Source organism: Paenibacillus sp. BAC0078 (assembly GCF_054483875.1).
Genome location: NZ_JBTLRW010000006.1, coordinates 288,358 through 346,028 on the forward strand (window position 1 = coordinate 288,358; position 57,671 = coordinate 346,028).

The following is a 57,671-nucleotide window of genomic DNA, read 5'->3' on the forward strand; positions in this document are numbered from 1 at the left end:
AAAAGACGGCAGCGTGATTCCAGGATTGTTTGCAGCAGGTGAAGTTACAGGCGGCTTGCATGGTCAAAACCGGATCGGCGGCAACTCTGTTGCAGAAATCATTATTTTCGGCCGTCAAGCAGGGATTAAATCGGCTGAATTCGTACAAGCAGCAAAATAATCTGTCTGATACATCAGGCACGTAATACGCAAAAATAAAGGGGATGCCCGAAAGCCATCAATCAGGCTTGGCGGGCATCCCCTTTTGTGTAATGGATATAGAGTGCGCGTCCTAGACCGGCGAAGGGGAGGGCTTGGAGGTACGCGTCAGCGAGAACAGCTCTAGCTCCGGCCTGTATTTACCGGCAAGGGTATCGGCCAAAAGCTCGGCGGCGATCATGCTGTAGACCGTACCGTTCCCGCCGTAGCCTTCAATGAAGAAGCAGTGGGGAAATTCCGGATGCGGTCCCATGTAAGGCAGTCCGTCCCGGGTTGACCCGAAGACTGCACCCCAAGAGTATTCGGCCTCTGTTCCGCGGGTTTCCGGGAAAAGCGCCTCAAGCTCCTCCAGCAGCCGCCGGCTCCGGGAGAGCACCCGGATATCCCGGCGCTTCGGATCGGTTAACTGCTCATCCTTGCCCCCGGCAATGATGCGGCCGTCCGGCGTGGTGCGGAAATACAAGTAGGGACGGGCCGTCTCCCAGATCAGGCTGTTTTCATGCCATTTGGGGAGGTTCTTCAAGGGTTTGGTCATGATCGCGTAAGTGTTGACCAGCGCCGCGCCCCGGTCCTTCTTCATCTCCTGCGTCTCATAGCCCATTGCAAAAATAATATTGCCCGCATAGATCCGTCCATTGTCCGTTATGCAGACTACACCATCCTTATTGTACTCATAATGCCGCGCTCTGGTATGTTCGAATACACGAACGCCATTCGTGTGCGCCTTCTCGACCAGGCTGTGAACGGTCCGGTACGGATTCGTTTCGGCATCGCCTGTAGAATAGAGTGCCGCCGGCTTGGTGAAGGAGTAGTGTGCGCTCACCTTGTCCTGCTCCCAGAATTCCGAATCAAAGCCGTGGGCAACAAGATGATCATGCTCCAGCCGCAGCGCGGGAACATCCTCAGGTCTGCTGGCATATAGCAGGCTACTGCGGGGAATAATTCGCGGATCAATATTCAGCTTGCCCGGCAGCTCCAGAATTTTTCGGATACCCTGCTGGCACAGTCTGTAGAATAGTACTCCGTTCTTTTCTCCGAACGTATTTATACAGGAGGTTAATGATTTGTCATTGGCTACCTGCAGCAGTCCGGTATTGGCATGGGAGCTGCCGCCCCCAATGACTCTTTTATCAATGAGTACTGTATCTGCTCCGTTCAAGGACATCCGGTAAGCAGCCATTGCCCCACCCATACCCCCGCCTACGATCAGACAATCGCAGCGGACATCCCCCTCTAGTGCCGGATAGACTGGAGGATTTATAAGAGTATTTTCCCAGGGCAGCCGCCCGCTGTTCAATTTCATCTGCTACTCTCCTTTGGCGAGATTCCGATATCGTATTATTGGCCGCTGTGCGGACTCTCATGCGCGGGCAACGCCTTTTTACCTTGTGCACAGCAGCACATAAAGAGCAGAGGTCCCAGGCATACTAAGGACTGCTTGAACATTTTGAAGGAGGGAATTCAGAACATGCAATCAACGCAAATGCAGGCGCTTAGCGGAAAAGAACTGGAATATATCGTGGACTCCATTTCCAACGAGGATTTGCTGCTCAAGCAGTTGGCCGCTACCGCTGGAACGACCCAGAACTCCACGGTACACCAGATTTGCATCCAGCAAATCCAAAGCCATACCCATCATATGGATACGCTAGTGCATCTGCTCCATCAGCATCAGCAATACGCACCGACACAGCCGCAATAAATCAGCTAGAGAGTATTACTCACAAAACTAAGTTTATGCTTCCGAAGCGAGTTTTGAACGAAGCTTATTCAGGAAGCAGTTGCTCACAAAACTTTCAGCGTATGCTTTCGAAGTCAGTTTTGCGAAGAGGATTCACGAAAGCAGATGCTACAAAACTTTTAGGAGGTTTTTTCGTGTACGCACAAAGTGGATCGGCATTTATGTCGGATGAGGATTTAATGAACACAATTTTGGCTGATTTGAAGCGGACCGTCCGCGAATATACTACGGCCGCAACAGAGTCGAATTGTCCAACGGTTCGGAGGGTATTCACGGACCTGACGATGGATACGCTGCGCCTTCAAGGGGAGCTTTACACGAAGATGTCCCAAATGAACATGTACACCGCTCCGGGCAAAGCGCTGCGTCAGGATCTGGACAAGGAAATTCAGTCCGCCGAGCAAACCCGGCAGAAATGCCAGCAGTTCGTGCAGCAGAAGACTGGCAACGCCGGAGCCTACGCACAGGCTGGACAGGTTCCAACGCATCAATCGAGCACGCATAACCCGTACTACATGTAAATCTGCACCCCTTGTACAGAGAGGAAAGGCTAATGTGGGCAGAATATTCGAGGTTAAGGGAGCAGAGGGACTTCAACAGTCTCTCTGTTTTTTGCTGTTCTGCACTTGCCGGCCGGTCTGATTTTTGTTTGCAGAACTCCCATTTTCATGTCATATTAGTATTAAACTCTTTACGCGGAGGGAAGGCATGAAGGAAATGAATGAACTGAAGAGGAAAGTGCTGGAACTGCTCAAGGAGGACGCGCGAAGCTCATCTGCGCTAATGGCGACTTTGCTTGGAGCGGAAGAAGAGGATATCAAACAGGCCATTGCAGAAATGGAAAAAGACCATGTGATTGTAAAATATGCGACAGTTGTAAACTGGGATAAGGTCGATGATGAACGGGTAACCGCTCTGATCGAGGTGCAGATTACACCGGAACGCGGCCGCGGCTTCGAAGGCATTGCTGAACGGATATACCTGTATCCGCAGGTGAAATCGGTCTATCTGATGTCAGGCGCCTATGACCTGTTAGTGGAAGTAGAGGGCCGCAATCTGCGGGAGGTCGCCAATTTTGTCTCCGAGAAGCTGTCGCCGATTGATTCGGTGCTCTCTACCAAAACCAACTTTACTCTCAAAAAATATAAACAGGACGGTATCATCTTTGAAGAGCATGAGGAAGACAACCGTCTTATGATATCTCCGTAAAGGAAGTAATCACATGATCACTAATAACAGTCAGCACACCGGAGATACAGGCAAATCCATGAGCTCATATTTGTCCCCGCTGGTCCAGCAAATCCAGCCATCGGGCATCCGTAAATTTTTTGATCTGGCGGCAGGCAGCAAGGATATCATTTCCCTGGGGGTCGGGGAGCCGGACTTCAAGACACCTTGGCATGTGAGGGAAGCCTGCGTGTATTCGCTAGAAAGAGGCTTCACCGGCTATACCTCAAATGCAGGCATGCCGGAGCTGCGGGAAGGTATTGCCGAATATTTGCACACCCGCTTCGCAGTGGAGTACAATCCGGCTAATGAGATTATCGCTACGGTGGGCGGCAGTGAAGCGATTGATCTGGCGCTGCGCGCCTTAATCTCGCCGGGAGATGAAATCCTTATCCCTGAGCCATGTTATATTTCCTACTCGCCGATTACCGCTATTGGCGGCGGGATTCCTGTAGGAATCGAGACCTTTGGGGAGGACAACTTCAAGCTTACCGCAGAGGGGCTGGAAGCCAAGATTACCCCGCGTTCCAAAATTCTTATTCTTTGTTATCCCAGCAATCCGACAGGCGCGATCATGAGCCGTGAGGATTGGGAGCCGATTGCGAAGGTAGTGGAGAAGCATGATCTCATCGTCATCTCCGATGAAATCTATGCCGAACTGACATATGGAAGTACCCATGTCAGCTTCGCTTCCCTGCCGGGCATGAAGGACCGGACGATTCTGGTCAGCGGCTTCTCCAAGGCTTTTGCCATGACCGGCTGGCGGATGGGCTATGCTTGCGGTCACCCGGATTTAATCTCCGCGATGCTGAAGATTCACCAGTACACCGTCATGTGCGCTCCGTCGATGGGCCAGGTGGCTGCGCTGGAAGCATTGACCAATGGCATGGAGGAGAAGGACCGGATGGTCGACTCCTATAATCAGCGCCGCCGTCTCATTGTCAAGGGATTGCGCGATGCCGGCCTGGATTGCCATGAGCCGCAAGGCGCATTTTACGCATTTCCGAGCATCCGCCGCACCGGACTGACCTCCGACCAGTTTGCCCAGCGCTTGCTACTTGAATTCAAGGTGGCTGCGGTTCCCGGCAGTGTGTTCGGTCTTGGCGGTGAAGGTTATCTGCGTTGCTCCTATGCCACCTCGGTTTCCCAGCTCAATGAGGCTATTGAGCGGATCGGGGCGTTTGTCACACAGCTCGAACGTGAACGAACGGAATAGTGCGTGAGAATGAAGCAAATAGGACTATAGCGGATCTCCCTCCTGTATGGTATTATTTTACTCTAAGGACAAGAAACACCTGTAATAGTACTTACAAGGACTTTTCTATTCTGAATAATACATTTAGGAGGGATGATTGTGCTCAGCGCCGATTATTACTTGCCTTCCTACGGTGGGGAATGTTTGACCGGAAGCGGGAAACGCCCCCCCAAGGGTGATGTCAACGCACGCAGACTCTCTTTGGAAGATGAAATTCGGGTACTCCGCGGGAAAATGGAACAGCTTTTTGTGCAGGAGAACTCCTTTACCTCGGCTAACGTTATTGAAATCAGCAGCCTGCTGGACCTGAAGATTAATGAATACATGAAGAGACGTTCCCGCAGGGGCTAGAATGCCTAGTGAAGAGAATGTCGTAGTGGGTACCTTCGGGTCCCTTTTTTTTTGTGATTCAGTACGGCGCAGCCTTTGCTGCTTGGTGGGATAACATTTATTTACATAGTAATCCATATAGTGTTATTATGAATGAAGATTCATTCAAAAGGAGGAACTCTACTTGAGTGTACAGAGTAAGCTTTTGGAGATGAGGTTCATTGAGGGCTTTGAGCGATTGGCTCCTGATGATGCGACCCGCCAGATTATCACGCACGCTATAGAAGTATTTTCTAAAAAGGGCTTTGCCGGTACCAAAATTAAGGACATCGCCCTCAGTGCCGGGTTCAGCCAGGGTTATGTGTATACTTATTTCAAATCCAAGGAGGAGATTTTTACTAAGGTTGTCGAGCTTGCCTCTGAAGGGGCAGGATTATCGGTTCAGTATGCTGCTGAGCTGGAAGGGACTGCTTGGGAGAAAATATTGTGGCTGACCGAAGCCTTTCTGTCGTCTGACAGCCTGGCTATGCAGCATTGGCGGCTGATTTTGCTTCAGACCTCCACAACCGATGCGATCCCGGAGGAAGCGAAGCGCATCGCCCAGGATAAAATCAGACTGCCCTTTGAACATCTGGTTCCGCTAATTATCGAGGGCCAACAGGCTCATGAGATTGTAGACGGAGATCCGCTGCTTATCGCTATTGCCTATTTTTCATTTATCCAGGGTCTGGGTATTGCAAGAATTCAAACCTCGCAGGAAGCCCCCTTCCCGTCAGCCGAGCTGATTCTGCGTTTTATGAAGAGGGACTGTTAGCCGGACAAATACCTTGAAGGATGGGATCTGCTATGGTGAAGATTTTTAAAAGTGAAGTCGGCAGAGAGACAGTGCTGCAATCTTACGATTCGCTTCTTGAACGGTGGAATACTGAGATTGAAGAGAAGGATATTGTCACTCCATACGGTACGACACACTGTGTTTTTGCCGGCAATGCTGCAAATCCGCCGCTGCTGCTCTTTCACGGGGTAGGCGACAACTCGGCAGTCATGTGGCTGCTCAATATGGAGACGCTGTCCCATCATTTTTACTGCATTGCGGTGGATACCCTAGGCGGGCCGGGAAAAAGTGTTCCTAACGAAAATTACACCAAACAGACGTTCAGCCAGGTAGACTGGATAACCAGCATTGCGGACAGCCTGAAGCTCGGGAGGTTCCATATCGCAGGTGTATCGAATGGGGCATACATGGCCTACAATTACGCAACGATGGAGAGTGAACGGGTTGAGCGCGTGGTCTGTATGGAAGGGGGAATGATCACTGCACCGGTCAAGGCGATGGTACAAACCCTGCTGATGATGTTTCCTGAAATCCTCCTGCCTACCCGCAGCAACCTGCTCAAGGTTGTCCAAAAGCTTAGCTCGCCAAACTCCCGCATGTTCGAGAAGCATCCGGAGGTGGCCGACCATCTGGTGCTGTTAATGAAGAATCACAATCAGCAGGCCATGTTCATCCATAAGCTGCAGCGGTACGATAAGGAGAGAGCGCTTCGCATCAGAGATAGGCTCTATTTTTTACTGGGCGATTACAAGCTGGACCATAAGCAGGATTTCATCAGGCTGCTGAAGGATGGAGATTTTCGGTATCAAGTTATACCGGACGCCGGGCATGGCGTTAACCATGAGCAGCCGGAGGCCGTCAACCGGGAAATGATAAGCTTTTTACAAGGCAGCAGCAATTATTGATACGGAGGAGTAATGATTGGCGCTGTCTTCCGCTGAACTATTGTTCCAGTTTCTTAGTTAGAAGGATTTCCAATGGCTCGTCTTCGAGCAATAAGCACCCTGAATCCCGATAACCCAATTTTCTATAAAAATGCTGGGCGCCTTCATTGGCTTGCGTGGATGTCATCACCAATTGAAATCCCCTCATCTTCATTTCATCCTCCCAGAAAAGAAGGGCTCTTTTCCCTAATCCATTGCTTCGGTAGGGTTCATCTATCCAAATCATGTTCATAAAAGGGGTGTTGTCCCAAAAATAACCGAAGCGCATCCACCCTACATTAACTTCAGATTTATTTTGAAAAATGTAAATCTCATTCCTGCTAATTTTGGATGAAATCAAATGTTCTGAGATATGACGGTCATGTTGTCTAATATATTCATAGTCGGAATCCGTTGCAGCAATAATCCTCAATTTGACTGCTCCTTTACGATGTTCAATTAGATTTATGATACAGTGTTCCTTTGCTCTAAAGGAAGGGGGATTTTTTATATAGTTATTTTTTACGTGCTGCATGCAGAGTGCGGGTTGGGATCAGGGACTTATTTACATGGTGAAAATGACGATCTTTGTTTGCCTTATTTATAGTTGAACGTTTAAACTAATACTATGTGACTGAAAGTCAGGAGGGTCAAGAAATGGCGATTTATACACGCACGGGTGACAAGGGAGAGACGTCGGTTATCGGCGGCAGAGTAGGCAAGGACGACGTGCGCGTTGAAGCTTACGGAACTATCGACGAGCTGAACTGCTTTGTCGGGCAGGCGCGCAGTCTGATGGAGGATGAGAAGTTCGCGGATGTCCGGGAGCAGCTTCTGGAGATTCAGCATGAGCTGTTCGATTGCGGCTCGGATCTGGCTTTTGTGAAGATCAGCGAGAGCAAATATAAGGTGAAAAGCGAGATGGCAGTACGTCTTGAGGGCTGGATTGATCTGCTGCAGGCGGAGAATCCGGTGCTGGAGCGCTTCATTCTGCCGGGGGGAAGCCAGTTGTCTTCGGTGCTGCATGTGTGCCGGACCGTCTGCCGCCGGGCGGAACGGCGCGCGGTTACGCTGGGACGCAGTGCGGATATCAACCCGGAGGCCGTAATCTATCTGAACCGGCTGTCGGATTATTTCTTTGCGCTGGCCCGTGCGGCTAATACGCGGCTTGGGGTTGCTGATGTGGAATATGTGCGCAGCAAAAAGGTGTTCCGCAATTAATATGACGAGCTATTATTCACCTATATCCTATCAAGTGCCGCCGTCCGAGGACGGCTGGCTGCTTAAGACGATTCTGCAGAAGCGGATGGACGTATCGCGCAAGCTGCTGTCCCGGCTCAAAATGACAGAGCAGGGCATCATGCTGAATGGCGAGCGGGTCTACATCAGCGTCCAGGTCCATGCCGGAGATCTTGTGGAAATCCGCATGGAGCAGGAAACCTCGGAGGACATTTTGCCGCAGCCGCTTCCGTTCGAGATTCTTTATGAGGACGAGCATCTTCTTGTTGTCAACAAAGCGGCAGGCATCATTGTACATCCGACGCATGGGCATTATACCGACACCCTTGCTAATGGAGTTGTCTATTACTGGGCGCAAAAAGGAGAGCAGTACCGCTTCCGCCCTGTCCACCGCCTGGACCAGGAAACGTCCGGCGTGCTGGTCATTGCGAAGAATCCCTACAGCCACCAGCATATTTCCGAGCAGATGATTGCCGGAACGGTGGACAAGCGCTATGCTGCTTTTGTGCATGGCGTTCCTGCTGCGCCAAGCGGGGATATCGACGGTCCCATCGACCGCGACCCGCTGGAGCCGCACCGGCGGATTGTGACGCCGGACGGCTATCCCTCCTTGACCCGCTATGAGGTCAAGGAGGTCTATCCCGGCGCAGCGCTAGTGGAGCTGAAGCTGGAGAGCGGCCGCACCCACCAGATCCGGGTGCATATGAGCTCCATCGGCTGCCCGCTGATCGGCGACGGCATGTACCGCCACAGGCTCTACGGCCAGGCGGAGCTGGGCGGGGGGCCTGGTCTGGAGCGGATTGCGGAACTGGACGCGGGAGAGCGAGCGGAGCTGGAGCGGATTGCGGAACTGGACGCGGAAGAGCAAGCGGAGCTGGAGCGGATCGTGGAGCTGGACGCGTCCATTCCGCGCCAGGCGCTGCATGCCGTGCGGCTGGCCTTCCAGCATCCGGTGCTGCGCACGGAGCTGGTTTTTGACGCTCCGCTGCCGCCGGATATGGCGCGGCTGCAGGAGAAGCTGTGGCGGATGGCGGCTGAAGGTTAGCCGTTGCTGATCGAGTCGCCGCCACTTTGGGTGAAAACAACGGCAAAAATACCGTTGTTACCCGAGTTGCCGCCGCTTTAAGCGCCAACAACGGCAAAAATGCCGCTGTTGCCCGAACTGCCGCCACTTTAGGCGCCAACAACGGCAAAAATGCCGCTGTTGCCCGAACTGCCGCCACTTTGGGCGCCAACAACGGTAAAAATGCCGTTGTTGAGCGAGCAGCCGCCACTTTAAGCGCCAACAACGGTAAAAATGCCGTTGTTGAACGAACTGCGGCAGCTTTGGGTGCCAACAACGGCAAAATGCCGTAGTTGCCCGAGTCGCCGCCACTTTGGGCGCCAATAACGGCAAAAATGCCGTTGTTGAGCCAAAGCATATTACTTTTACTGAAGGAGTAGCCAATGAGTCACCTGAAGGTTTATCAATATCCGAAATGCGGTACCTGCCGCAGTGCTGTGAAATGGCTGAAGGAAGCGGGGTATGAGCTGGAGCTGCAGCATATCGCCGAGCAGCCGCCGACTGTAGAGGAGCTGCGCGTGCTGGTTGCGAACAGCGGGCTTGAGCTTAAGAAGTTTTTTAATACGAGCGGTGAAGTCTATAAAAATCTTGGACTGAAGGACAAGCTTCCTGGCCTGAGTGAAGATGAGCAGTTGGCCTTGCTGTCGGGCAGCGGCATGCTGATCAAACGTCCGATCGTCACTGACGGCAAGAAGGTTACCGTGGGCTTCAAGGAAGAGCAGTATGCAGAAGCTTGGAGCCAAGCCTGATTTTTGCAGTTCATCCGCTGGTGCGGTATACATCAAGAAGTAAGCCTAAACTAAGAACAAACAAGGAGAGGTTACACATGAGCGCAGAAACTAAGGGCCGGGTAATGATCGTCGATGGAATGGCTCTGCTGTTCCGGGCTTTTTATGCGACTTCTTATTCTGGATATATTCGTAAAACTAGCAACGGGTTGCCTACAAATGCGGTGTATGGATTTATTCAATACTTTTTTGATGCAATTAACAATTTCAACCCGACACATGTTATTTGCTGCTGGGATATGGGGAGCAGTACTTTTCGTACCGAAACCTATAGCCAGTACAAACAAAATCGTTCAGAGGCTCCACTTGAGCTTCTGCCGCAATTCAACTTAGTCAAAGAAGTCGTGTCTGAAATGGGTGTGCCCAATATTGGCCTAACCGGGTACGAAGCTGATGATTGTATTGGCACGCTGGCAAAAAAATTTCAAGGCGACACTGAGGTGTTTATTTTAACCGGAGATCATGACATGCTTCAGTTAATCACTGAACAGATAAAAGTTGTAATAATGAATAAGGGACGTTCTAATTACACTGTGTATGATTTAGAGACTCTATTTACTGCTAAGCAGCTAACTCCCCTGCAGGTGATAGATTTAAAGGCGTTTATGGGGGATACTAGTGATAATTATCCAGGGGTTAAAGGTATAGGTGAAAAGACCGCCCTTAAGCTGTTGAGCGAGTACGGATCTGTTGAAGGCTGTCTCGAATGCCTTGAAATGCTTCCTGCAGGCATTAAGAAGAAAATTGAAGAAAACCTGGACATGCTGCACCTTTCAAGAGATTTGGCTAGAATCCGCCTGGATGTGCCAATTGAATGTGATCTCAATGAATGTCTATGGAATCTGCGTCATGAGGCTGCCACAAAGAAATTTGAGGAATTGGAGTTTGGCGGTCTTGTAAAAATACTCGGTGAGGCAGTGAGTTAAATAATATATTTTTCTTATTAGGTAAACGGTCCTCCATCTCGCTGATGGAGGGCCGTTTTGCTGTTCACAGTCCGATTGTTTGCAATTGTTCAATTTTGAAGATATGTATACAGGCGAAAAGATAGCTTTGTTCACTCGCAGCAGAATGTTGCACTTACCGATCCCGCCATTCTTCCTTTATAATCCAATCAAAAAAGAGAGAACCATGCCCATAGGCAGTATTGTTTTATAAGCGTTTGTGATTTAAGAGGGGGGATGGAAGGGGTAAGATCCGGAGCGATTCGGAGCAGAGGCAGAATAACGGTATTCTATGACTTTTACATTAATAACGAAAAGGAGAATGGCAATGGGATTGAGGTCAACGCTGAGACAAGCCTGGACAAGGACACTGCGTGCATCGTTAATTGTAAGCGTATTCATAGGAAGCCTTTCGCCAGTTCCTTATGCTCACGCAGCGGATTTCGATGTTAGCTCGCTGGACAGTGTGACGGTGGCGTATTATCCATTGAACACCACATATCAATATCAGAACAAGCTGAACACGTCGCAGACATTAAGCGGCAGTTCCCCGGTCTGGAACGCGCAATATGTGTCGCTCGTTAATCCGGGCAATGCCAATAACGGCCATATTGCCGGCACGAACCCGGGCGCGGCCGTTACGGGAGATAAAATCTCTTTCTCGCTCGACATCAAGCTGAACGGGAACCAGACGCGGACGACGAGCGCGGCTAACACCCTTCTGTCCTACGGGGCCGACAACAATAACAACATCACCTTGCGGCCCTATTACAGTACAGGCAAAGCGGCGGTTGTGCTGAAGCAGGGTGGAACGGATGCCGTGGTGGCCTCCTTCGACGCTCCGGCAGCCGATATGTGGCATAACTATACGATTGCGCTGGACGGCACAGCAGGTACAGGCAAGCTGACCGTGTGGGTGGACGGGGTCAAGGCGGCGGAGGTCGCTTCGAATGGAATCGGAGCCGATAAAATCGGCAACGGGCAGTTCCGGCTCAACCGTACGATTGCGACCTTCTCCAACCTCGATTCACACTACCGCGATGTCCGTGTATTCAAAGATGCGCTGGATGCGCAGGCGGCGGATTACTTCGCGGGGGAGATCCGGCTGTTTGCGTGGAATGATCTGCTTGCATCGCAGACGCTGGCGGACGGGCTGGAGGTCCGCAGCAATGTAGCACTGCTCAGCGATCCGAACATCGTCTGGACCTCAAGCGATACGAATGCGATTAATCCGGCCACCGGCGCGGTGACGCGCCCGGCACAGGGAGAAAGCGCTAAAACCGTCACGCTGACGATGACCTGGTTCGGCTACAGCAAGTCTTACACCGTGAAGGTGCCGCCGGTTGATGCCGGGGACAATCTGATTGCGAGCTTCAATTTCGACAATACCGTAAGCGGGCTGACCGGAGGTGTGGCGAAGGCTGCCGTTCAAGGTACAGCCAGCTATGCCGATTCGTTCGAGGGCAACGGCAAAGCGGCAAATATCAGCAGCAGCTTCTGGCTGAATATTACGAAGACCGACGGTAAGCCGCTGCTGGCCGGACTGAACGAGCTGACGATTTCCTATGACAGCAAGCCCAGCGGAGGCAGCGGCTGGGCGCTGTTCGCTGCTCCGAATACGAATGCGCAGTCATACCTGAACGAGCATTATTTGGGCGTCATCGACACCGCCTCCGCCGTTACCGTGGAGCGGTACAACAACAGCGGCACACGCCCTGCAAGTGCGCAGACTGCCGGCAGCTCCAACTGGAAGCATGTCGATATCGTCATATCGGCGGCGGACACCAAGCTGTATATCGACGGCGAGTTGAAGTCAACTGTGGGCAGCAGCTATGCGCTGACCAGCATCCTGACCTCATCGGGCGGCATTCTTCAGCTCGGGAAGGGGAACTGGGGCTCGGGCGAATATTATGCCGGACTGATCGACAATTACCAGATTTTTAACAAAGCGCTGTCGCTGGAGGAATTGACTGAATTCCGTGTGACGAACATTTCACCGGTCATCTCCCCTGCAGCAGGACAAATTTACGGGCCGGTTACGATCTCGCATCCGGCAGGCAGCAAGTATATTTACTACACGACCGACGGTACGGACCCAAGCCTTGACAGTAAGCCGTACACAGGCCCCTTCCAAGTAGCTAAAGGCACAACGGTCAAAGCGGCCGCCATCACTGCGAGCGGCAGCAGCAGCGCCATCACGACCGTGGCATATTACGGCAGCGAGTGGGCGGCCACGGCAACCGAATTCCGGCTGGACGGACAGAATACGGTCAACAATGTGAAAATTTCCTGGCCTGTCATTTCGGGCACCGACTATTACGAGATATACCGCGGCGATGTGCTTGTCAACCGGACCTACGGGGATACGATTGACGAATACGGCCTTGCCGCAGGCCAGAATTACAGCTACACCGTCAAGGCGGTCAGCAAAGGTGAAGTCATTGCAGCCGCGCAGACGAATACAGTCAGCACTTTCTCCTACGATCCTTCAGCCATTGTGAAGACTAAGGACAACTATACCGGTGCAGAGAATCTCAAGCAGGGCGATACGACTGGGGTCAAGGTCGGAGGCACTTGGTACAGCTACACATACCGGGCGGTCAAGGATGCCGATACCGGGATTGTCACGACCGGTATATACGAGCTGACAGGCACCGATGGACATACGTACGGCAATGAACGCCTGCTCGGCTCGTTCAGCGATATGCGGGTGGAGAGCGAAGGCTACCGGCTTAATCCGGCTAACGGGAAAATCATCTTCACCGCACACGAGGAAGCGAGCAGCGGCTACGGGCGTGCCGCCTTGTTCCTTGGGTCGGTGACTCCGGGCGGGAATGATTTTGCGTCCACCTTCAGAGGCCGGCCGTTCAATCAGGAATCGCGCGACATGTCGCTGTTCGTCGATGATGACGGCACAGGCTACATTCTGTATGCGACCCGCAACAACAGCGATATCGGCATTGCCAAGCTGGATGCGGGCTGGGAGCAGCCTGTGACACTGGTGAACACCGTGTTCGTGAACAAGCACAAGGAATCGCCGTCCATTCTGAAATATGACGGACGGTATTACTTCTTCGGCTCTACGGCCAACGGCTGGTATCCAAGCCAGGCGGAATATGCCTCCGCGGATTCTCTTGCCGGAGAGTGGACACCGCTCCGGCCAATCGGCAACGGCTCCTCCTTTGCGACCCAGGCGAACGGGACCGCCTCCTGGACAGGAACGAACGGGCGGACTGCCTTCGCCTTGAACGGGTACCATTGGGGTGCGCAATACGCCGCCAATTATCCCGATCCGATGGGAACTTACGCAAGGCTGTTCCCGATGGTGTTCCATAACGGCGTCGCGACGGCCGACTGGTTCCACCGGCTTGATCTGGACCCGGCCTACGGGATGATTCCAGTACAGTCGGGCCAGAACCTCTCACAGGGCAAGAAGGCTGTTGACTCCCAGGGGCTGGACGGGGCCGCCGTTACCGACGGAGCGGATCTTTCTTCCTCTTCCTGGGTAAGCCACAGCTCGCTTGGCTACAACATCGTCATTGATCTGGAGCAGTATGCGAAGCTGTCTGAGATCAACCTGACTACAAGAGAGGTGAACGGCTCGGATACGGCCTACCGTTTTACCCTGGAAGGCAGCAAGGACAAGGAGAACTGGACTAAGCTCGTAGACGGTTCGGCCAACAATGTCGTCGGCTTTGTTACGAATCCGATCACGGATGCCGGAAATTACCGGTATGTACGCTTAACCGTGAACGAGGTAATCAACGTAATGAACGGGCAAAATGCGACCTGGGCCGACGGCATCATCGAGCTGGCGGTGTTCGGAACGCCGTATGTGGACAAAGCGGCGCTGCAGGCGAAATACGACGAGAAGAAGGATACGGAGCGGGGCGCGTATACTGACGGAACCTGGGCCACGATTACCGCAGCGCTAAGCAATGCGGATAAAGTATTAGCCGATGCTTCCGCAACGCAGTGGGCTGTAGACCGGGCCGCGCTGCAGATTGACGAAGCCTTCAAATGGGCACAGACCGTCCACCCGGATAGAGTCGTGGATTACTCCACGGCTGGCGTTCCTGTCGGGGAAACCTGGTATGACACCGAGGGCAATCCGATCCAGGCGCATGGCGGCGGGTTCCTGCAGCAGGTGGCCGCAGACGGCAAGCCGATCTATTACTGGGTAGGGGAGAATAAGCTTCACAACGGCGCATCCTTCTATGCGGTGTCGCTCTACTCCTCGCGGGATCTGGTGAACTGGACTAACGAAGGCAATATTCTCGACCAGTTTGCCAAGACGGCAGAAGGCGCGGAATACGGGCTGCTGGATGCCAAATGGGAGCGGCCGAAGCTGATTTATAATGAGGCGACCGGAAAATACGTCCTCTACGGGCATTGGGAAACGTCGAACAGCTATGCGAGCAGCCAGATTGCGGTTGCAGTCGCGGATCGCCCGGAAGGGCCGTACACGTTCCTCGGACACTGGCGTCCAGGCGGTACCCTGAAAAACTGGCGCAGTGACGGCGGCATCTATCTCGACTCCGAATATTACAAGACCAGCGGCGTCAAGGTGACCGTCCCGGCCAGCGTGCAAAATGATACGAAGCAAATGGGCTACATTTCGCGCGACTTCACGGCTTTTACCGATGATGACGGCAAAGCATATCTCGTATCGGCAGAAGGCCATTCGATGCGCGTTCACCGGCTGAGCGCGGATTATACGGATATGGACCTGACGACTTATGAGTTCAGCGATCCTGCAACCAAAGCGGCCGATTTTGAATCCTACCACTTCTACGAGGATGTCGGACGTGAAGCGCCGGCGGTAGTCCGTGCGGATGACGGCTATTATATGGTATCGTCCGGCCAATCGGGCTGGCTGCCGAACCAGGGAACGGTCAGCTTCAACGCCGATCTCAAGGACCCTGAGGGCTGGACGCCGGTGAAGGCGGACGGGCAGATTATCGAAAAATATGCCTTCGGCAACAACAGCACCTACTACAGCCAGCCGACCAACATCATGAAGCTGACGGGTGAGGACGGCTCCAAAACGTATGTCTACATGGGCGACAGATGGCGGTCAAGCCAGCTTTCCGATTCACGTTATGTGTGGCTGCCGATTAAGTTCAACAATGCCGACCATACCGCTTCCGTATCGTTCACGACGGGCTGGAAGCTGAATGCGGCGACCGGAGCTGTGGAGCTTCCGCAGGCATATCTGGTGTCCCAGGGAAAAAATGCAACCATCACGGGCAATGCGGCCACAGGCATTGAAAAAGCAAACGACGGCTACGCCTTCAACCTGAATACGTGGGGCGATTCGAGCGCCTTCTTCGGCAATCTGGCCGCACCGTATGAGTACACGGTAGACCTGGGCGGTATTTACGACCTGTCACGGATTGATGTGGCCTACCGGCTGTACAACGGTTCGGAAATGTATCACCGGTATCAGATTTTCGGATCGAAGGATAACGAGAACTGGATCGAACTGGTCAACAACAGCACGAATATGTGGGCAGGCTTCAACTCCGATAAGCTGGTCGGACAGTACCGGTATGTGAAGCTGAAGGTCAATGAAGTGCGGCGTGTCAACAACGATGCGCTCAGCAATGGCTGGGGCAGCGGTCTGGTAGAGGTGCAGGTATATTCCACCTCGCCTGAGCCGTTCGTACTGACGCCGCCGAAGGCAAGTCTGGAATCGGGATCGTACCTGTATCCGCAAAAGGTGACGCTGTCTCCTCCGGCTGCCAATGCGAAAATCTATTACACGCTCGATGGCAGCACGCCTGCTGTAACCACTGCGACATACGCCACTTATCAGTATGCGCAGCCGATTGCTCTGCCGATCGGTGAAACGACGCTGAAGGCCGTTGCAGTCATCGACGGGGAAACAAGCGGTGTGCTGGAAAAGCATTATGTCCTGCAGGCGGACCGCGCCTCTCTGAACACAGCGGTTGCTGCGGCCAGGGCGCTCACTGAGGCCCATTATACGCCAGCAAGCTGGGCAGCGCTGCAAACGGCGCTGGAGGCGGCCATCGCTGTCCGTGATAACGGGCTGGCGACCGAGGCCGAGATTAAGGAAGCCATCGACGCGCTGCAGGCCGCAGTGGCCGATCTTACGCTGAAACCGCCTGCGTCTGCCGCGTTCACCTTAACAGGGCCGCCAAGCGTGATCGGCAATCAGACGTTTGACGCCATCTTCGGACTGAATACAGTAACGCAAAATGTGTATGCGCGCGAGTTCATCTTCCATTATGATCCGGCACAGCTCGACTATATCTCGGCAGAGGCGCTGAAGCCCGGATATACAGTTATGCAAGCGTCTACCGAGCCGGGCGTAATTCGCTATATTGCGGCTGACGGACAGCCGGAGGGAGGCGGTACCGGTCCGGCGGCGCTGCTGAAGATACAGCTTCAGGCCAAGGTGCCGGAGCAGACGGTAACCGGCAGCGTGTATTTGTCCGGTATCATTTTGACCGACAGCTCCGGCTTTGACACAACGGTAACCGAGAGCGTCTACTACAGCTTCGAGATTACGGCAATCTCCAAGACGGCGCTGAGTGAGGCGGTAGCGAATGCGCGGGCGCTGTACGATGCCGCCGTAGAGGGCACTCTTGCAGGTCAATATCCGGCAGGCTCCAAGGCTGCTTTATGGACTTCGATTGAAGCGGCGGTGAAGGTGCTCAGCAGCACTATGGCTACTCAAGCGGAGATCGAGCAGGCGATCCTGCAATTGCAGGCAGCAGTTCAAGTCTTCAAAGCATCCGTAATTGCCGGGGTGGCCGGAGATTTGAACGGAGACGGCAAAGTGGGGCTCGATGACGTGCTCCAACTGGTCAAGTTCTATTACGGCAAGAAGGCATCGGACCCGGGCTGGACGGAGTATGAGAAGGCGGATCTGAACAGGGACGGCATCATCGACATCGAGGATCTGTATGCGCTGGCGGGCCTGATTGTAGTCAGTCCATAAGAGAGGGGGCAATTTCGTTGAACAAGAAATTATTAGCAGTTGGTCTAGTCATTCTCATGCTCTGTTCCTTATGGCCTTCCGCAGGCTTTGCGGCGGATGAGCCGGAATTTTCCGTTAATGTCTCCAGGACAAAGGTGACGGCCGGCGAGCAGGTGGAGGTTCAGGTAAGTGTGAGCAAGGCCCGGGACTGGTCGGCTTTTGAGCTGAATCTGGGTTTTGATCCTGCAAAATGGTCTGTGAACAGCAATTCCTTTACCACGAATCTAAGCGGCGGCTTCAGCTCTATCGTCAATCCGGAGCTGCTGGACGCGGGCCAATTGCGCGCCGTTTACACGAAGCTGGGCAATGCGGCAGGCGATAGCGGGGCGGCAGTCCTCGGGAAGATCACCTTTACCGCCAAAGCGAACGGCACAAGCTCTTTTGCGCTGAAGACCATCAAAGTCAGACACAGCGGCGTCTGGTCTGTCTACACGCCTGATGCCAAGGCCTCCGTTACGGTTGCGAACAGCTCGAATGGAACGGGCGGCACTGGGACATTGCCGGACACAGCAGGCAAGCCCGGCGCAGCCGGAGGGGGACTCGTATTCAGAGCTGAACCCGATGAGAACGGAGTAGCATCGGTAAAGATTAATTCTGCCGGTCTACAGCAGGCAATCAGTCAGCTCAGCGGCAAAGACCTGACCATTGTTCTGCAGCCGGGAACGGGTGCCAAGCAGGTTGTAATCGAATTCCCGCTTGAAGAAATCCGGGGTGCGTTAGGGCAGAAGCTAAAGACAGTCACCATTAACAGCGGTTTGGCCAGCATCACGCTGAATGAGGCGTTTTTCGGCAAGAAAGCAGCCAAAACCGCGGGCAGTCTGCAGTTCTCTGTCGCGCAAGCTGGCTCTTCTTCCTTACCAGTGTCAGTACAGGATAAGGTCAGACCGGATGCGGTTATCTATGATTTCCAGTTGAAGCTGGATGGCAGCGCTGCGGGTGCTTTTGACAAGAAAGAAGTAACGGTGAAGGTGCCTTATACACTGCAGCCGGGCGAAAAGGCGAATAAGGTTGTAGTCTATTATGTGGCGGATAACGGCACACTGGAGCCGGTGAAGAGCACCAAATATGATCCGGCTTCGAGAAGTGTAACGTTTCGTCCGCAGCATTTCAGCAAGTATGTGCCGGCGCATGCCGATGTGACCTATAAGGATCTGTCCAAAGCCGAGTGGGCCAGAGAGTCCATTGAGGCCTTGGCGGCCAGAGAGGCGATCACCGGAGTGGGCAGCGGACAATTCGATCCGAATGGACGTCTCAGCCGGGCGCAGTTCATTACGATGCTTATCAATTCATTTGATCTGCAGGATGCCGCCGCCGTCTCCCCGTTCACAGATACTCAGCCGGGCGCATGGTATTACACCGCTGTCGCCTCGGCCCAGAAGCTGGGCATTATCGAAGGCAAGCCGGATGGCAGCTTTGGAGTGAATGACAGCATTAGCCGTCAGGATCTGGCGGTCATGCTGTACCGGGCTTCCAAGGTTCTCGGGCTGGAGTTGGGCGGATCGGCGGCAGCGGATGCTGCATTCAGCGATAAAGCAGAGATTGCGCTGTACGCCTCCGAAGCCGTTGCGGCAATGCAGCAGTATGGGATTGTGAACGGCTTAAGCGGCAATGTCTTTGCACCTAAGGGGTTATCGACCCGGGCACAGGCAGCGGTTATTTTGTACAGAACGCTTTTGCTGCATTAGGGTTTAACCCTATGCAAGAATGATACTACTGAAAAGCTGCTTCCGGGCGATACCCTGGGGCAGCTTTTTCTAGTATGTCCAGCGCGGGTGAATGTCCCGGATGGGGGCTTGCGAGCCCTTTTGATAGACAAGACGCTTTTGATGTTGACGAACCGAAAAGAAGAGTTTTATAATGTTAATATAATAATTAAATAATTAATAAATATATTAATTAAAGAGAGGCGGCATTTTTCATGGCTCAACGTATTGTGCTTAACGCGGATATCCGCAAGGGAACGATTAACCGGAACATCTATGGGCATTTCTCCGAGCATCTGGGACGCTGCATTTATGAAGGCATCTGGGTAGGAGAGGATTCGCCGATTCCGAATACCAAGGGTATCCGCAATGATGTTGTGGAAGCGCTTAAGGAAATCAAGGTGCCGGTGCTGCGCTGGCCGGGCGGCTGTTTTGCCGATGAATACCACTGGAAGGACGGCATCGGGCCGCGCGAAGGCCGCAAACGGATGATCAACACTCACTGGGGCGGCACGGTTGAGAACAACCATTTTGGTACCCATGAATTTATGGAGCTGTGCGCCATGCTGGAATGCGAACCGTACATTAACGGCAATGTGGGCAGCGGCACGGTTCAGGAAATGTCAGAATGGGTCGAGTATCTCACCTTTAACGGCGTTTCTCCAATGGCTGAGCTGAGAGAGAAGAATGGACGTCAGGAGCCTTGGGCTGTACAATATTTTGGCGTGGGCAATGAGAACTGGGGCTGCGGAGGAAATATGCGTCCTGAATACTACGCCGATCTGTATCGCCAATATCAGACGTATGTGCGCAACTACGGGGATAACCGTATCCACCGGATCGCCTGCGGCCCGAATTCGGATGATTACAACTGGATGGAAGTGCTGATGCGCGAAGCCTCCCGGTTTATGGATTCCATTACGCTGCATTACTATACGGTCCCTGGACCCTGGGAGCAGAAGGGCGCGGCTACCGGCTTTGAAGCTTCGGAATATTTCACAACGCTTGAAAAGGCGCTGCATATGGAAGATCTGATTACCCGCCACAGTGTGATTATGGACAAATACGATCCTGAGAAAAGAGTCGGCCTGATCGTCGATGAGTGGGGAACCTGGTATGATGTGGAGCCGGGCACGAATCCTGGATTCCTGTACCAGCAGAACTCGATCCGCGACGCGCTGGTGGCCGGACTGACGCTGAACATCTTCCACAAGCACAGCGACCGTGTGCGGATGGCGAACATTGCCCAGACGATCAACGTGCTGCAGGCGGTCATTCTGACCGAAGGGGAGAAAATGCTGCTGACTCCAACGTACCATGTGTTCAACATGTACAAGGTGCATCAAGATGCCGAGCTGCTGGATTTGACGGTGGAGAGCGGCTCTTACAGCATAGGCGGACGGGAAATCCCGGAAGTATCCGCTTCGGCTTCGGTCAACGCGGAAGGTGTGATTCACGTCAGCCTGTGCAACCTGAACCATGCGTCTACAGCTAAGCTTCCGCTGGAGCTGCGCGGTCTTGCAGGCCAAGCGGCAGAGATCACCGCCACTACGCTTGCCGGGGCAAAGATTGACGCCCACAACACCTTCAGCGAGCCGGAAGCGGTTGTTCCACAGCCGTTCACTGCATTTACGCTGGAAGGCAATACGCTTACTGTAGAGCTGCCGGCGATGTCGGTAACGGTACTGGAAATTACACCGAAGGCGTAAAAGGAGTACAGCTATGGCGACTACCACTGGCTGCAAAGGCTGCCGGGACGATTATAAGGTTACGGAAGCGCAGATTGCCCGTATTCTGGCGTCCTCCATGTTCAATGAGGATAACACCGCTTCGGATCAAGTGTATGCGGAGCGCATTGCTCTCTGCGGAGCCTGCTCCAAGCTGCAGGACGGTGTGACCTGTACCGCCTGCGGCTGCATTATACCGGTTGTTGCGCGGCTCAAGGCGCGCGGCTGTCCGCTTCCCGGCGGCGGACTATGGCAGCCGGTCACGGAATAAGCAGGCGGCGGAGAAGGCTTGCAGCCAGCGCCGCCTGAATTGAAAAGCCCCTATTCTCCGCATGCAATGTGCAGCGGCGATAGGGGCTTTTTATAGTGCTTATGCCTTCGGCTTGAGCGGGACATCCTTCAGGTCACAACTTAAGGAGCAGCCGTTTCTTTGGCATCGGCGCTGTCCGTATAAAACAGCTCAACCAGAATGTCTTCATTATAGTTGCCAAAGCCTTTGCCGAAGAGTGTAAGTCCGCCGACATGCTCGGCATCCTCCTCCACCGACAGCCTGAAGGTCCACTGCTTGCTCCGGATGCCCACCTCATCCAGCGTCACCCCGGAGAGCTTGTGTCCGTCCATGTAAGTGCCTTTGGGAGTAATGCGCAGCTGTTTGAGCAGACCATACTGATTGGTAAGCGGATGCCACCAGGCGGGCGTATATTTGCCTCTGCTGTCTCCATAGTCACCGGGACTTGTCCAGTAGCCCAGCTTGACGCCGTTCAGTGTAAAGGTGATGTCAGAGGGCCAATTATTATTGATGGACGGAGCCTCGGAGGCAATTTCCATCGTAATGACCAGTTCCTCCGGCTGCTCACTGGACAGCAGAAAGTTGGGGATTTTATACTCGACGTAGCCTTTGCCGAACCAGAGAATCGCCGCATTCATCCGCTCCAGATCCCAGAAATAACGCGGGTCGTCGAAACTGCCGATGATTTGCTCTGTAGTGGCCAGCCCGCAGGTCGGCTCAATCTGAAAGTCGGAATAATGCCCCACGGGCAGCTCGATGCGGTAGCTTTTGCGTTCGGCTCTCCCCGGGCCGGGAAAAATAATCTCCGCACCTTCTGCGGCTAGCGTGCAGATCTTTTGCAGACCGCTCCGCCCGGGGGCCATATGTGTCTGAATCAGCCCGGCAGTCTCCAGCTTGCGGACATGCATGGTCATAATGGCGCTGCTGAGCTTGGCCGCTGATGCCAGCTCCTTAACGTTCATTGGCTGAACGGCAAGCATGCGGAGCATGCGGAGGCGCACGGCGCTCGATAAGGCTTCGTATACAGGCAGTGATTCTTCGGTAAGATCGAGTTTCATAGACAGCCTCCAGGACAGGTTAGAAAATAAGAATTCATATATAGTTAATAATTATATTATTCAAATGAGCTTCTTACAAGCTATGCAGCTCTTTACAGGGGCTTCCACTTTTATCACAGACACCGGCCGGCCATGTCCGCTATGATGTACAGGATGAATCAGCGATGAAAACAAGGTGCCTTTGATCGTACAAAGTACCTCAAGGGGTAACAGGGAATCGGGTGCAACTCCCGAGCGGTCCCGCCACTGTAAGGAAAAGCCAGCCTTCACGATGTCACTCGGCAGAGCGCCGGGGAAGACGGGGGCATGGCGCCAGCATTCCAAGCCAGGAGACCTACCTTGTTTGCGCACACACGACTCTACGCGGATAGGAGCGGTGTACGAAGAGGTTCAGAGAAGAGGGTGTGCCTGCAGAATCTTACCGGCGGGAAAGCAGCCTTCTCTTTGTGATCTTTCGACGTACATATAACTCCCACCCTCTGAGGGCGGGGGTTTTTTTTGGTTTGCAGCAGAAGAACAACTGATGAAAGGATGGAGGAGAGAATGAACAAGCGCAGTTTTTGCAGCTTCGCAGTGCTGGTTGTCGGATTTACGGTTTATTTTGCGCTGAATGAGCCGGGTACAGCCGAAGCGATGCATATTATGGAGGGCTTTTTGCCGATAGGATGGGCTGTATTCTGGTGGGTGGCCTTTGTGCCGTTCTTTGTGCTTGGAATCATGAAGCTGAAAAAGCTGACCCAAGACAATCCCGAGCTGAAGCTGCTGCTTGGGCTGTCGGGTGCTTTTACCTTTGTATTGTCCGCACTCAAAATGCCTTCGGTAACCGGGAGCAGCTCACACCCTACAGGGACGGGACTTGGCGCCGTGATGCTGGGGCCGCTGCCGATGAGCGTGATCGGTTCCATTGTGCTGCTGTTTCAGGCGCTCTTGCTGGCGCACGGCGGAATAACCACCCTCGGGGCGAATGCGTTCTCGATGGCTGTCGCGGGTCCTTTTGCCGGATATGCAATTTATAAGCTGACGATGAAGCTGACGGAACGTGAAAAGCTGGCAGTGTTCTGCGCAGCGGCGGCGGCCGATCTGATGACCTATGTTGTCACGTCCTTTCAGCTTGCGGCGGCTTTTCCGTCGGCGGACGGCGGCATGCTGGCTTCTTTTGTTAAATTCGGCGGCATCTTTGCCGTGACCCAAATTCCGCTGGCCATCAGCGAGGGGCTGCTTACCGTGCTGCTGTGGAACTGGCTGAAGGCCTATAGCCCGCAGGAACTGTCGCTCTTGAAACGGGGAGCCAAAGGAGGAAGCGCAGAGTGAAAAACAAATGGAAAAACGGGCTGATGCTGCTGGCGGTTGTTCTGCTCGTGGTGCTGCCGCTGCTGCTGGTGAACGGGGAATTCGGAGGAGCCGACGATGCGGCGGAGGGAGCGATTTCGGAGATTGATCCTAACTATAAACCTTGGTTCAAACCCCTGGCCGAGCTGCCGGGAGAAACGGAAAGTATGCTGTTTGCGCTGCAGGCGGCAATTGGAGCCGGAATTATCGGCTATACGATTGGCCTTATGAAGGGAAAACGGGAGCGTCAGCAGCAGAAATGATCAGAAGAATTGATGTGTTGTCCCACAGCAATGCGCTGCGGCAGCTCTCCCCGATGTGGAAAAGCTTGTTCGCCGCAGTCATGCTCGCGCTCTCCCATGTGCTGCATCCTGCGCTGCAGGCTGTTATCGCGCTGTGGATGATCCTGTGGTGCCTCCTGTATGCAAAAATCCCGCTCAGCGCCTACGGGCTGCTGTTCGGCACGGCGCTGCTGTTCTACCTCCTGAGCGTTCCGGCGCTCATGGTGGAGCTGGGCCGTCCCGCTGCAGGAGAGGCTGCGCTGTCATTGCCGCTGCCGGGGACGGCGCGGTACATCTACATTACAGCGGAGGGCGGATTGCGGGCGGGCGTGCTGCTGGCACGGGTAGCGGCCTGTCTGTCCTGCTTCTTTTTTATTATGTTTACTACGCCGTTTGGTGAACTGCTGCAGGTGCTGCGCAGGCTGCGTATGCCTCAGATCGTGCTGGAGCTGATGCTGATTATGTACCGCTTCCTGTTCCTGCTTGACGATACGGCACACGGCATGCTGCTGGCCCGGCGGCTGCGCGGCGGCAAGAGAGGCTTCATGCCCAAGCTGCGGGAGGCTGCCGGAATGGCGGCCGCGCTGTTCGCAAGCACCATGCACCGTTATTACGGGCTGTCGCAGGGACTTGCGGCCCGGGGCTTTACCGGGGAGATTCCTTTGCCGCCTTATGTGTCCCGCCCAGTGCCGCGCAGATTCGCTTTGGAGGCCTATGCGGGAATCGTACTCCTGCTGCTGGCACAGTTGTGGATTACATGGAGCTAGCACGCGTTCAGCATTACATACGAATAGATGAAGTGAAATGAACTGAAGAAGGAGAGCATTATGGACAACAAGGATTACTGTCTGGCCTTTGAGGGAGTGGTGTTCCGTTACCCGGACACGGCGGAGCCCGCGCTGCGGGAGCTGACCGTCTCCATTCCAAAGGGTGGCAAAACAGCGGTCCTCGGCCACAACGGCTCCGGCAAATCCACCCTGTTCCTGCATGCCGTAGGCATTTTGCGGCCACAGGCGGGGACGGTGCAGCAAGCGGGAAGCCCTGTATCCTACGCCAAAAAAGAGCTGGCCGCCCTGCGCCGCAGAGTTGGCCTTGTTTTTCAGGACCCCGAGCAGCAGCTCATCTTAAGTACACCGCTGGAGGATGTGTCCTTTGGGCTGCGGGGGATGGGGATGGATGAGGCGGCGATTCAGATGCGCTGCACTGCGGTGCTTGAGCAGATGAATCTGACAGCGCTGAAGGATAAGCCGGTGCATCAGCTCAGCCTGGGCCAGAAAAAGCGTACCGCACTCGCAGGTGTGCTGGCGATGGGACCGGAGCTGATTTTGCTGGATGAGCCAACGTCCTATTTGGACCCGGTGTCCGAGGCACTGCTTCTGGAGGGGCTGGATACCATTCACCGCAAGGGCACTACGGTCGTTATGGCTACGCATGACATGAATTTGGCTTACCGTTGGGCGGACTGGATCATCGTCCTCGATCAGGGAAGCTGCGTTGCCGCCGGAACGCCGGAGGATATTTTTGCCCGGAGGGAAGCGCTGCAGGCGGTGGGCCTTGAGCTTCCGCTGCTGGCCGATCTGTGGCACAGCCTGCCCCGCCGCTTGACTGCAGGGCACAGCGCGCCCCGGAATGCGGGAGATTTCAAAGCGCTGCTGAGCGGGATGCTGGGCGATAGCGGGCAAGGGGATTTTTGAAAATGTAAGAGATATTAAGTTTCTGTGAAGGGGTTGCAACAGCCTACACTGGGAAACGGGCGGTTTGTTGTCCGCAGGAGTGCTGGAATGAGTGGGTTCGTAGCTGGTTGGAGGCTGGTTGCATATTTTAGCCGTACTCCCTCCCGGTTAACGCAGCCGCTGTAATTGTAAATAGTGCAATAGACAGCCATGCCGCTCTTTCGCGGCACTTCAGACGATGAAATTTCATAGAAGGCCCTCAATTTGGCTTCGCCAAATTCGAGGCTTCCATAACAATGTCCTCTGTTCGGACATCGTTATTTCAGGATAGAATCTCGGCAAAACAGGCTAATAGAGTAATCTGGTGTATTTTGTGCAACAGAAATTTAGATAATGCACGTATTGTGGGGGTTTTTTTCGATTCTAGTGTATGAAGTGCAATAGAATTGTAGGTTCTTGTCTTTGGAGTAGATTCTGTTGTAGAAAGTGCAATCGCTATAGCAAATTGGAGTTTTGGAGGACGAAAACTAAAGGGGGAACAAGGGTGAAGAAACAAGGAAAGCTGCTGATTATCGGCTTTGGTCCAGGGAGGCTGGAGCATATTACGGGCCGTGCTCTGGCTGCGCTGGAAGAGAGTGATGCCGTGATCGGCTACACGACATATGTGGACCTGATCAAGCCGCTGCTGCGGCATCAGGAGATTGTCGGCACAGGCATGACCGAGGAGGTTAGCCGCGCCCAGGAAGCAGTGCGCCGGGCAGAGGCGGGACAGACTATTGCTGTAATTTCCAGCGGGGACGCAGGCGTATACGGAATGGCCGGGCTGGTCTATGAGGTACTGATTGGACGGGGCTGGAGCCGTGGTGAGGGTGTGGAGGTTGAGGTGATTCCCGGCATATCGGCGATTCAATCCTGCTCCTCGCTGCTGGGCGCACCGATTATGCATGATTCCTGTACGATCAGTCTAAGCGACCATCTTACGCCTTGGGAGAGCATCGCAGAGCGGGTTGAGGCTGCGGCGGAGGCTGATTTCGTGATTGCTTTTTATAACCCGCGCAGCGGAAAAAGGACCCGCCAGATTGAAGAGGCGCGTCATATCCTGCTCCGTTACCGCGATCCTGCCACGCCGGTCGGCATTGTCAAAAGCGCCTATCGCGACCGCCAGATGACGGTGGTTACGACGCTTCAGGACATGCTGGAGCATGAGATTGGCATGCTCTCTACAGTCATTGTCGGCAACTCTGCCACGACGGTCTATGAGGGCGTGATGGTCACACCGCGCGGCTATGAGCGCAAGTATAGTCTTGGGGCCGATACGCAGGCGCTGAAGCCGCATGAGCGGCTGCGGACCGCAGCGGAGCCGTGGTCTTTGGCGGCGATGACCGGGGGCGAAGCCGGCCGGGATGCCGCGCTCAGAGCCGGAGCAGCGCCGGAGGGGGACGCAGGCGCTGGAGCGGGTGCGAGGACAGCCCTGAATGCGGGTGAAAGAGCGGCTGAGAATGCAGCGATGGGCCCTGGCAATGGAACGGCTGAGAATGCAGCGATGAACCCAGGCAATGGAGCGAACGAACAGGCAGTAGAGATTACGGGCTCTGGAGCGGGCAAGCTGGCTGCGTTAAATGCAGGATTATCCATTGCTCCGGTGGAGCAAGTGAAGAGCATAGGTACCGGCGATCTGTCAGCAAATCCGTCCGCAGCCTGCGAACTGGAGATTGCTTCGGCAATCGGCAGCCGGACATTCAGCGGTGAGCAAATGAAGCTGCTGGCAGAGCTGGCAGGCGCTGAAGGCCGGCTTGTGTACACCAAAGACGGACATTTTGTTCTGCGGAGCATCCAGGCGGAGCAAGCAGGAATCGCCGATGCTTTGACGGCGGCTGGGCTGAATGTTGCTGCACCGGGGGATTTTGTGAAGGTCAACACCTGCGGGTTTTGTGAGCTGCGAAAACAGGATGCGCTGGGAGCGGCGCAGCGGCTCTATGAACAGTTGAACGGCCAGCCCGTGCCGCGTGAGCTGCACATTAGTGTTGCCGGGTGCGGAATGGCCTGCAACTCGGCTGTCCTGGAGGATATCGGCTTGATTTGGTCCAGAGGCAGCTATGAGCTGTACCTCGGTGGCAAAAAATCCGGGCGGGGCGCCCATCCGGGCAGCCTGGTCCGTGAAGGAATGAACGAGGACGAAGCGGTAGCCGCAGTGGTGGAGGCGGTTGAACGTTACCGTACGGAAGGCCGCGGGAATGAACGATTCCATGCTTTTTATGAGCGGATGGCTATGGGCAGTAAGGATAAGAGCGTGGAGGTCAGCGTTATGGACGGCACAGCAAGCCATGAATGCTCATGCAATGCCCCCCAGAAGGAGAACGGGAAGAGAACCGTTCTGCTCGTAGGTCACGGCAGCCGGGTAGAGGAAGGCAATGACGAGCTGCGTGAGTTCACCCGAATGCTCGCCGCCCGCAGACCGGAGCTGGCTTTTGAAACCTGCTTTATTGAGCTGTCCGCACCCTCCATTTCCGAAGGCATTGACCGGTGTGTGCAAGGAGGCGCAGCAACAATCTACGTTGTTCCGATTATTCTATTCGCGGCGGGCCACTCCAAGCTGGATATTCCGATGGCGCTGGATGAGGCCAAGCTGAAATACCCCGGTGTGGAGTTTGTGTATGGGCGTCCGGTTGGCGTCCAGGAGAGGGCCGTGGATATTTTGCTGGACCGTATCAGGGAGGCTGTGCCGCTGAACGCGCCGGAATTTATGAGCAGCCTGCCCGGAGATATGAATACTGCTGAGCTAGAGACTGCGGCCGCGGTGTCTGAAGCTGTGGATGCCGGAGCTGCCTGTGCCGGGGCGAGGCATTCTGCAGTTGAAGATAAAGATACAATAGTGCTCTTGATGGGGCGCGGTGGCAGCGACCCTGATGCGAACAGTGATTTCTTCAAGCTGACCCGGCTGCTCTGGGAACGCACCTCCTATAAAAGCGTCGAAGCTTGCTTTATTGCCATAACCAGGCCTTTGCTGCCCGAGGGTCTGGAGCGTTGTCTGGTTCTGGGCGCGCGTAAAATTGTGGTGCTGCCATATTTGCTGTTCAATGGGCTGCTGATGCAGCAGTTTAACGAAACGGTCCGGCTGTTCGCCGCCGCCCATCCAGAGATTGAAGTGGAGATCGGCAGCTATCTGGGCTCTCATCCGCTGCTGGCAGACATGCTCATGGGGCGCATTGATGAGACACTGGAGGGGCAGGCCTATTCCAACTGTGACAACTGCAAATACCGCGATGAAGCTGCCGCGCATCACCACCATCATGGGCACGGCCATAGTCATGGTGGCGGGCATCACCATCATGAGGGAGGTTGCCATCATGGGCACGGCCATGAACATGGTGACGGGCACCACCATCATGAGGGAGGCTGCCATCATGGACACGGCCATAGTCATGGTGGCGGGCATCATCATCATGAGGGAGATTGCCACCATGAGCACCGCCATGAACATGGTGACGGGCACCACCATCATGCGGGAGTAGCCCAGGCCAGTGCCCGGAAGGAGCACTGACCGCGATGATATTTATGCTGTGCGGGACTGGGGATGCCCGTGATCTGGCGCTGCATTTGGTGGAGCGGGACTTGCCGCTGCTGGCTTCAGTGGTAACGCCCAGCGCTGCGGAGCGTCTGAAGGCCGCTGGCATCAGAAGCCGCGTCGGCCGGCTGGACCAGCAGGGGCTGCTCTCTTTTTTGCGGGAGAAAGGCTGCCGCGCGGTAGTAGACGCAAGCCACCCGTTTGCGCTGGAGGCACATGCTAATGCAATGGGTGCAGCGGCTGCGCTGGGCTTGCCGTACTTTCGCTATGAGCGGCGCAGTATCCAATATGACAGCCAGCCGAAGCTGCTTGTTGTACATTCATATGAAGAAGCCGCGCGCAGAGCCAAGGAGCTGAAAGGCTCGGTCATGCTGACCACGGGCGGCAAGACGCTGGAGATTTTCGCCAGGGAACTGCTGAACGCTCCCGGTATCCGGTTGACGGTCAGGCTGCTGCCTTGCCTGGAGAACATTGAGAAATGTCTTTCACTTGGGATAGAGCAGCGCAACATCATTGCTTTACAGGGGCCTTTTTCCCGTGAATTGAATGAGGCGCTGTACCGGCAGTACGGCACGCAGGTCATGATTACCAAGGAGAGCGGCGCAGAAGGCTCCGTCGATGAGAAGGTGCATGCGGCGCTTGATATGGGGCTGTATGTGATTTTGATTGCGCGGCCGCAGACTCCTTTTGGGGCTTTTGGCGAGGTCTATGATTCTTTTGCCGGGATTTCGGATGCAGTGGCGAGGGCGCTGGAATAGGCGGGAAAATGCGCTGCGGTTAGAGTGTGTCTTTAATTTGAACAAATGAACGCTAAAAATACCGCGCCGATAGAAGGATTAGCTGTGTGTTGGCTGCCCGTGGATTGTTAGCTTTGAAGAAAAGAGGGATACAATATGGAATTTGGCACGGAATTTAAACCGCTCACGGTGCAGCCGCAGGAGATCGAGAGCCTGAGTTTTCAGATGATTACCGAGGAACTGGGAGCGCATGATTTTACCGCAATGCAGTATCCGGTGGTGCAGCGGATCATTCACGCCTCTGCCGATTTTGAGCTGGGACGGAGTCTGGTGTTTCATCCCAAGGCGATTGAAGCGGGCATTGCCGCCATTTTGCAGGGGAAACCGATTATTGCCGATGTGCGGATGGTGGAGGCCGGGATCGCCAAGGAACGGATTCACAGATATGGCGGCGAGGTTAGAGTACATATCTCTGATCCGGATGTTGTTGAGCAGGCGAAGGAACTGGGGGCGACCCGCGCGATCCTTGCAATCCGCAAAGCCTGCGCCGAAGCGCCGGGCGGCATCTATGTGATCGGCAATGCGCCTACGGCGCTGCTGGAATTGATTCGTCTGGTAAAAGATGGTGCAGCGCGGCCGGGGCTCGTAATCGGCATGCCGGTTGGATTCGTATCTGCGGCGGAGTCTAAGGATGAGCTGCGCAAGCTGGACATCCCTTATATCACGAATATTGGACGCAAAGGCGGCAGCACGGTTGTTGTCGCGGCGGTCAATGCCTTGAGTTTACTGGCGGTCCGTCAAGTGGAAGAATTGCAGAATCAGGGCTGATGCAGCTATTGAAAAAGAATTACATCTAACAGCAGTAAGGAGAGCTGATAGCCTTGGAGTTTCAGAAGCCACTAGATTTGCCCGGGCTGGAAAGCGCTCAGGAATTGGAGGATAGCCACAGGAGCCGGATTGCAGCGGAGCAGCAAAACAAGCAAGCGCCGCTACACCCTTCCGGGCTAACCAGCGGCGGGAGTGGGCACGATCCTGACGATGCGCCAGCATCGTGCAGCGGTAAAGCTTCCGGCGGGACGCCGAAATCCGGCAGCACCAGGGCTGCCGGCGGTGTGCCGGCACCGCCCAGCCCCAAGGCCACTGGCATCGGCCAAGAAGCCGCAGCCGCCAGCTCCCCGGCACAGGTGCCGCTGCGCCGGGGCTACACCACCGGCGCCTGTGCTGCCGCAGCCGCCAAAGGCGCGGCGCTTCTGCTCATCACGGGCGAGTTCCCGCAGACTGTGGATATAGATCTGCCGGCAGGCTTCCGGCATACCTTCGGGCTGACCGGCTGGCAGCGCCACGGCGATGCATCGGCGGTATGTGCAACGGTCAAGGATGCCGGGGATGACCCGGATGCCACACATCAGGCCAGGATTGAGGCGGCTGTAAGCTGGCGCGATGCTCCCGGTGTGGAGATTGACGGAGGCAAGGGTGTCGGGAGAGTCACCAAGCCGGGACTGCCGGTGGCGGTTGGGGAAGCGGCGATTAATCCGGTTCCTCGGCGCATGATTCAGGAGGCTGTGTCCGAGGTGCTGGAGGAGCATGGCGCGGCTAGGGGACTGCGGGTGGTCATCAGTGTGCCGGAAGGGGAAGCCATCGCGCTGAAGACACTGAATCCGCGGCTCGGCGTTCTTGGCGGCATCTCTATTCTTGGCACGCGCGGCGTAGTGACGCCGTTCTCCACCGAGGCCTACAAAGCAAGCGTGGTGCAGGCGATTTCGGTTGCGGCGGCGATGGGGAACAAGCAGATTATTTTGACGACAGGCGGCAGCAGTGAGAAATATGCGCAGGCAATGTTTGCTGGGCTTCCGGAGGAAGCTTTTATCCAAATGGGCGAATATGTAGGCTTCTCGCTGGAGCATGCCAAAGCCCATGGAATCACGAAAGTCACACTCGTAGGCATGGCAGGCAAGTACTCGAAGGTGGCGCAGGGAGCCATGCTGATCCACTCCAAAAATGCCTCGGTAGATTTCGGCTTTCTTGCCCGGATAGCGGCGGAGTCGGGAGCGGGTGAGAAGCTGGTGCAGGAGATTGCCGCCGCCAATACAGCCTCGCAGGTCGTTGATCTGATGACGGAGGCCGGGAATGACGGCTTTTTTGAACAGTTGTGCGTGCATGCCTGCAGGCAATGTCTGGAGCATATGAATGGGAACATGACCGTGGAGATGGTCTTGATCACGATGAAGGGCCGAGTGCTGGGAAGGGCGGAGATCTGTGGCTGACATCATTTATATTATTGGCATCGGTGAGGATGGAGCAGGCGGGCTGACGCCGGACAGTCTGAGCAAGGTGCAGAGGAGCGAGGTGCTGCTCGGCGGGGAGAGGCAGCTGTCTTTTTTCAGTGGCTACCAAGGCGAAAAAATCGTTCTGAAGAACGGCCTCAAGGCTTTTGCCGACAAGCTGGAGGAAGTGTGGAGAGAGCGGCGGGCGGTTGTGCTGGCGTCGGGGGACCCGCTGTTTTTTGGCATCGCCGGCTATCTGGTCCGCAGATTCGGGCCGGAGAATGTCGAAGTCATTCCGCATTACAGCAGCGTTCAGCTTGCTTTTGCGCGGCTGGGGGATAGCTGGCAGGATGCCGAGCTGATCAGTCTGCATGGACGCCCGATCCGGGGGCTGGCCCAGCGGATGGACGGCAGGCACAAAATCGCACTGCTGACCGATGAGACTAATACTCCGGCAGCAATCGGCGCTTATTTGCGGGAGTTCGAGATGACGGAATATGAGGCTTTTGTCTGCGAGCGGCTGGGCGGGAGCGGGGAAGTCTGCCGGTTCTGGGAGCTGGAGGAGCTGGAAAAAGGGACCTTTGCCCCGCTGAATGTGGTCATTCTGCGGCGGAGGCCGGGAAGCGGACCTGCCCGGAGGCGCGGTTTTGCGTATCCCGACGAGGCGTTCCACCAAAGGCGCCCGGAGAAGGGGCTGATCACGAAGCGTGAGGTGCGCGCCCTTGTCCTGTCGGAGCTGAATCTGGCCGAGGATGCGGTAGTCTGGGACATCGGCTCCGGCTCCGGCGCTGTAGCGGCGGAATGTGCGCGGATTGCCCGTCTCGGCAAGGTGTACGCCCTGGAAAAAGGAGCGGATAATCTGCCCAACATGGAAGCGAACCGCCGGAAATTCCGCGCCGATTTCGAGATCATCCACGCCAAAGCCCCGCAGGGGCTCGAGCTGTTGCCGGACCCGGATGCGGTGTTCATCGGCGGCAGCGGCAGCGAGCTGGGGAGCATTATTGCCCACTGCGCACAGCGGCTTCAGCCGGAAGGGCGGATTGTTATCGGAGCGATAACCGTTGAGACGCTGTATGCCGGCATGGAGGCGCTGAAGCTCGCGGGAATGACAACAGAGGTGACGCAGCTTCAGGCTTCACGTGGCAAGCCGATCCTCGGCATGACCCGGTTTGAGGGGATGAACCCTGTCTACGTTATCAGCGGGCGCCGGGGGGAGTAGGTTTATTTTGCGGCCGCACCCAACCCGATAATTGCACTTCCTGCAACTAAAAAGGTGCTTTTTGGACACTGTCACCGATTAATTGTATTTCGTACACTTATAAAGCTATCATCTGTGGAAAAAAGAAGCTTCCGGCATTTTTAAATGTACAGAATGCAACTATCGCTGCTATTTCGTTCGTTCGCGTCTTTTTAGCTGTAGTAAATACAATTATCTTTTCTGCGAAAGCCAGGGTTTCTGGGTAATGAACATAACTGCAACATGAGGAGGGAAACGGGATTATGATGAAAATGACTGAAACCAGAGGCGCACCGGGACTGCGGCAGCAGCCTGTGAATAAGCAGCACGATGCTGAAAAACTGACCACCGAAGCGGCAATGCAGGCCGCAAATGTTTTGTATGATGCTGTTAACGAGAACCCGCTCGCGGATAAAAAGCGGACCCCCCTTGGCCTGGGAACCTTGTACGGTGTAGGTGTGGGTCCCGGCGATCCTGAGCTGATTACACTCAAAGCCTGCCGTTTGCTGCAGGAATGTCCGGTAATCGCTTATCCGGCAGCCAAAAAAGGCGGGAAATCCTACGCCCAGGAAATTGTGGACATGCACGTCAATGCTGACGAAAAAATCATGCTGGGGCTCGTATTCCCGATGACCAGAGATCCGGAACAACTGGCAAGCGGCTGGAACCGTACGGCGGAGCTGTGCTGGAATGAGCTGGAGATGGGCAGGGATGTTGCTTTTGTGACGGAGGGCGACCCGAATCTGTATAGTACCTTTATTCACCTGGCCCGGCTGATGCAGGAGCTGCATCCCGGTGTGCCGATTGTTTCGATTCCGGGAATTTCGTCGGTGCTGGGTGCGGCAGCCGCGCTTGAACAGCCTTTGGCCGATGGCGACCAGCGGGTGGGGATTATCCCGGCTACGGAGGACCGCGGGGCGCTGAAGGAAGCGCTGCTCCAGCATGATACGGTGGTGTTTCTGAAGGTGGCCAAGGTATTGGAGCTGGTGCTGGATGTACTGGACGAGCTTGGGCTTGGCGGAAAAGCATCCGTCGTCACCAAGGTGACCTCCCCGTATGAGACCGTGTGGCGGGATGCGCGTAAGCTGCGTGGCAAAGAGCTGGAATATTTGAGCCTTATGGTGGTGAGCAAATGACGCAGACTGCGATGCTGAAGGCAAAAGTATATATTGTGGGTGCAGGCCCCGGTAATCCCGAGCTGATTACGGTAAAAGGCAGCCGCATCCTGCGTTCGGCGGATGTTGTGCTCTATGCCGATTCGCTGGTCAGCGCGGAGCTGATTGCCAGTGCGAAGCCGGGAGCCCAGGTGCTGCAAAGCTCGGGCATGAATCTGGAGCAGCAGGTGGAGCTAATGGCATCGGCGGTACAATCCGGTAAAAGTGTAGCCCGAGTCCACACAGGTGATCCGTCTATGTACGGCGCCATTCTGGAGCAGATGTCGTTGCTGAAGCATTGCGGTGTCAGCTATGAGATCATCCCGGGCGTCAGCTCCGTGTTTGCCTCGGCGGCGGCGCTGGGCGCGGAGCTGACGGTCCCGGAGCTGACGCAGACGGTGATCCTGACCCGCGCCGAAGGACGGACGCCGGTGCCGGAGCGTGAGCAGCTGCGCCGCCTGGCGGAGCATCACTGCACTGTAGCGCTGTTCCTCAGCGCTTCATTGGCAGGGCACGTAGCAGAGGAATTCCTCGCCGCCGGATGGAGCCCGGTCACGCCGGTAGCTGTTGTGAAGCGGGCCACCTGGCCGGACCAGCAGATTCTGCGGACCACTGTAGCGAAGCTTGCGGATGATCTGCGCGAAGCGGGCATTACCATGCATGCGATGATCCTTGCGGGCTGGGCGCTGGACCCTGCTCTGGTAGACCGTGACCAACACCGCTCGAAGCTGTACGACAAGACATTCACTCACGGCTGCAGGGAAGGATTGGGTCCGAATGGCTAACAGGTACGCAGCGGTCGCCATTACCAGAAACGGTATCCGGCTGGCGCTTACGCTGGGCGGGCTGCTGCCGGATACCGAGGTCTATTGCTGCGCCAAGTACAGCGGAGAATTACAGGAGGCTGCGGGCATCCAGTATGTGTTTGAGGGGCCGGTCAAAGAGCTGCTCCCGGAGCTGTTCCAGCGCTATGAAGGAATCATTCTATTCTTCTCGCTGGGTGCGGCGGTAAGGCTGATTGCGCCTCTGCTCCGGGATAAAAGAACCGATCCCGCCGTCATCGTGATCGACGAGCGGGGAGAGCATGTCATCAGCATGCTTTCCGGGCACCTGGGCGGCGCCAACCGCCTTACGCTGCAGATCGCAGAGCTGCTGGACAGCCATCCCGTGATCACCACCGCCTCGGATGTGCAGGGCACCTTCGCGGTGGACCTGCTGGGCCGGGAATTCGGCTGGCGTGCGGACAGCTTCGCGCCGATGAAGACAGTCAGCGCCGCTGTGGTTAACGGGGAGGCGGTGGCCTTCCTGCAGGAGAGCGGCGAGCGCGGCTGGCTGCCGCCCGGAGCCGAACTGCCGGAGCATGTGCGACTCTGCGGCAGCATGGCAGAGCTGCGGGAATTCCCGTTCAGCGCGGCGATTGTAGTCACTGATCGGCATCTGACAGAGCCTGAGACGACTGCTTTGGGGGAACGGACGGTAGTCTATCATCCGCGCAGCTTAGTCCTTGGCATGGGCTGCAATCGCGGCACATTGCTGGAAGAATTGGAAGCTGTAGTGCTGGGCACTCTTGCGGAGCTGGGGCTTTCGCTTCTAAGCGTCCGCAATCTCGCCACTGCTGCGATCAAGGGGGACGAAGTTGGCCTACTGGCCTTGTGCGGGAAGTATGGCTGGGAGCTGGTCTTGTATTCACCGGAGCAGTTGAATACGGTGGAGCTGGAGCAGCCCTCGGATACAGTATTCAGAGCGACTGGAGCCTACGGTGTCTGCGAGCCTGCGGCTCTGTTGTCCTCCGGCGCGCAGGAGCTTGTGCTGAAGAAGAAAAAAAGCGGCAATGCGACAATCGCTGTAGCGAGAGTTAACTACGAAGGAGCGGAGGGAGCAGCAAATGAATGAACTGAGCGGACAGCAAAAGCTTTCAGCGCCCCGTCCCCGCTTCGTGGTCGCCGGTACGGGCAGCGGATCGGGCAAAACCACGGTGACGCTTGGCCTGCTGCGGGCTTTTGCCCGGCGCGGACTTACAGTGCAGGCCTTCAAATGCGGGCCGGATTATATTGATCCGGCCTATCATGCTGCCGTAACAGGCCAGCCTGCACGCAATCTGGATTCCTGGATGACTTCAAGCAGCTATATGCTGGAGTATTTTTTACGTTCCTCGGAGGAAGCCGATTTATCGGTGATCGAGGGCGTTATGGGGTTATATGACGGCAAAGAAGCGACCTCGCTTACGGGATCAACGGCAGAGATAGCCATCCTTACAGGAAGTCCGGTGGTGCTGGTGGTGGATGTGCGCAGCATGGGCCGCAGCGCGGCGGCGATTGTGCTGGGCTTTCAGCAATTGGAGCGGGATCTCTGCATCGCTGCGGTGATCGTGAACCGCTGCGGGAGTGCCAGCCATTACCGGACGGTCAAAGCTGCGATTGAAGAAGCCTGTGGCATCCCGGTCATCGGCTGGCTGGAACGGGATCACGGGCTGGATATCCCGGAGCGGCATTTAGGGCTGCTGCCCGCCGTTGAACGAGGTGAGCTGGAGCCGTTATTTGACCGTGCCGCAGACCTGCTGGCAGAGGGCACGGACCTGGATGCGCTGCTGGAGCTGGCTGTGGCAGCGCCCGCCTTGCATTATCCAGCGCCGGCAATGCTGGGAGAGGAGCAGCAAGGCGCTGCTGCTCCTGATGATTGCCCGATGGAAGCCGCAGGGCAAGTGCCGCTGGCGGTACTGCCAGCGGACACCGAAGCAGCCCGGCCAGCGAAATCCGAAGCCGGAGCGCTCCTTCCGGCAACAGCCGCTCCAGGTGGCGGCTGCTCAATGCGGCCTAATCCGCCTAAGGATCGGATATGTCGCAAGGCCACTGCAGATGACACAGCACCGGTCATTGCTGTTGCCCGTGATGCGGCGTTTAATTTCTATTACGCCGATAATTTGGAGCTGCTTGCCCGCGCCGGGGCGCAGCTTGCCCTGTTCAGCCCGCTCAGCGGCGAAGGCATTCCGCCGGACGCGGACGGCATCTACCTCGGCGGCGGCTTCCCGGAGGAATTCGCCGCCGGGATCGCCGCGAATTCGGCCTTCCTGCGCGGCCTTAGGGCAGCGGCGGCGGCTGGAATGCCGCTGTATGCGGAATGCGGCGGCTATATGGTGCTGGCCCGCAGCCTCAAGGACCGTGCTGGAGCAGTGCATGCGATGGCCGGGATTATCCCCGCCCATACCGTCATGCAGGAGCGGCGCGTGGCCCTGGGCTACCGCGAAGTTACAGCGCGGGAGGATTGCCTGCTGCTGAAGCAGGGGGAGAGCCTGCGCGGCCATGAATTTCACTACTCCTTGATGAGCTATGTTACCGGAGAGACGTGGACCTATGCATATGATAGCAAAGGCAGAAGCGGCAGCCAGCCGGAGGGCTACTCCTGCGGGAATGTTATGGCTGCTTATGCGCACATTCATCTGGCTTCGCATTTTCCGGCGGCAGTCCGGCTGGTAGAAGCGTGCCGCAGCTACCGTGAGAGAAAGCAAGGTATCCTGCAGTAAGAATTCGCTTATGAAATGAACAACAACAGGGAAACTGTCAGCAAAATGAAGTGGAAAAAGGAAAACTAATTTATGAATTTTACTGATTTTTTGATGATTAGATGGAAAAAGTAGACCTATTCCTCTCCATTTCCATCCATTCAGTGATTGTAGAAGGAAATAAGTGGATTTTTTCCACTAACTAATCTCAGGGGGAGCACACGACTCGGATTAGGTGTACTTTTTCCACATCAGTTCGCTCCAACCAAGGCCGATGCATGATGTAGTGTGAAGGTTCGCTCAAACCAGGCCATGCACGCAGTAATATAAAGGCTCACGCTACTTGGCCAAGACTTGCTGTAATTCATGGGTTCTTCGCAGAGTGCCTGAGCAGTTATTGGATTCAGCGAATTTCCTGCTCTTAATGTTGTTGCTTTTTTAGTATGTCAACCGCTTGTCATACAACGCTCAGGCACGTATAATAAGGGAAAGATAACGCTTTATTACACGAAGAGCCAACCTAAGGCTTGACGTTTATGGGGAAGGGAGACTGCTGCAGTGAAAGTGTTGGGAGCGATTGAAGCAGGGGGAACAAAGTTTGTATGCGGAATTGGAAATGAGGACGGCGAGGTTATCGACCGCGTCAGCTTTCCAACGACAACACCTGAGGAAACGATGGGACTTGTGCTGGACTATTTTAACGGCAAAAATGTGGAGGCTATTGGCATCGGCTCATTCGGACCGATAGATCCGGTGATCGGCAGCCCGACCTACGGGTACATCACAACGACACCGAAGCCTTATTGGGGGCAATATAATCTGGTGGGAACCGTAGCTGAACACTTTAATGTGCCCATCGGGTTTGATACCGATGTCAATGGTGCGGCGCTGGGTGAATACACATGGGGCGCGGCTCAAGGGCTGGATAGCTGTCTTTATATTACGGTCGGGACAGGGATCGGAGCCGGCGCGGTAGTCGGAGGCAAGCTGGTGCATGGCCTGTCCCATCCCGAAATGGGGCATGTTTTTGTGCGTCGCCACCCGGAGGATACCTATGAGGGCTTCTGCCCATATCATAAGGATTGCTTAGAAGGTCTGGCCGCAGGTCCGGCTATTGGTAAACGCTGGGGCAAGCCAGCCGGTGAACTCGCTGCAGATCATCCGGCCTGGGCGATGGAAGCCCATTATTTGGCCCATGCGCTGATGAATTATGTGCTCATTCTCTCGCCGCAGAAGATTGTAATGGGGGGCGGCGTGATGAAGCAGAGTCAGCTTTTCCCAGCTGTTCACGCCAAGCTTCAAGAGCTGCTGGGCGGCTATGTGCAGCATCCTGCGCTCAATGAAGCCATCGGGAGCTACATCGTTCCGCCGCAGCTTGGCGACAACGCCGGACTATCCGGTGCAATTGGACTCGCGAAGCTAGCCCTGGGCCGGTAGTAATCCGTGTCTGGATAAAAAGAGATTGACTGTTTCTCAATATATGGTATTGTAAGCATTAACAGTATAGCATTTAAGAGGAAGCACCTCTTTCACGAATTCGTGGAAGAGGTGCTTTTTTTGTGCCAATATACGGATGTTTCACGCTGTACAGCACCTGAGCAGTTGGAGCGCACGGGAAGCAGGAAACTCCGGTTAGCGCAAGGATTATGCATGCTGTAAGACAAGGAAGGTAGGGATTGGGATGCAGATTGTATTTATGAACCGATTGTCCAGAATATCCGGGGCGGACCAGGAGGTATTTGCCCAGCTATGGATTGGGGAAGATGAGGGGACTTGGCGTCTGGGCTGGCGCGATTTCTCCGGTACTGAGGAAAGGGGAGACAGCTTATGGTATGAAGGCAGCTCCTGGAATGAGTTACTATGCGTATACCGGCATGAGCTGGCTGTGAAGATGGGGGATGGCTACAGACCCCTGATTGATGGTGTGTTTCATGAAGAAGAAGGCTCGTCCGGCAGCCGGAGCCAGGAGCAGCTCAAGCTTCAATACTACAGTGAGCACTTTGGCAATGAAGTTGTCTATGACGAGCTGTGCGCCTGGCGGCGGGGCAAGGCTTCAAGTGAACGTAAGGCGCCTTACATTCTGGCCAGCAACCGCCTGCTGCGCATGCTCAGCGCCTTTCTTCCCCGCACGCCGGAGGAGCTGCTGCAAATTCCCGGTGTCGGTGAGGGCAAAGTCTCGCAATATGGCGAGGATTGGCTGAATATTACCTCAACAGTTCAACGGGAGCATAACTATCCGCTGAACTGGGTGCATGCAGCCGTAGATGAGGACAGCTTTGTATCCTGGCAATATAAGCAGAAAGAAATTAAATACAAGAAGCAGCTTGAGCGTATGCGTCTGCGGAGAACGCTGCTGCAGGGAATTGAGGAGGGTCTGGGCATAGAGCAGCTTAAGGCGCTGAGCGGTATAAGCCGCCGTGAAGTGCTTGAGGGCGTAGAGGAACTGGAGAAAGACGGCTACTCCGTGGAGAAGCTTATTGCCTATGAGCTGGGTAATGTACCCCTCAGCGAGCAAGATAACATCTGGACAGCTTTTGAGCTTATAGGCGATACCTTTCTGAAGCCCGCGCTTTACAAAGCCTATGGCGAAGCGTTCTCGCCCGCAGAAGGACTGGATATCTACTATGAGCGCCTGCGGTTAATCCGCATCCGTTACCGGCGGGAGCAGGCGATCCAGTTACAGATTGCGGCGAATCTGTAGATAGCATTTTTAGGAAAAAACAGCACAATGCAGTATCATACGTGTATACACTCAAAAAAGGAGATGTACCTATGATCGTAACGTTGACGGTTAATCCCAGTGTAGATGCCAGTACAAGTATTCAGCGGGTTGTCCCTGACAATAAGCTGCGCTGCCGGGAAGCCTCATATAAACCGGGAGGCGGGGGAGTAAATGTGTCGCGGGCGGTCCACAGATTAGGTGGCGAGTCCTTGGCGTTGTATGCATCGGGAGGACTGCATGGACAATTGCTGCATCACATGCTCGAACAGGAAGGCGTGAGCCATCAGGAGATTCCGATTTCGGGACAGACCCGGGAAAATCTGATTGTCGTGGAGGAATCCACCGGACAGCAGTTCCGGTTCGACATGCCGGGGCCGCATTTTGCCCAGGGCGACTGGATGCAGTGTCTGGACCAATTGAGGTCGCTGAAAGTGACGCCAACTCTTATTGTTGCCAGCGGCAGTCTGCCGCCGGGCTGTCCTGCGGATTTTTATGGCCAGGTGGTAGAAGCTGCTAAGCAGTGGAATGCCCGGGTCATTGTTGACACCTCGGGGGAAGCTCTGCAGTTGGCTGCTAATGCGGGGGTCTATCTGCTCAAGCCGAACGTGCGCGAGCTGGAAGAGCTGACCGGGCGTGAAATCTCCAGTGATGAGGAGGTACGGGCGGCTGCGCTGGAGCTAATTGAGCAAGGGCGATCTGAAGTGGTCGTTGTTTCCTTGGGCGGCAAAGGAGCGCTGCTCATTACCAAAGAAGGCTGTGAGCATCTGCAGGCCCCTGAAGTTCCTGTGCTGAGTGTGGTGGGAGCAGGTGACAGTCTGGTGGGCGGATTGGTCTACAGTCTGGAACGGGGGTGGCCGCTCCGCAGGGCGGTTCAGTTCGGCATTGCCTCTGGAGCGGCAGCAGTGATGAATCCGGAGCGGGAGCTGTGCAAACGCGAGGATACGGAACGATTGTTCGAGCGCATGGAGTAGCAGCATACCAAAAAGACGAAGGCTTCCTTACCTTGCGGTAACCCGGAGCCTTCGTCCTGCTTATTCGTTCTTTATTGTTCATAGCCAATCCTTCTTGCGGAAAATAACCAGCATTCCGCAGCCGAGCGTCACCATGACGCCGATTACTCCATAATAGCCGTATTTTGAATGTGTCTCAGGAATATTGTCAAAGTTCATACCGTAGATACCGGTAATGACGGTCAGCGGCATGAATATCGTGGTAATGGCCGTAAATACTCTCATGATTTCATTGGCGCGGTTGGCGATACTGGATTGATAGGCTTCGCGCAAGTTGCCCATGAGATCGCGGTACGTTTCGAATGTTTCAGAGATCTTGACCGCATTTTCATAAATATCGCTGAAATACTTCTGCAACTGGTCGTCGATCAGGCGAAGGTCTTTTTTGTTCAGCGTATTGATAACTTCCTTTTGCGGTCCGAGCATTTTCTTGAGCCAGAGAATTTCACTTCGCAGACCGATGATTTCGCTAAGATGCGTTTTCTTGGTGTGCATCAGAATGTCCTCTTCCAGCTTCTCAATCCGCGCTTCGATCCGGTCGCCGACGGAGAAATAATTGTCTACGACAAGGTCGATCAGCAGATACAGAAAACGGTCAGGCTCGCTGACCTCCTGCTCCCACAGAATGGGCTTCAGGACGCGCAGCTCATTGATCTTTTGCTTGGTGACGGTAATAATGAAATTTCTGCCCAAAAATACGTTGAGCGCACGGAGGAAAATTTCCTCATCGTCAAAACGGATGCTGTTCACCACAATAAAATAATGGCTTTCATAAATTTCAATCTTTGGACGCTGATCCTCTTCACTTAGGCAGTCCTCCACGGCCAGATCATGCAGATTGTACAAAGGCTGAAGCAGCTCCAGATCCTCTACATCTGCATCAATCCAATAAAATCCTTCCGCGGGGGCGGTCAAAGTTTCTTCAATGTCATCAACAGGCGTAAAAACCCCTGCGTTTACCAGCCGGATTTTCATCTGATCCCACTCCTTCTGTCCCTGATCTTCTTCAGGGATGTGCTAATTTAGGCACAGGGAAAAAAATCAGCTTGGCCGGTGGTACGATCAATGGATAAGGCCAAATGACGGTTCGAGGGCATGAAGAAGAGACGCTCCCGCCGCCGGCAAGCTGATGTTAATCCTGTGTGGTTGTTCGTTCTGGACGTTCAACTGCGAACTCGGGTCGCCTTCCATTCCTCTCTCACCTCTTCTTTTCGTCATATAGGGTGTGAAACACTTGTCTAGTATAACGCCCGGGTTTGGGTCTTTCAAGCTAAATTCTCGGGGGTTTCAGAGACCCTTTAGCATTGTATGGACTTGACGAAAAGGAGGTTCATGATTTAAAGTGAATTTTAAGAAAAGCATTCAACGATTGTGTGACTTTTTCTCAATTGAATACAGCTAAATCTTATCAAGAGCAGGTGGAGGGACTAGCCCGATGAAACCCGGCAACCGGCGTATTAACGCACGGTGCTAATTCTTGCGGAAGCTTTGCATGGAAGGCCTCAGGCCGACCGGCAGAAGTTCTCTGGCAGATGAGAGAGGCGCATATGACTGCAGATATATGACCTTTCTCGCCGGAGAAGGGTCTTTTTGATATTCACATGAACAGAAGGAGCGAAGACAACAATGCCAATTAAAATTCCCGACAGCTTGCCGGCCAAAGAGGTTTTGTCCGGAGAAAATATTTTTGTAATGGATGAAAGCCAGGCTTTCCACCAGGATATCCGTCCACTGCGGATTGCGATCCTGAATTTGATGCCAACCAAGGAAACGACGGAGACGCAGCTCCTGCGCCTGGTCGGGAATTCACCGCTTCAGGTGGATGTTGTGCTGCTGCATCCCAGCTCCCACACCTCCAAGAACACCTCGGCGGAGCATCTGAAGAGCTTTTATAAAACCTTTGATGAAATCAGCGACCGCCGCTTTGACGGACTGATCGTTACCGGCGCTCCTGTAGAGCAACTCGAATTCGAGGATGTGAACTACTGGGAAGAGCTGAAAGAAATTTTTGAATGGAGCAAGCAAAATGTGACCTCGACCATGCATATCTGTTGGGCGGCCCAAGCCGGACTGTATCATCACTATGGTGTACGCAAGGTTGATTTGGATCAGAAATGCTTTGGTGTTTTTTCGCACACAGTGAACCAGGCTAACGTTAAGCTGCTGCGCGGTTTTGACGAGGTGTTCCATGTTCCGCATTCCCGCCATACCGATGTCTCGCGTGAAGACATTCTTGCGAATCCCGAGCTGCAGATCCTTGCCGAATCTGAGGAAGCTGGTGTGTATCTGGTTTCAACGCTCGACGGCAAGCAAATTTTCGTGACCGGACACTCCGAATATGATCCGTTCTCGTTAAAATGGGAGTATGACCGGGATATCGCCAAAGGAATGGACATTGCGATTCCGAAGCATTACTATCCTCAGGATGATCCGCAGCGCACACCGCCGGCTGTCTGGCGTGCCCATGCCAACTTATTATTCTCTAACTGGCTCAATTACTATGTATACCAGGAGACCCCTTACGATATAGATCAGGCCGATTATTTAGTATTCTAAATATAGAAGGAATTTTCGTGTACACACACTTAGGAGGCGACAGCAATGGATGAGAAATTGAGAATTGAGAGCAGACTAGCGCAGATTGGTTCACTGGAAGACCCGGCGACGGGTGCGATTAACTATCCGATATACAATGCGACGGCATTCCGTCACCCGAGGCTCGGACAGAGCACAGGCTTTGATTACATCCGCACGAAGAACCCTACCCGCTGGGTGCTGGAAGAGGCGGCTGCGGAGCTGGAGTCCGGGGAAGCCGCTTTTGCCTGCAGTTCTGGGATGGCTGCGCTGACTACGGTATTCGCTCTGTTTGGACAAGGCGACCATCTGGTGGTGTCGCTGGATCTGTACGGCGGAACCTACCGTCTGCTGGAGCGGATTCTCTCCAAATACGGCATCAGCGCTTCCTATGTGGATACGAATGATCTGGACGGGCTGGAGGCTTCACGGCGTCCGAACACCAAGGCTGTATTTATCGAAACGCCGACCAATCCGCTCATGATGATTACGGATATCGCCGCAGTATGTACGTGGGCCAGCCGGCACGGGCTGCTCACGATTGTAGATAATACGCTGCTCACACCGTTCTTCCAGCGGCCGCTGGAGCTGGGAGCGGATATTATCGTCCATAGCGCGACCAAATACTTAGGCGGTCATAACGATGTTCTCGCTGGCCTGATCGTAACCAAAGGCACTGAGCTGTCGGCGGAAATGGCCATACTGCATAACTCGCTGGGCGCTGTGCTTGCGCCGAATGACAGCTATCAGCTGATGAAGGGCATGAAGACACTGGCGCTGCGCATGGAGCGGCATGAGAGCAATGCGCTGGCGCTGGCCCATTATCTGCTGGGGCATCCGGCGATTGCTGAGGTGTTCCATCCCGGACTGCCGGACCACCCGGGTTATGAGATCCAGAACCGCCAATCCTCAGGCAACACCGGAATCTTCTCCTTTAAGGTAAAAGATGCCCGGTACGTCGAGCCGCTGCTCCGTCATATCCGGCTGATCGCTTTCGCCGAAAGCCTCGGCGGCGTGGAGTCGCTCATGACCTACCCCGCGGTGCAGACCCATGCCGATATTCCGGTAGAGATCCGCGATGCGGTTGGCGTGGACGACCGCCTGCTGCGCTTCTCCGTCGGCATCGAGCATGCGGATGATCTGATCGCAGATCTCGCCCAGGCGCTGGAAGCCGCACGGCTTGAGCTGGAAGCATAGTAATCGGCCAGGCATGGCCGGAAAATAAGCAGATTCGGCAGCAGCGCCATCCCGTGCGCTGCTGTTTTATTTTAAAATTAGGATTTTTCAAGCCGCCCTGATTGTGATACGATGAAGAAACGAGCATTAAAAAGGAGGCCGCGAACGATGAGTGCTATAGATCTTATTCTGGATAAGACGCTTAAAGGCGAACGTCTCGGGTTGGAGGACACAATCCGGCTGTTCGAAAGCAATGAAATTGAGAAAATGGGCGCTGCCGCTGATATTATTATGAAACGCTGGCACCCGGACCCGATGGCTACCTTCGTCATTGGACGCAATATTAACTATACCAATGTATGTGATGTGTACTGCCGGTTCTGTGCCTTTTACCGCAGACCTGGTTCTGAAGAAGGTTATGTTCTTCCCGATGAAGCCATTTATCAGAAAATCGCCGAGACCATTGCCGTGAACGGTACGGAGATTCTGATGCAGGGCGGAACCAATCCGAATCTGCCATTCAGCTACTATACGGATTTGCTGCGCGGCATTAAGCAGCGTTTCCCGGAGATTACAATGCATTCCTTCTCTCCTGCGGAGATTATGAAGATGGTGGAGGTATCCGGCCTGCCGCTGGAACAGGTTGTCCGTGAGATCCACGCCGCAGGACTCGATTCCCTTCCGGGCGGCGGCGCCGAGATTCTGGATGACCGGACCCGCCGCAAGATCAGCCGTCTCAAAGGCTCCTGGCGGCAATGGATGGACGTCATGCAGACCGCACACAAAATCGGCATGAATACGACAGCAACAATGGTAATTGGCCTTGGAGAGAGCATGGAGGAGCGGGCGCTTCATTTGCTGCGGGTGCGTGAAGCCCAGGATGAATGCATTGCGAACAAGTATGACTCCGAAGGCTTCCTGGCATTTATCTCCTGGACCTTCCAGCCGGATAATACAAACCTGAAGCTGGACAGACAGACACCGGAAGAGTACCTAAAGACCGTAGCAATCAGCCGGGTGGTGCTGGACAACATCAAGAACTTCCAATCATCTTGGGTAACAATGGGGCCGGAGGTCGGCAAGCTGTCCCTGCAATACGGGTGCAACGACTTTGGCAGTACAATGATTGAAGAGAATGTAGTATCATCTGCGGGAGCAACCCATAAGGTTAATATCGAGCAGATTCTTCAACTCATCCGCGAAGCAGGCAAAATCCCGGCGCAGCGCAACACTCGCTACGACATCCTGCGGGTGTTCGACGATGCGAACGCGAAGATTGACAATGATTTTGTAATGCAGAACTAATCTGAGAGTTATACCATTTATTGATAACGTTATGTGTAACATTTTTTTGCGGCGTCCATCCTTGAATGATTTCTCTATGAAAATCGTCAGGGGCGGACGTTTTTTGTTTTTTGTAAAAGTATACAGGGCGATCTAACCAAATTTGCGGGGGGAAATATGATATTTTACACAACTATTTATTAGATTTAATGGTTTCTGCTAGATTACTAATTTTGGGTATGATACAATTTTGCGGTCAGCATTAAGAAATATATGGGGAGGAATATCTAACTTATGGCAGAAAGAAGTTGGAACAAGCCGATAGCTTCAATATTGGCGACCACAGTCCTGGCAGCACAAGTGTTAGGCGGAGTTTTTGCAGGACCGATTCTGGGGGCGGACAAGGCAGCGGCGGCTGGCGCTGAAACAGTTGCTCCTGGAACGATTAACCTTCGCTTGATGAGCACCACGGATGTTCACACCAATGTGATGGGCTGGGATTACTTTAAGGGTGCCCCATCTCTGACAGTGGGACTGGACCGGACTGCAACTTTGGTGAAGAAAGCCAGAGAAGAACAGCCGAACAATCTCCTGCTCGACAACGGGGATTTGATTCAAGGAACACCGCTGGGCACTTACTCGGCGAAGCAAGCTGATTCAGAAGGCAAATTGAACAAAATTCATCCAATGATCGCTGCCCTGAATGCCATGCACTATGATGCGGCGACCTTCGGGAACCATGAATTTAACTATGGTCTGAACTATCTGGCAAGTGTAACATCTGCTACGTATACAAACATTTCTTTTCTGAATGCGAATGTGTATGATGCTACTAGTCATGATAACTATTTTACTCCATACAAGATTTTCGACAAAAAAGTTAAGGATAGTGCTGGGGATGAGCACGATGTTAAGGTTGGGCTTCTTGGTTTGGTAACACCGCAAATTATGGAATGGGACAAAGCCAATCTGTCAGGAAAGGTGACCACCGAGGACATTGCCGCAACAGCCAGAAAATTTGTTCCAGAGATGAAGGCCAAAGGTGCCGACATTATTATTGCTATGGCGCATACCGGATATGACGCTTCTGCAGTGGAAGGTGACGGCTCAGAGAATGACATCAATGCGCTCAGTAAGGTTCCTGACATTGATGCCATTACTTTCTCCCATACCCATAAGGTATTCCCTGCTGCGGATGATAAATCTCTGGACGCATTGTTCAAGGATGCATCTGGCAACGTGCTTCCCGGCATTGACAATGCCAAAGGCCAGATCAACGGTGTTCCAGCCGTCCAAGCCGGCTATGGCGGAGGGTATCTGGGCCTGATCGACCTTGCGATTGTTCCAGACCCGAATAAGAGCGGACACTGGAAGGTAGACAAGCCAGCTTCCATTTCATCCACACGTTCAATTTACAAAACAGTGGACAAGGTAAACTCCTCCACTGTTGAACCGGATGCTGAAGTAGACGCCGCTGTTGCTGCTGATCATCAGGCAACGATTGCCTATGTCAATCAACCGCTGGGCACAACGGATGTTCCTATGAACAGCTACTTTGCTATGGTGCAGGATGATCCGACTGTTCAGATCGTGACCTATGCCCAGAAGCATTATGTTGAGAATCTGATTAATACTGATCCGGCATTGGCCCAGTATAAAGGAAAAGCGATTCTCAGTGTAGGGGCACCATTCAAGGCCGGACGCAACGGTCCGGATGAATACACTGAAATTGCACCAGGCTCGTTGACTATTCGCAGCGCGAGTGATTTGTACCTCTATGACAATACGCTGAAAGCAGTCATGATCAAGGGTTCTACGGTAAAAGACTGGGTAGAGATGAGTGCAGGCGCATACAACAAAATTGATCCGAATGTCACTACGCCGCAGGCACTGCTCAATTCCAAATTTGCTGTATACAATTTCGACGTTATTGATGGGATTCAATACAAGATTGATGTGACCCAAAATGCTAAGTACAATCCGGACGGCTCAATTAACGATAATAATTCCAGCCGTGTAACTTCTATTACGTATGGCGGCCAGCCGCTTGATATGAATCAGGATTTTATCGTTGTTACCAATAACTACCGTGCAAGCGGCGGTGGTAACTTCCCGGGTCTCAAGGGCATTACGCCGATTATTGATACACTGGAAGAGAACCGTCAGGTTCTGATGGATTATATCAAGGAAGCGGGCAAGGTAAGCCAGCCTGCCGACAACAACTGGTCCATCTTGCCAATCAAAGGTGATGTCAAGGTAACCTTCCCTTCTTCTCCAAAAGCCAAATCAGTACTGCCGAAGGATGAGAAAATTACTGATACCGGCACACAGGATAACAAAGGTTTCGAAATTTATAACCTGGATCTAAGCAATGATATCAAGGTTCATATTTTTGGAATCAATGACTTCCACGGCCAATTGGATACAACGTCTTATGTTGGTGATAAGGCAGTGGGTACGGCTGCTATTCTGGCAACTTACCTGAAAACAGCACGTGGTAAATATTCAAACACATTGCTTGTTAACAACGGGGACTCCGTTGGTGCTTCTGCTCCGGTATCCTCAATGGAGCGTGATAAGCCGACACTTGAATGGATGAACATGATGAAATTTGATGTCGGGACTTTGGGTAACCATGAGTTTGACCAAGGTGTGGCAGCGCTGAAAGCACAAATTTTTGGCGGTGTGGACCCTGTCAATAACAAGATTACACATGCACCATTGAATTTTGACTATGTTAATGCAAATGCAGTTGACAAGGAAACAGGAAAACCAATTATCAACCCTTACGTGATCAAAGAAGTTGGCGGCGTGAAAATTGGATTTATCGGTGTCGTTACCAAAGCTACTCCAAGTAAAGTATCTCCAGCCGGCACAGCCGGCGTGAAATTCCTTAGTCCCGAAGATGAAGTTGCTGCGATTAACAAATATGCGGCTGAGCTCCAGGGCAAAGGTGTCCAGACAATTATTGTTCTTGCTCATGATCCGGCAACAACCAAAGGGGATGCGACTACAGGAGAAGCTGCTGATTTGGCCAATGCGCTTCCGAAAGATTCACCAGTTGATGTAATTGTCGCTGGTGACAATCATGCGCTCGCTAACGGTGTAGTGAACGGTAAGCTGATTGTTCAGGCATATTCCTATGGTACAGCGTTTGAAGATATCAGACTGGTTATCGACCCTGATACCAAAGATGTCAAAGCTAAATCAGCTACTGTAACTAGCACTTTCCAGGATGGTGTGACTCCAGACGCAGATACTGTGGCCCTGGTGGACAAATATCTGAAGCTTCACTCTGAGCTTACTCTGCCTGTAGGTACTACAGACGGTACAGTTACCCGTACAGATGCTTACAATAATGAGGCTGCTCTGGGGAATCTGATTGCTGATGCTATGCGCCAAGCTGATTTCGGCGATGGAAAAGGCCTTGCTGATTTCGCCTTTATGAATCCGGGCGGTATCCGCGCTGATCTTCCGAAAGGCAATGTTTCCTTCGGCGACTTGGCTAAGATCCAGCCATTTGGCAACACGCTTGTGAAGCTTACCCTTACGGGTGCGCAGATCAAGACACTGCTGCAACAGCAATGGGCAACCAAAGCTGATGGAACTGCAGACATCAAAACACTGCAAATTTCCGGCCTGAAATATACGGCTAACATGTATTTGCCGGTTGCTGATCGTATTGCTAATTTGACCAAGACAGACGGAACACCAATCAGCATGACTCAAAACTATACTGCAGTAGTTAACAACTTCATGGCTGCAGGCGGCGACAACTATAAGGTACTCACTGCAGCCAGTGAATCCCTGGCCGGTCCGATTGACCTGGATGTCTTCTACGATTACGTTAAGAAGACTTTCAAAGGCGGTCAAATCACAGCAAAAATTGAAGGTAGAATCACCAATAATACTAAAGCTCCGGCTCCAACTTCGAATCCAGGAGGAGGAACTGTGGCAACACCAACACCTACTCCTACGGCTACACCAGCTGCATCAGCAACACCTGCACCAAGTGTAAAACCAACTGCTACGCCTGCTCCAACTGCAGCGAACTTTAAGGACCTTGGTAAAGTGGCGTGGGCACAAGAGGCTATTAGCTCCTTGGCAGCCAAAGGTATTGTGAAGGGTCTGGACGGCAACAACTTCGCACCTAACAAAACAGTAACCCGTGCGGAATTCATCACGATGCTGGTTCGTTCTCTGAATCTTAGTGCTACAGGAACACCTGCAACATTCAGTGATGTGAAGCAAGGTGCATGGTACTCCGATGCTATTTCGGCTGGTGTGAAAGCCGGTCTGATCAAGGGTTCCGGCAACGGCAAGTTTGAACCGGGCCGTGAAGTGACCCGTGAAGAAATGGCAATCATGATTTACGCTGCAATTAAGGCTCAACTGCAGCCAATTGATACTACTGCCGCTCTGGCAGGCTTTGGAGACAAAGCCAAGATTGCTTCTTATGCTCAAGAGGCTGTAGGTCAACTGACTAAGCTCGGAATTGTCAACGGTGTAGCTGGCGAGAAATTCGCGCCGAAGAGCGATGCTACCCGTGCTCAAGCCGCAGTAATCATTTACCGTATGCTTCAAAACAAAGCTTCCTAATGCTTGAACGCTAAGGAAGATTAACACAAAAAGGTGTTTCGCTTTCATCTCCGGATGAGAGCGGAACACCTTTTTTCCATTCCGATATTTTACGATTGTTTCCCGTTAAGCGTCCTTAACAGCAGCTTCCCATTTGCAGCGGATAGGGGAGACAATCGCATTTTCCTTCTTCAGCTCAGTGAAGGCTTTGTCGATGGCTTTGCGTTCCAGGCCGGAGAGCTTTTCCACTTCACCTGCGCTGAGCGGGGTTGCTGAGGCTTTGATAATATCCAATACTTGTTCTTTAACACTCATGTGTTTCACTTCCTTTTTAGAATAAATAGTGTAGGTACGACTTTTGACAGATTCATAGTATTAAAAAAACAGAGAAAATGCTGTGATTTTTTAGTTTACAGTCATATCCAAAAGTGATATCATAGTCATATCAAATAAATATCTTTATGGAGGCGTTCTTTATGAAAGAGAAAATATTGCGTCCGGTCAGCGGCTTCTGGGTTATCGCTTTGATTGCTATCTGCATCGCGGGTGGAATTTATGGCGCAGCTAATGAATATGTCGCAGTGCCCGTTATCCTGTTCGTTATAGCGGCTGCGCTTTGCACAAGTATTACAGTGGTGCAGCCGAATAAATCGGTTGTGGTGACCTTTTTTGGAAAATATGTTGGTACGATTGCTAACAGCGGCCTGTTTGCAGTCATCCCGTTCAGCATTCGAAAGACAGTGTCGCTGCGGGTACGTAACTTCAACAGTGTCAAGCTTAAGGTGAATGATGTGGAAGGGAACCCGATTGAGATTGCCGCAGTCATTGTATTCAAGGTCATCAACTCGGCGAAGGCTTTATTCGATGTCGATAAATATATGGCCTTCGTGGAAATTCAGAGTGAGACGGCGCTGCGCCATGTGGCAAGCAAATATCCGTACGATAACTTTACCGAATCCGGCATGTCCCTGCGGGCCAATGCGGATGAGATTGCCAAGGAACTGGCAGTCGAATTGCAGGAACGCCTCTCGATATCCGGCGTGGAGGTCATTGAAGCCAGACTGACCCATCTTGCTTATTCAACGGAAATCGCCAGCACCATGCTGCAGCGCCAGCAGGCTTCAGCCATTCTGTCCGCACGGCAGATCATTGTGGAAGGAGCTGTCGGCATGGTCGATATGGCAATCCGTCAGCTTAAAGAGAACGGAGTAGTGGAGCTTGACGAAGAACGCAAAGCAGCGATGATCAACAATCTGATGGTAGCGATTGTGTCGGAGCGCGGAGCGAGTCCGGTAATTAACGCCGGCTCGTTGTACTAAAGGCGGTTCATCATGGCGGCCAAGAAGAGCTTTCCGCTGCGGATCGACCCCGAGCTGCACGAAGCGCTGGAACGATGGGCGGGAGAAGAATTTCGCAGCGTGAACGGGCATATCGAGTACCTGCTGCGTGAGTCTTTGAAACGCGCAGGCCGCTTGCCTGAACGGAAACGCCGGGAAGAATAATGCTAAGGGCAGAGGGGCTTCTGCCCCGAGTGCATTATACCGGTGGTGGTTATGCGGGTAGCATGTCGAGGCTATATAAGTTGAACTAAAGAAAATATAAAAAGGGCAGAAGTGACGGAGGGGGAGTTTGGATACTTACGGAGCGAACGCGTCCGCCTGAGAGCTTTCCGTAGGAAAGCTGGCCGTATGATTAGGCTGTCTGCGGATTTCCACCGCGAAGAGCGGTCTAAATCAAGAAATCTGCAGACAACAGCGGCCGGAAGTCCAAACATTCCCCGCAGTTACGACCAGACCCCAATATGAAAATCTATAGTTCAATTTATATAGTCAGTTCTACACCAAATATTGAGAACTTTAGGCTGTGTCTGACTTGACGGAAGGCCTGAGACAGATTTATAATTACACAAGATTCACGCTATCAGCTTTGACAAAGATATGGATTGTGACTTCAGGACTGTTTCAGAGAGAGGGAACCTCAGGCTGCAATTTCCTCCGGTACCGGTTATCAATCTACCCCTTTGTAGCTGCGGTTATGAACTCCTGCAGGCTGCTTTGATTACAGGCAACTTGCCCGGATAGTAAGAACCGCCGGTTCATGGCCGTTATTCCCATGCTGACGAAGGATTCCGGTAAGACTCTGGAATCGAATTTGGGTGGAACCACGGGTGCAATCACTCGTCCCTTCGCGGGACGGGTGTTTTTTGTGTGCGTGAACATTTCCGTTCCGTAATATAACTCAGATAACTTTTAGCTTATGCTCACAAAACTTTTAGGAGGAATAACAATGTCAGTAAATATCAAACTGCCGGACGGATCGGTCCGGGAATATGCCGATGGCAGCAGCATTGATGATGTAGCGGCTTCGATCAGCAGCGGACTACGCAAAAATGCCGCAGCAGGCAAGCTTAACGGAATCGTTGTCGATTTGTCCACACCGCTGGAGGAAGGTGCGCTGGTTGAGATCGTTACCTTGGATTCACCGGAAGGTCTCGAAGTAATGCGCCACAGTACTGCCCATCTGATGGCCCAGGCGGTAAGACGCCTGTTCGGAACCAAGGAGGTTAAGCTTGGCGTAGGTCCGGTGATTGAGGATGGATTCTACTATGACATGGATCTGGAGCATCCGCTGAATCCTGAGGACCTGCTGAAGATTGAGAAGGAAATGGAGCGTATCGTTTCGGAGAATTTGCCGATTGTACGCAAAGAGGTCAGCCGCAAGGAAGCGCTGGACAGATTCGGTGAGCTGGGCGATCCTTACAAGCTGGAGCTGATCGAGGCGCTGCCTGAAGATAGTATCATTACGATTTATGAGCAGGGCGAATTTTTCGATCTTTGCCGAGGCCCGCATGTGCCGTCGACAGCAAAAATCAAAGTATTCAAGCTGATGAACGTGGCCGGAGCTTACTGGCGCGGCGACAGCAAGAACAAGATGCTTCAGCGCGTATACGGCACAGCCTGGATCAAAAAAGATCAGCTTACGGAGCATTTGCGCCTGCTGGAGGAAGCGAAGAAACGCGACCACCGGAAGCTGGGCAAAGAGCTGGAGATTTTCACTTTTAATCAACTGGTTGGACAAGGGCTGCCGATCTGGCTGCCAAAAGGCGCTAAGCTGCGCAGCATCCTGGAGCGGTACATTGTGGATCTAGAAGCAAGCCTTGGTTACCAGCATGTGTACACTCCGGTGCTAGGTAATGTAGAGCTGTACAAAACCTCCGGTCACTGGGAGCATTACCAGGAAGATATGTTCCCTAAGATGTCGATTGACAATGAGGAATTCGTGCTTCGTCCGATGAACTGCCCGCATCACATGATGATTTATAAAAGCTCAATGCACAGCTACCGCGATCTGCCGATCCGTATCGCTGAGCTGGGCACAATGCACCGCTATGAAATGTCCGGCGCATTGACTGGACTGCACCGCGTGCGTTCCATGACGCTGAACGATTCGCATATCTTCTGCCGTCTGGATCAGATCAAGAGCGAGTTTACCCGCGTACTGGAATTGATCAAACAGGTCTACAGCGATTTCGGTATTCACGATTACCGCTTCCGCTTGTCTTATCGCGATCCGAAGGATACAGAGAAATATTTCCAGAATGATGAAATGTGGGAGACTGCACAACGGATGCTGCGTGAAGTGGCAGAGGAAGCAGGCCTGCCGTTCTTCGAGGCGGATGGAGAAGCTGCGTTCTACGGTCCGAAGCTGGACGTTCAGATTCGCACAGCTCTTGGCAAAGAAGAAACGTTGTCCACTGTACAAATCGACTTCCTGCTCCCTGAGCGTTTCGAGCTTGAGTACGTCGGCGATGATGGTCAAAAGCACCGTCCGGTCGTGCTGCACCGCGGCATCCTTGGCACGATGGAGCGTTTTGTAGCCTTCCTGCTGGAGAACTTTGCCGGTTCGCTGCCGTTGTGGCTGTCTCCGCAGCAAGTGAAGATTATTCCTGTCTCTTCGGCCTTTGATGATTACGCCAAGGATGTGGCTGCGAAGCTGCTCGCAAGCGGCATCCGGGCGGAAGTGGATCTGCGCAACGAGAAAATGGGCTACAAAATCCGTGAAGCCCAGCTTGAGAAGCTTCCATATATGTTCGTAGTCGGTGAGAATGAAATGAATGCCGGAAGCGTCTCGATCCGTAAACGCGGAGAAGGCGATATCGGAGCCAAGCCTTTGCAGGAAGTTATTGCTACACTGGTTCAGGAGATTGCCGAACGCGTAATCTAACAGGACTGCCGCAGTAGCTTTTAGAACTCTGTACAGATTGCCTATCAACCTCTGTCATATGCCACGTGGAGCCGCTTCATTGCAGCTTCATGTATAAAATTTTGTGAATAGGGAAACCTTCGCTAATAGGGGGAGGTTTAACTAATGAACAAAATGGGCTTATGCCAGAGGTTTTGGTGTCTTTTCGTCACTGTTGTGCTATTGCTGACAGCTGTCAGCATCTATCCGGATTTTGGACGCAAGCCGGTGGAAGCGAGCGGGACGGAGGACACTGCAGTTCAGCTAAGCAGCAGCATAACGAGGTCATTGGATTTGCAAAATACAAAGGTTTCTGCGCCATTTACCAATATCCGCAGCAATTCGCAGACTGAAGTCCTGGCAGCCGGTCATGCCGCTCTGCATGCTGGTCAGCCGGCAGCAACTGAGGCTCCGAAGCCTACAGCGGCACCGAAGGCTGTCAAGCAGCCGGCCAAATCTTCATCCAAGCCGCCTGTGTCCGTACCGGTATCTGCACCGGCACCAGAGCAGATCATCACTTCAATGAAAGTGACGGCAACCGGTTATACCGCCGGATTCGAGTCCACGGGCAAAACTTCGAAACATCCGCAGTATGGCATAACCTACTCGGGTGTCAAAGTGCGCAGAGACAAAAATGCCGTTTCGACGATTGCGGCGGACCCTAGGGTCATTCCACTCGGCAGCATCCTGTATATCCCAGGCTACGGCTATGCGGTAGTAGCGGATACCGGTTCGGCAATCAAAGGGCGGAAGATTGATCTTTATTTTGCCACCACCAAGCAGGTCTACAAGGAATGGGGCAAAAAAACAGTGGTGGTTCAGCTCATCAAGCGCGGCAACGGAAAATGTACGGAGAGCATGCTGAAGAGCCTCGGCAAAGCGATTCAAACCTACAACGCTATTCCGCAGTATCTGCTGGAAGAAGTAATTTAAGAGATCTGTGGTTTGAAGCTTTTTTCACTTAAGCATGTATAATCCAGCCCTGCACTTCTCATAATACGGACTGGGGCCAAGCACCGGCCTCTTCCTATGAGAGAAAAGGGAGGTGAAGATTCCGTGGCTAAGAAACCAAAGGTACAAGAAAACTATAAAACACCGAATGAAAAATTTAATGCGGAGTTTGCTGCTGAAAATGATGCTATGACCAAACAGAGCAGCAATACGCTCTCCAAACCGGCGCAAAAACCGCAGCAATAATGCTGTGAAGCAGGCAACTGCTGACAGACAAGGACTGTTTCCTATCAGCTATTTAGCTGCAGGAGGCAGTTCTTTTTCTATTTATGCTGCTTTTGTTCCCTCCGTCCCGAGACTGAGTTGAGTTTCATTCTCTCGCCGCTGTTCTCGGCAAGCAACTTCCTGTACACTAAGGCTATAAGAGTGAAGAAGGATGATTTACATTAACTAAAAGGGGAAATGAAGGATGAAAAGACGGTTCACCAGCCAGATCCTTGGGGGACTGATCCTGATTGGACTGGGAGCGCTGTTTCTGCTTAGACAGATGGGCTATACCGACGTTAATATAGGCTCACTGTTCGCGGACTATTGGCCGGTTATTCTTATTATAATGGGAGTGCAGCGTTTTTTATCCACGGATGATCGCGGCGCAAGATTTTCATCTATGCTTGGAGGATTTTTCTTTTTGGCTATCGGGCTGTTTTTCTTGGGGCGCAATTTGGATTGGTTCGATGTTTCCGCAAGCGAATTCTTCAAATTGCTTATTCCGGTGATGCTGATCGGTGGCGGGCTGTTTGTTATTTTTAAGCCCCGGGGCACGACTCCGCCTGTTCCTCCAGCACCGCCTACACCGCCAAGCTTTTACCCGCCTGGTCCAGGCAAAGGCACCGAAAATGTTGAACCGCCTAAGCCGCTGGAATCCACGCTGGATGAGCAGTTCGAGCAGAAATTCGGCAAACCGGCCGAAAAGCGGGATTGGAATGAATATCTGCACAAGCAAGATGAGGATGACGAGGAAGAAGATCAGGGCAAGAAAGGCCATTTCCATTCTGCAAGGGAATTACGC

General features: G+C 53.6%; 48 protein-coding genes, 1 pseudogene and 2 riboswitches (2 of these 51 only partly in view). Of the genes and pseudogenes, 44 read left to right on the forward strand and 5 right to left on the reverse strand.

Going from position 1 to position 57,671, the window contains the following annotated elements; all coding sequences use genetic code 11:
- Positions 1-160: the end of a flavocytochrome c gene (locus ACX1DY_RS14190; protein WP_458964840.1), read on the forward strand. The gene continues 1,376 nt to the left of window position 1, outside the view; 160 of the gene's 1,536 nt are visible here — the last part of the coding sequence; its start codon lies beyond the left edge, outside the window; it ends in the stop codon at positions 158-160.
- 111 nt (positions 161-271) lie between these two features.
- On the opposite strand, the gene ACX1DY_RS14195 is transcribed toward ACX1DY_RS14190, so the two are convergent.
- The gene (locus tag ACX1DY_RS14195) at positions 272-1,501 is read right to left on the reverse strand and encodes an NAD(P)/FAD-dependent oxidoreductase (RefSeq protein ID WP_458964841.1); all 1,230 of its coding nucleotides are present in this window, start codon (positions 1,499-1,501) and stop codon (positions 272-274) included.
- A gap of 165 nt (positions 1,502-1,666) precedes the next feature.
- Between ACX1DY_RS14195 and ACX1DY_RS14200 the strand changes: the two genes are divergently transcribed.
- The 7 genes from ACX1DY_RS14200 to ACX1DY_RS14230 all read left to right on the forward strand — a co-directional run bounded on the left by ACX1DY_RS14200 (position 1,667) and on the right by ACX1DY_RS14230 (position 6,491).
- A complete protein-coding gene (locus ACX1DY_RS14200; protein ID WP_458964842.1) occupies positions 1,667-1,900 on the forward strand; it encodes a hypothetical protein in 234 nt (77 codons plus the stop codon).
- A 173-nt stretch (positions 1,901-2,073) separates the two neighbouring features.
- Complete coding sequence (locus ACX1DY_RS14205; protein WP_458964843.1) at positions 2,074-2,460, forward strand: spore coat protein; 387 nt, start codon at positions 2,074-2,076, stop codon at positions 2,458-2,460.
- 187 nt (positions 2,461-2,647) lie between these two features.
- Complete coding sequence (locus ACX1DY_RS14210; protein ID WP_458964844.1) at positions 2,648-3,148, forward strand: Lrp/AsnC family transcriptional regulator; 501 nt, start codon at positions 2,648-2,650, stop codon at positions 3,146-3,148.
- A gap of 13 nt (positions 3,149-3,161) precedes the next feature.
- Complete coding sequence (locus tag ACX1DY_RS14215) at positions 3,162-4,382, forward strand: aminotransferase class I/II-fold pyridoxal phosphate-dependent enzyme (protein WP_458964845.1); 1,221 nt, start codon at positions 3,162-3,164, stop codon at positions 4,380-4,382.
- Between the two features lie 183 nt (positions 4,383-4,565).
- Complete coding sequence (locus tag ACX1DY_RS14220) at positions 4,566-4,772, forward strand: aspartyl-phosphate phosphatase Spo0E family protein (RefSeq protein ID WP_458964903.1); 207 nt, start codon at positions 4,566-4,568, stop codon at positions 4,770-4,772.
- 163 nt (positions 4,773-4,935) lie between these two features.
- Positions 4,936-5,565, forward strand: coding sequence for a TetR/AcrR family transcriptional regulator (locus ACX1DY_RS14225; RefSeq protein ID WP_458964846.1), 630 nt, complete (start codon positions 4,936-4,938; stop codon positions 5,563-5,565).
- A gap of 32 nt (positions 5,566-5,597) precedes the next feature.
- Complete coding sequence (locus ACX1DY_RS14230; RefSeq protein WP_458964847.1) at positions 5,598-6,491, forward strand: alpha/beta fold hydrolase; 894 nt, start codon at positions 5,598-5,600, stop codon at positions 6,489-6,491.
- Positions 6,492-6,528: 37 nt separating this feature from the next.
- On the opposite strand, the gene ACX1DY_RS14235 is transcribed toward ACX1DY_RS14230, so the two are convergent.
- The gene (locus ACX1DY_RS14235; protein ID WP_458964848.1) at positions 6,529-6,942 is read right to left on the reverse strand and encodes a GNAT family N-acetyltransferase; all 414 of its coding nucleotides are present in this window, start codon (positions 6,940-6,942) and stop codon (positions 6,529-6,531) included.
- A gap of 224 nt (positions 6,943-7,166) precedes the next feature.
- Here ACX1DY_RS14235 and ACX1DY_RS14240 point away from each other — a divergent pair, with 224 nt between their 5' ends.
- The 9 genes from ACX1DY_RS14240 (at position 7,167) to ACX1DY_RS14280 (ending at position 21,250) form a co-directional block, all read left to right on the forward strand.
- On the forward strand, positions 7,167-7,730 hold the full coding sequence (locus ACX1DY_RS14240) for a cob(I)yrinic acid a,c-diamide adenosyltransferase (RefSeq protein WP_458964849.1): 564 nt from the start codon (positions 7,167-7,169) through the stop codon (positions 7,728-7,730).
- A 1-nt stretch (position 7,731) separates the two neighbouring features.
- Positions 7,732-8,793, forward strand: coding sequence for an RluA family pseudouridine synthase (locus tag ACX1DY_RS14245; RefSeq protein ID WP_458964850.1), 1,062 nt, complete (start codon positions 7,732-7,734; stop codon positions 8,791-8,793).
- A gap of 26 nt (positions 8,794-8,819) precedes the next feature.
- A complete protein-coding gene (locus ACX1DY_RS14250) occupies positions 8,820-9,104 on the forward strand; it encodes a hypothetical protein (protein WP_458964851.1) in 285 nt (94 codons plus the stop codon).
- Positions 9,105-9,194: 90 nt separating this feature from the next.
- Positions 9,195-9,560 (forward strand): arsenate reductase family protein, encoded by a 366-nt coding sequence (locus ACX1DY_RS14255; RefSeq protein WP_458964852.1) that lies wholly within the window; start codon positions 9,195-9,197, stop codon positions 9,558-9,560.
- Between the two features lie 77 nt (positions 9,561-9,637).
- Complete coding sequence (locus tag ACX1DY_RS14260; RefSeq protein WP_458964853.1) at positions 9,638-10,525, forward strand: 5'-3' exonuclease; 888 nt, start codon at positions 9,638-9,640, stop codon at positions 10,523-10,525.
- Between the two features lie 346 nt (positions 10,526-10,871).
- Positions 10,872-17,510: a chitobiase/beta-hexosaminidase C-terminal domain-containing protein gene (locus tag ACX1DY_RS14265; protein ID WP_458964854.1), complete on the forward strand. Its 6,639-nt coding sequence runs from the start codon at positions 10,872-10,874 to the stop codon at positions 17,508-17,510.
- A gap of 17 nt (positions 17,511-17,527) precedes the next feature.
- Positions 17,528-19,234, forward strand: a complete 1,707-nt coding sequence (locus tag ACX1DY_RS14270; protein WP_458964855.1) for an S-layer homology domain-containing protein — start codon at positions 17,528-17,530, stop codon at positions 19,232-19,234.
- A 233-nt stretch (positions 19,235-19,467) separates the two neighbouring features.
- A complete protein-coding gene (locus tag ACX1DY_RS14275; RefSeq protein WP_458964856.1) occupies positions 19,468-20,961 on the forward strand; it encodes an alpha-N-arabinofuranosidase in 1,494 nt (497 codons plus the stop codon).
- A 13-nt stretch (positions 20,962-20,974) separates the two neighbouring features.
- The gene (locus ACX1DY_RS14280) at positions 20,975-21,250 is read left to right on the forward strand and encodes a DUF6171 family protein (RefSeq protein WP_019912316.1); all 276 of its coding nucleotides are present in this window, start codon (positions 20,975-20,977) and stop codon (positions 21,248-21,250) included.
- 140 nt (positions 21,251-21,390) lie between these two features.
- Here the strand turns inward: ACX1DY_RS14280 and ACX1DY_RS14285 are convergent, their stop codons facing one another.
- Positions 21,391-22,326, reverse strand: coding sequence for an ArsR/SmtB family transcription factor (locus ACX1DY_RS14285; protein WP_458964857.1), 936 nt, complete (start codon positions 22,324-22,326; stop codon positions 21,391-21,393).
- 156 nt (positions 22,327-22,482) lie between these two features.
- Positions 22,483-22,682: riboswitch (cobalamin riboswitch) on the forward strand.
- Positions 22,683-22,869: 187 nt separating this feature from the next.
- On the opposite strand from ACX1DY_RS14285, the gene ACX1DY_RS14290 reads away from it, so the two are divergent.
- The 17 genes and pseudogenes from ACX1DY_RS14290 (at position 22,870) to ACX1DY_RS14370 (ending at position 41,758) form a co-directional block, all read left to right on the forward strand.
- Positions 22,870-23,637: an energy-coupling factor ABC transporter permease gene (locus ACX1DY_RS14290; protein WP_458964858.1), complete on the forward strand. Its 768-nt coding sequence runs from the start codon at positions 22,870-22,872 to the stop codon at positions 23,635-23,637.
- Entirely contained in the window at positions 23,634-23,918 is a 285-nt protein-coding gene (locus ACX1DY_RS14295; protein ID WP_458964859.1) for an energy-coupling factor ABC transporter substrate-binding protein, read from the forward strand. The genes ACX1DY_RS14290 and ACX1DY_RS14295 overlap by 4 nt, the downstream gene beginning before the upstream one ends.
- The gene (cbiQ, locus tag ACX1DY_RS14300) at positions 23,915-24,703 is read left to right on the forward strand and encodes a cobalt ECF transporter T component CbiQ (protein ID WP_458964860.1); all 789 of its coding nucleotides are present in this window, start codon (positions 23,915-23,917) and stop codon (positions 24,701-24,703) included. The genes ACX1DY_RS14295 and cbiQ overlap by 4 nt, the downstream gene beginning before the upstream one ends.
- Positions 24,704-24,763: 60 nt before the next feature.
- Complete coding sequence (locus tag ACX1DY_RS14305; protein ID WP_458964861.1) at positions 24,764-25,630, forward strand: energy-coupling factor ABC transporter ATP-binding protein; 867 nt, start codon at positions 24,764-24,766, stop codon at positions 25,628-25,630.
- A gap of 523 nt (positions 25,631-26,153) precedes the next feature.
- Positions 26,154-27,926, forward strand: a pseudogene (cobJ, locus tag ACX1DY_RS14310) (precorrin-3B C(17)-methyltransferase); the annotation flags it as partial.
- Positions 27,915-29,150 carry a sirohydrochlorin chelatase gene (locus tag ACX1DY_RS14315; protein ID WP_458964904.1) on the forward strand — a complete coding sequence of 412 codons (1,236 nt, stop codon included), beginning with the start codon at positions 27,915-27,917 and terminating at the stop codon, positions 29,148-29,150. The pseudogene cobJ and the gene ACX1DY_RS14315, both read left to right, overlap by 12 nt.
- Positions 29,151-29,155: 5 nt before the next feature.
- Complete coding sequence (gene cobK / locus ACX1DY_RS14320) at positions 29,156-29,932, forward strand: precorrin-6A reductase (protein WP_458964862.1); 777 nt, start codon at positions 29,156-29,158, stop codon at positions 29,930-29,932.
- Between the two features lie 135 nt (positions 29,933-30,067).
- Positions 30,068-30,739 carry a precorrin-8X methylmutase gene (locus tag ACX1DY_RS14325; protein WP_458964863.1) on the forward strand — a complete coding sequence of 224 codons (672 nt, stop codon included), beginning with the start codon at positions 30,068-30,070 and terminating at the stop codon, positions 30,737-30,739.
- A 317-nt stretch (positions 30,740-31,056) separates the two neighbouring features.
- Positions 31,057-32,175: a cobalt-precorrin-5B (C(1))-methyltransferase gene (locus ACX1DY_RS14330; RefSeq protein ID WP_458964905.1), complete on the forward strand. Its 1,119-nt coding sequence runs from the start codon at positions 31,057-31,059 to the stop codon at positions 32,173-32,175.
- Entirely contained in the window at positions 32,168-33,394 is a 1,227-nt protein-coding gene (cbiE, locus tag ACX1DY_RS14335; RefSeq protein WP_458964864.1) for a precorrin-6y C5,15-methyltransferase (decarboxylating) subunit CbiE, read from the forward strand. Before ACX1DY_RS14330 ends, cbiE begins: the two co-directional genes overlap by 8 nt.
- A 278-nt stretch (positions 33,395-33,672) precedes the next feature.
- On the forward strand, positions 33,673-34,548 hold the full coding sequence (gene cobI, locus ACX1DY_RS14340) for a precorrin-2 C(20)-methyltransferase (RefSeq protein WP_458964906.1): 876 nt from the start codon (positions 33,673-33,675) through the stop codon (positions 34,546-34,548).
- Positions 34,545-35,351, forward strand: coding sequence for a precorrin-4 C(11)-methyltransferase (gene cobM / locus ACX1DY_RS14345; protein ID WP_458964865.1), 807 nt, complete (start codon positions 34,545-34,547; stop codon positions 35,349-35,351). Before cobI ends, cobM begins: the two co-directional genes overlap by 4 nt.
- Positions 35,344-36,459: a cobalt-precorrin 5A hydrolase gene (locus ACX1DY_RS14350; RefSeq protein WP_458964866.1), complete on the forward strand. Its 1,116-nt coding sequence runs from the start codon at positions 35,344-35,346 to the stop codon at positions 36,457-36,459. The genes cobM and ACX1DY_RS14350 overlap by 8 nt, the downstream gene beginning before the upstream one ends.
- The gene (locus tag ACX1DY_RS14355) at positions 36,452-38,086 is read left to right on the forward strand and encodes a cobyrinate a,c-diamide synthase (RefSeq protein ID WP_458964867.1); all 1,635 of its coding nucleotides are present in this window, start codon (positions 36,452-36,454) and stop codon (positions 38,084-38,086) included. The genes ACX1DY_RS14350 and ACX1DY_RS14355 overlap by 8 nt, the downstream gene beginning before the upstream one ends.
- A gap of 537 nt (positions 38,087-38,623) precedes the next feature.
- Entirely contained in the window at positions 38,624-39,502 is an 879-nt protein-coding gene (locus tag ACX1DY_RS14360; RefSeq protein ID WP_458964868.1) for an ROK family protein, read from the forward strand.
- A 244-nt stretch (positions 39,503-39,746) separates the two neighbouring features.
- Complete coding sequence (locus ACX1DY_RS14365; RefSeq protein ID WP_458964869.1) at positions 39,747-40,766, forward strand: HRDC domain-containing protein; 1,020 nt, start codon at positions 39,747-39,749, stop codon at positions 40,764-40,766.
- Between the two features lie 71 nt (positions 40,767-40,837).
- On the forward strand, positions 40,838-41,758 hold the full coding sequence (locus ACX1DY_RS14370) for a 1-phosphofructokinase family hexose kinase (protein WP_458964870.1): 921 nt from the start codon (positions 40,838-40,840) through the stop codon (positions 41,756-41,758).
- A 78-nt stretch (positions 41,759-41,836) separates the two neighbouring features.
- Here the strand turns inward: ACX1DY_RS14370 and corA are convergent, their stop codons facing one another.
- The gene (gene corA, locus ACX1DY_RS14375; protein ID WP_458964871.1) at positions 41,837-42,772 is read right to left on the reverse strand and encodes a magnesium/cobalt transporter CorA; all 936 of its coding nucleotides are present in this window, start codon (positions 42,770-42,772) and stop codon (positions 41,837-41,839) included.
- A 427-nt stretch (positions 42,773-43,199) separates the two neighbouring features.
- Positions 43,200-43,336, forward strand: a riboswitch (SAM riboswitch).
- 87 nt (positions 43,337-43,423) lie between these two features.
- Between corA and metA the strand changes: the two genes are divergently transcribed.
- From metA to ACX1DY_RS14395, 4 genes are all read left to right on the forward strand, one after another.
- A complete protein-coding gene (metA, locus tag ACX1DY_RS14380; RefSeq protein WP_458964872.1) occupies positions 43,424-44,353 on the forward strand; it encodes a homoserine O-acetyltransferase MetA in 930 nt (309 codons plus the stop codon).
- 45 nt (positions 44,354-44,398) lie between these two features.
- Entirely contained in the window at positions 44,399-45,568 is a 1,170-nt protein-coding gene (locus tag ACX1DY_RS14385; RefSeq protein ID WP_458964873.1) for an aminotransferase class I/II-fold pyridoxal phosphate-dependent enzyme, read from the forward strand.
- Between the two features lie 147 nt (positions 45,569-45,715).
- Positions 45,716-46,852, forward strand: coding sequence for a cyclic dehypoxanthinyl futalosine synthase (mqnC, locus tag ACX1DY_RS14390; protein ID WP_458964874.1), 1,137 nt, complete (start codon positions 45,716-45,718; stop codon positions 46,850-46,852).
- Between the two features lie 273 nt (positions 46,853-47,125).
- Positions 47,126-51,430: a bifunctional 2',3'-cyclic-nucleotide 2'-phosphodiesterase/3'-nucleotidase gene (locus ACX1DY_RS14395; protein WP_458964875.1), complete on the forward strand. Its 4,305-nt coding sequence runs from the start codon at positions 47,126-47,128 to the stop codon at positions 51,428-51,430.
- Between the two features lie 105 nt (positions 51,431-51,535).
- On the opposite strand, the gene ACX1DY_RS14400 is transcribed toward ACX1DY_RS14395, so the two are convergent.
- On the reverse strand, positions 51,536-51,724 hold the full coding sequence (locus ACX1DY_RS14400) for a hypothetical protein (protein ID WP_019912286.1): 189 nt from the start codon (positions 51,722-51,724) through the stop codon (positions 51,536-51,538).
- Between the two features lie 161 nt (positions 51,725-51,885).
- Here ACX1DY_RS14400 and ACX1DY_RS14405 point away from each other — a divergent pair, with 161 nt between their 5' ends.
- From ACX1DY_RS14405 to liaF, 6 genes are all read left to right on the forward strand, one after another.
- A complete protein-coding gene (locus ACX1DY_RS14405; RefSeq protein WP_458964876.1) occupies positions 51,886-52,728 on the forward strand; it encodes an SPFH domain-containing protein in 843 nt (280 codons plus the stop codon).
- 12 nt (positions 52,729-52,740) lie between these two features.
- Complete coding sequence (locus ACX1DY_RS14410; protein ID WP_019912284.1) at positions 52,741-52,911, forward strand: type II toxin-antitoxin system antitoxin; 171 nt, start codon at positions 52,741-52,743, stop codon at positions 52,909-52,911.
- Positions 52,912-53,695: 784 nt separating this feature from the next.
- Positions 53,696-55,633: a threonine--tRNA ligase gene (gene thrS / locus ACX1DY_RS14415; protein ID WP_458964877.1), complete on the forward strand. Its 1,938-nt coding sequence runs from the start codon at positions 53,696-53,698 to the stop codon at positions 55,631-55,633.
- 375 nt (positions 55,634-56,008) lie between these two features.
- The gene (locus tag ACX1DY_RS14420; RefSeq protein ID WP_458964907.1) at positions 56,009-56,584 is read left to right on the forward strand and encodes a 3D domain-containing protein; all 576 of its coding nucleotides are present in this window, start codon (positions 56,009-56,011) and stop codon (positions 56,582-56,584) included.
- 123 nt (positions 56,585-56,707) lie between these two features.
- A complete protein-coding gene (locus ACX1DY_RS14425; protein ID WP_458964878.1) occupies positions 56,708-56,848 on the forward strand; it encodes a hypothetical protein in 141 nt (46 codons plus the stop codon).
- A 223-nt stretch (positions 56,849-57,071) separates the two neighbouring features.
- Positions 57,072-57,671 carry the 5' portion of a cell wall-active antibiotics response protein LiaF gene (gene liaF / locus ACX1DY_RS14430; RefSeq protein WP_458964879.1) on the forward strand. Its footprint extends 492 nt past the window's final position, so the window shows 600 of its 1,092 coding nt (coding positions 1-600); the start codon lies at positions 57,072-57,074; the stop codon falls past the right edge of the window.

Coding starts and splice junctions, on each gene's coding strand:
- ACX1DY_RS14195 (WP_458964841.1), bottom strand. CDS start 1,501: ATGAAATTGAACAGCGGGCGGCTGCCCTGGGAAAATACTCTTATAAAT.
- ACX1DY_RS14200 (WP_458964842.1), top strand. CDS start 1,667: ATGCAATCAACGCAAATGCAGGCGCTTAGCGGAAAAGAACTGGAATAT.
- ACX1DY_RS14210 (WP_458964844.1), top strand. CDS start 2,648: ATGAAGGAAATGAATGAACTGAAGAGGAAAGTGCTGGAACTGCTCAAG.
- ACX1DY_RS14215 (WP_458964845.1), top strand. CDS start 3,162: ATGATCACTAATAACAGTCAGCACACCGGAGATACAGGCAAATCCATG.
- ACX1DY_RS14230 (WP_458964847.1), top strand. CDS start 5,598: ATGGTGAAGATTTTTAAAAGTGAAGTCGGCAGAGAGACAGTGCTGCAA.
- ACX1DY_RS14240 (WP_458964849.1), top strand. CDS start 7,167: ATGGCGATTTATACACGCACGGGTGACAAGGGAGAGACGTCGGTTATC.
- ACX1DY_RS14245 (WP_458964850.1), top strand. CDS start 7,732: ATGACGAGCTATTATTCACCTATATCCTATCAAGTGCCGCCGTCCGAG.
- ACX1DY_RS14255 (WP_458964852.1), top strand. CDS start 9,195: ATGAGTCACCTGAAGGTTTATCAATATCCGAAATGCGGTACCTGCCGC.
- ACX1DY_RS14260 (WP_458964853.1), top strand. CDS start 9,638: ATGAGCGCAGAAACTAAGGGCCGGGTAATGATCGTCGATGGAATGGCT.
- ACX1DY_RS14265 (WP_458964854.1), top strand. CDS start 10,872: ATGGGATTGAGGTCAACGCTGAGACAAGCCTGGACAAGGACACTGCGT.
- ACX1DY_RS14275 (WP_458964856.1), top strand. CDS start 19,468: ATGGCTCAACGTATTGTGCTTAACGCGGATATCCGCAAGGGAACGATT.
- ACX1DY_RS14280 (WP_019912316.1), top strand. CDS start 20,975: ATGGCGACTACCACTGGCTGCAAAGGCTGCCGGGACGATTATAAGGTT.
- ACX1DY_RS14285 (WP_458964857.1), bottom strand. CDS start 22,326: ATGAAACTCGATCTTACCGAAGAATCACTGCCTGTATACGAAGCCTTA.
- ACX1DY_RS14290 (WP_458964858.1), top strand. CDS start 22,870: ATGAACAAGCGCAGTTTTTGCAGCTTCGCAGTGCTGGTTGTCGGATTT.
- cbiQ (WP_458964860.1), top strand. CDS start 23,915: ATGATCAGAAGAATTGATGTGTTGTCCCACAGCAATGCGCTGCGGCAG.
- ACX1DY_RS14305 (WP_458964861.1), top strand. CDS start 24,764: ATGGACAACAAGGATTACTGTCTGGCCTTTGAGGGAGTGGTGTTCCGT.
- ACX1DY_RS14315 (WP_458964904.1), top strand. CDS start 27,915: ATGGACGGCACAGCAAGCCATGAATGCTCATGCAATGCCCCCCAGAAG.
- cobK (WP_458964862.1), top strand. CDS start 29,156: ATGATATTTATGCTGTGCGGGACTGGGGATGCCCGTGATCTGGCGCTG.
- ACX1DY_RS14325 (WP_458964863.1), top strand. CDS start 30,068: ATGGAATTTGGCACGGAATTTAAACCGCTCACGGTGCAGCCGCAGGAG.
- cobM (WP_458964865.1), top strand. CDS start 34,545: ATGACGCAGACTGCGATGCTGAAGGCAAAAGTATATATTGTGGGTGCA.
- ACX1DY_RS14350 (WP_458964866.1), top strand. CDS start 35,344: ATGGCTAACAGGTACGCAGCGGTCGCCATTACCAGAAACGGTATCCGG.
- ACX1DY_RS14355 (WP_458964867.1), top strand. CDS start 36,452: ATGAATGAACTGAGCGGACAGCAAAAGCTTTCAGCGCCCCGTCCCCGC.
- ACX1DY_RS14365 (WP_458964869.1), top strand. CDS start 39,747: ATGCAGATTGTATTTATGAACCGATTGTCCAGAATATCCGGGGCGGAC.
- ACX1DY_RS14370 (WP_458964870.1), top strand. CDS start 40,838: ATGATCGTAACGTTGACGGTTAATCCCAGTGTAGATGCCAGTACAAGT.
- corA (WP_458964871.1), bottom strand. CDS start 42,772: ATGAAAATCCGGCTGGTAAACGCAGGGGTTTTTACGCCTGTTGATGAC.
- metA (WP_458964872.1), top strand. CDS start 43,424: ATGCCAATTAAAATTCCCGACAGCTTGCCGGCCAAAGAGGTTTTGTCC.
- ACX1DY_RS14385 (WP_458964873.1), top strand. CDS start 44,399: ATGGATGAGAAATTGAGAATTGAGAGCAGACTAGCGCAGATTGGTTCA.
- mqnC (WP_458964874.1), top strand. CDS start 45,716: ATGAGTGCTATAGATCTTATTCTGGATAAGACGCTTAAAGGCGAACGT.
- ACX1DY_RS14395 (WP_458964875.1), top strand. CDS start 47,126: ATGGCAGAAAGAAGTTGGAACAAGCCGATAGCTTCAATATTGGCGACC.
- ACX1DY_RS14400 (WP_019912286.1), bottom strand. CDS start 51,724: ATGAGTGTTAAAGAACAAGTATTGGATATTATCAAAGCCTCAGCAACC.
- ACX1DY_RS14405 (WP_458964876.1), top strand. CDS start 51,886: ATGAAAGAGAAAATATTGCGTCCGGTCAGCGGCTTCTGGGTTATCGCT.
- ACX1DY_RS14410 (WP_019912284.1), top strand. CDS start 52,741: ATGGCGGCCAAGAAGAGCTTTCCGCTGCGGATCGACCCCGAGCTGCAC.
- thrS (WP_458964877.1), top strand. CDS start 53,696: ATGTCAGTAAATATCAAACTGCCGGACGGATCGGTCCGGGAATATGCC.